Annotated in this window: 54 protein-coding genes (2 of these 54 running past the window's edge); 32 read left to right on the top strand and 22 right to left on the bottom strand. The window is 69.9% G+C overall.

The annotated features are described in order from the left end of the window. Positions 1–151, top strand: partial view of a WhiB family transcriptional regulator gene (locus ACFWY5_RS08390; RefSeq protein WP_184957754.1) — the 3' portion only. 110 nt of this gene lie to the left of the window's left edge; only the last 151 of its 261 coding nucleotides appear in the window; its start codon lies beyond the left edge, outside the window; its stop codon occupies positions 149–151. Between the two features lie 65 nt (positions 152–216). Here ACFWY5_RS08390 and ACFWY5_RS08385 read toward each other — a convergent pair whose 3' ends face one another. Then, on the bottom strand, positions 217–642 hold the full coding sequence (locus ACFWY5_RS08385) for a metallopeptidase family protein (protein WP_184957753.1): 426 nt from the start codon (positions 640–642) through the stop codon (positions 217–219). A gap of 148 nt (positions 643–790) precedes the next feature. Between ACFWY5_RS08385 and ACFWY5_RS08380 the strand changes: the two genes are divergently transcribed. The 5 genes from ACFWY5_RS08380 to ACFWY5_RS08360 are packed head-to-tail and all read left to right on the top strand — an operon-like array spanning position 791 to position 4,785. Further along, positions 791–1,159 carry a DUF3499 domain-containing protein gene (locus ACFWY5_RS08380; protein ID WP_184957752.1) on the top strand — a complete coding sequence of 123 codons (369 nt, stop codon included), beginning with the start codon at positions 791–793 and terminating at the stop codon, positions 1,157–1,159. A gap of 30 nt (positions 1,160–1,189) precedes the next feature. Continuing rightward, the gene (locus tag ACFWY5_RS08375; RefSeq protein ID WP_379630920.1) at positions 1,190–2,554 is read left to right on the top strand and encodes a phosphomannomutase/phosphoglucomutase; all 1,365 of its coding nucleotides are present in this window, start codon (positions 1,190–1,192) and stop codon (positions 2,552–2,554) included. Further along, entirely contained in the window at positions 2,551–2,724 is a 174-nt protein-coding gene (locus tag ACFWY5_RS08370) for a Trm112 family protein (protein WP_221339873.1), read from the top strand. The genes ACFWY5_RS08375 and ACFWY5_RS08370 overlap by 4 nt, the downstream gene beginning before the upstream one ends. After that, positions 2,721–3,821: a bifunctional phosphoglucose/phosphomannose isomerase gene (locus ACFWY5_RS08365; RefSeq protein WP_379630919.1), complete on the top strand. Its 1,101-nt coding sequence runs from the start codon at positions 2,721–2,723 to the stop codon at positions 3,819–3,821. Before ACFWY5_RS08370 ends, ACFWY5_RS08365 begins: the two co-directional genes overlap by 4 nt. A 43-nt stretch (positions 3,822–3,864) precedes the next feature. After that, positions 3,865–4,785, top strand: coding sequence for a cation diffusion facilitator family transporter (locus ACFWY5_RS08360; RefSeq protein WP_379609879.1), 921 nt, complete (start codon positions 3,865–3,867; stop codon positions 4,783–4,785). Between the two features lie 14 nt (positions 4,786–4,799). Here ACFWY5_RS08360 and ACFWY5_RS08355 read toward each other — a convergent pair whose 3' ends face one another. Genes ACFWY5_RS08355 through ACFWY5_RS08340 form a run of 4 tightly spaced genes read right to left on the bottom strand, consistent with a single transcriptional unit; the run spans position 4,800 to position 9,344 of the window. After that, positions 4,800–6,746: a protein kinase gene (locus ACFWY5_RS08355; protein ID WP_379630918.1), complete on the bottom strand. Its 1,947-nt coding sequence runs from the start codon at positions 6,744–6,746 to the stop codon at positions 4,800–4,802. Positions 6,747–6,770: 24 nt separating this feature from the next. Beyond that, positions 6,771–7,247, bottom strand: a complete 477-nt coding sequence (locus tag ACFWY5_RS08350; RefSeq protein WP_379609877.1) for a hypothetical protein — start codon at positions 7,245–7,247, stop codon at positions 6,771–6,773. Between the two features lie 5 nt (positions 7,248–7,252). After that, positions 7,253–8,956, bottom strand: a complete 1,704-nt coding sequence (locus ACFWY5_RS08345; protein ID WP_379630917.1) for an asparagine synthase-related protein — start codon at positions 8,954–8,956, stop codon at positions 7,253–7,255. A gap of 16 nt (positions 8,957–8,972) precedes the next feature. Continuing rightward, positions 8,973–9,344, bottom strand: coding sequence for a MerR family DNA-binding transcriptional regulator (locus ACFWY5_RS08340; RefSeq protein ID WP_379609875.1), 372 nt, complete (start codon positions 9,342–9,344; stop codon positions 8,973–8,975). Positions 9,345–9,445: 101 nt separating this feature from the next. On the opposite strand from ACFWY5_RS08340, the gene ahcY reads away from it, so the two are divergent. The 3 genes from ahcY (at position 9,446) to ACFWY5_RS08325 (ending at position 13,733) form a co-directional block, all read left to right on the top strand. Continuing rightward, positions 9,446–10,873 carry an adenosylhomocysteinase gene (gene ahcY / locus ACFWY5_RS08335; protein ID WP_379609874.1) on the top strand — a complete coding sequence of 476 codons (1,428 nt, stop codon included), beginning with the start codon at positions 9,446–9,448 and terminating at the stop codon, positions 10,871–10,873. 168 nt (positions 10,874–11,041) lie between these two features. Beyond that, on the top strand, positions 11,042–12,274 hold the full coding sequence (locus ACFWY5_RS08330) for an adenosylhomocysteinase (protein ID WP_379630916.1): 1,233 nt from the start codon (positions 11,042–11,044) through the stop codon (positions 12,272–12,274). 148 nt (positions 12,275–12,422) lie between these two features. After that, positions 12,423–13,733, top strand: a complete 1,311-nt coding sequence (locus ACFWY5_RS08325; protein WP_379631015.1) for an LVIVD repeat-containing protein — start codon at positions 12,423–12,425, stop codon at positions 13,731–13,733. 57 nt (positions 13,734–13,790) lie between these two features. On the opposite strand, the gene ACFWY5_RS08320 is transcribed toward ACFWY5_RS08325, so the two are convergent. Then, entirely contained in the window at positions 13,791–14,423 is a 633-nt protein-coding gene (locus ACFWY5_RS08320; RefSeq protein WP_379630915.1) for a DUF305 domain-containing protein, read from the bottom strand. Positions 14,424–14,587: 164 nt separating this feature from the next. Here ACFWY5_RS08320 and ACFWY5_RS08315 point away from each other — a divergent pair, with 164 nt between their 5' ends. From ACFWY5_RS08315 to ACFWY5_RS08305, 3 genes are all read left to right on the top strand, one after another. Continuing rightward, positions 14,588–16,000, top strand: coding sequence for an LVIVD repeat-containing protein (locus ACFWY5_RS08315; RefSeq protein WP_379609871.1), 1,413 nt, complete (start codon positions 14,588–14,590; stop codon positions 15,998–16,000). 22 nt (positions 16,001–16,022) lie between these two features. Beyond that, the gene (locus tag ACFWY5_RS08310; protein WP_379631014.1) at positions 16,023–17,405 is read left to right on the top strand and encodes an LVIVD repeat-containing protein; all 1,383 of its coding nucleotides are present in this window, start codon (positions 16,023–16,025) and stop codon (positions 17,403–17,405) included. Positions 17,406–17,794: 389 nt separating this feature from the next. Next, complete coding sequence (locus ACFWY5_RS08305) at positions 17,795–19,105, top strand: LVIVD repeat-containing protein (protein ID WP_379610111.1); 1,311 nt, start codon at positions 17,795–17,797, stop codon at positions 19,103–19,105. Between the two features lie 4 nt (positions 19,106–19,109). Here ACFWY5_RS08305 and ACFWY5_RS08300 read toward each other — a convergent pair whose 3' ends face one another. Beyond that, on the bottom strand, positions 19,110–20,447 hold the full coding sequence (locus tag ACFWY5_RS08300; RefSeq protein WP_379630914.1) for an RDD family protein: 1,338 nt from the start codon (positions 20,445–20,447) through the stop codon (positions 19,110–19,112). A 30-nt stretch (positions 20,448–20,477) separates the two neighbouring features. Between ACFWY5_RS08300 and ACFWY5_RS08295 the strand changes: the two genes are divergently transcribed. Beyond that, positions 20,478–21,470 (top strand): stage II sporulation protein M, encoded by a 993-nt coding sequence (locus ACFWY5_RS08295; protein WP_379609869.1) that lies wholly within the window; start codon positions 20,478–20,480, stop codon positions 21,468–21,470. 41 nt (positions 21,471–21,511) lie between these two features. On the opposite strand, the gene ACFWY5_RS08290 is transcribed toward ACFWY5_RS08295, so the two are convergent. Genes ACFWY5_RS08290 through ACFWY5_RS08270 form a run of 5 tightly spaced genes read right to left on the bottom strand, consistent with a single transcriptional unit; the run spans position 21,512 to position 26,885 of the window. Further along, positions 21,512–22,891, bottom strand: a complete 1,380-nt coding sequence (locus ACFWY5_RS08290; RefSeq protein WP_379609868.1) for a DUF58 domain-containing protein — start codon at positions 22,889–22,891, stop codon at positions 21,512–21,514. Next, the gene (locus ACFWY5_RS08285; RefSeq protein WP_379609867.1) at positions 22,891–23,877 is read right to left on the bottom strand and encodes an AAA family ATPase; all 987 of its coding nucleotides are present in this window, start codon (positions 23,875–23,877) and stop codon (positions 22,891–22,893) included. The genes ACFWY5_RS08290 and ACFWY5_RS08285 overlap by 1 nt, the downstream gene beginning before the upstream one ends. Next, positions 23,867–25,006, bottom strand: coding sequence for a DUF4350 domain-containing protein (locus ACFWY5_RS08280; RefSeq protein ID WP_379630913.1), 1,140 nt, complete (start codon positions 25,004–25,006; stop codon positions 23,867–23,869). Before ACFWY5_RS08280 ends, ACFWY5_RS08285 begins: the two co-directional genes overlap by 11 nt. After that, positions 25,003–25,608 carry a DUF4129 domain-containing protein gene (locus ACFWY5_RS08275; RefSeq protein WP_379609865.1) on the bottom strand — a complete coding sequence of 202 codons (606 nt, stop codon included), beginning with the start codon at positions 25,606–25,608 and terminating at the stop codon, positions 25,003–25,005. The genes ACFWY5_RS08280 and ACFWY5_RS08275 overlap by 4 nt, the downstream gene beginning before the upstream one ends. Then, the gene (locus tag ACFWY5_RS08270) at positions 25,605–26,885 is read right to left on the bottom strand and encodes a glycerophosphoryl diester phosphodiesterase membrane domain-containing protein (protein WP_379630912.1); all 1,281 of its coding nucleotides are present in this window, start codon (positions 26,883–26,885) and stop codon (positions 25,605–25,607) included. The genes ACFWY5_RS08275 and ACFWY5_RS08270 overlap by 4 nt, the downstream gene beginning before the upstream one ends. A gap of 271 nt (positions 26,886–27,156) precedes the next feature. Here ACFWY5_RS08270 and mtrA point away from each other — a divergent pair, with 271 nt between their 5' ends. The 6 genes from mtrA to ACFWY5_RS08240 all read left to right on the top strand — a co-directional run bounded on the left by mtrA (position 27,157) and on the right by ACFWY5_RS08240 (position 34,360). Beyond that, positions 27,157–27,834 (top strand): MtrAB system response regulator MtrA, encoded by a 678-nt coding sequence (mtrA, locus tag ACFWY5_RS08265; RefSeq protein ID WP_043620615.1) that lies wholly within the window; start codon positions 27,157–27,159, stop codon positions 27,832–27,834. A gap of 19 nt (positions 27,835–27,853) precedes the next feature. Next, positions 27,854–29,593, top strand: a complete 1,740-nt coding sequence (mtrB, locus tag ACFWY5_RS08260; protein WP_379609863.1) for an MtrAB system histidine kinase MtrB — start codon at positions 27,854–27,856, stop codon at positions 29,591–29,593. Then, the gene (locus ACFWY5_RS08255) at positions 29,583–31,262 is read left to right on the top strand and encodes an LpqB family beta-propeller domain-containing protein (RefSeq protein ID WP_379630911.1); all 1,680 of its coding nucleotides are present in this window, start codon (positions 29,583–29,585) and stop codon (positions 31,260–31,262) included. The genes mtrB and ACFWY5_RS08255 overlap by 11 nt, the downstream gene beginning before the upstream one ends. Before the next feature lie 48 nt (positions 31,263–31,310). Beyond that, the gene (locus ACFWY5_RS08250; RefSeq protein WP_379630910.1) at positions 31,311–31,991 is read left to right on the top strand and encodes a ComF family protein; all 681 of its coding nucleotides are present in this window, start codon (positions 31,311–31,313) and stop codon (positions 31,989–31,991) included. A 630-nt stretch (positions 31,992–32,621) separates the two neighbouring features. After that, positions 32,622–33,284, top strand: coding sequence for a ribosome hibernation-promoting factor, HPF/YfiA family (hpf, locus tag ACFWY5_RS08245; protein WP_379609860.1), 663 nt, complete (start codon positions 32,622–32,624; stop codon positions 33,282–33,284). A 374-nt stretch (positions 33,285–33,658) separates the two neighbouring features. Next, positions 33,659–34,360, top strand: a complete 702-nt coding sequence (locus ACFWY5_RS08240) for a response regulator (protein WP_379609859.1) — start codon at positions 33,659–33,661, stop codon at positions 34,358–34,360. Positions 34,361–34,901: 541 nt separating this feature from the next. Here the strand turns inward: ACFWY5_RS08240 and ACFWY5_RS08235 are convergent. Next, entirely contained in the window at positions 34,902–36,080 is a 1,179-nt protein-coding gene (locus ACFWY5_RS08235) for a winged helix-turn-helix domain-containing protein (protein WP_379609858.1), read from the bottom strand. Positions 36,081–36,158: 78 nt separating this feature from the next. Beyond that, a complete protein-coding gene (locus tag ACFWY5_RS08230) occupies positions 36,159–36,401 on the bottom strand; it encodes an HGxxPAAW family protein (RefSeq protein WP_184957727.1) in 243 nt (80 codons plus the stop codon). Positions 36,402–36,629: 228 nt separating this feature from the next. Between ACFWY5_RS08230 and secA the strand changes: the two genes are divergently transcribed. Beyond that, positions 36,630–39,419: a preprotein translocase subunit SecA gene (gene secA / locus ACFWY5_RS08225; protein ID WP_379630909.1), complete on the top strand. Its 2,790-nt coding sequence runs from the start codon at positions 36,630–36,632 to the stop codon at positions 39,417–39,419. A gap of 150 nt (positions 39,420–39,569) precedes the next feature. On the opposite strand, the gene ACFWY5_RS08220 is transcribed toward secA, so the two are convergent. The 4 genes from ACFWY5_RS08220 to ACFWY5_RS08205 all read right to left on the bottom strand — a co-directional run bounded on the left by ACFWY5_RS08220 (position 39,570) and on the right by ACFWY5_RS08205 (position 44,126). Further along, positions 39,570–39,989 (bottom strand): Rv3235 family protein, encoded by a 420-nt coding sequence (locus ACFWY5_RS08220; RefSeq protein ID WP_379609855.1) that lies wholly within the window; start codon positions 39,987–39,989, stop codon positions 39,570–39,572. A 228-nt stretch (positions 39,990–40,217) separates the two neighbouring features. Further along, the gene (locus ACFWY5_RS08215; protein WP_379609854.1) at positions 40,218–41,522 is read right to left on the bottom strand and encodes a PTS transporter subunit EIIC; all 1,305 of its coding nucleotides are present in this window, start codon (positions 41,520–41,522) and stop codon (positions 40,218–40,220) included. A gap of 511 nt (positions 41,523–42,033) precedes the next feature. Further along, entirely contained in the window at positions 42,034–43,377 is a 1,344-nt protein-coding gene (locus ACFWY5_RS08210; protein ID WP_379630908.1) for a PTS transporter subunit EIIC, read from the bottom strand. Positions 43,378–43,388: 11 nt separating this feature from the next. Next, positions 43,389–44,126 (bottom strand): GntR family transcriptional regulator, encoded by a 738-nt coding sequence (locus tag ACFWY5_RS08205; protein ID WP_184957724.1) that lies wholly within the window; start codon positions 44,124–44,126, stop codon positions 43,389–43,391. 104 nt (positions 44,127–44,230) lie between these two features. On the opposite strand from ACFWY5_RS08205, the gene ACFWY5_RS08200 reads away from it, so the two are divergent. The 7 genes from ACFWY5_RS08200 to nagZ are packed head-to-tail and all read left to right on the top strand — an operon-like array spanning position 44,231 to position 49,997. Next, on the top strand, positions 44,231–45,265 hold the full coding sequence (locus ACFWY5_RS08200; RefSeq protein ID WP_379609852.1) for an SIS domain-containing protein: 1,035 nt from the start codon (positions 44,231–44,233) through the stop codon (positions 45,263–45,265). Positions 45,266–45,315: 50 nt separating this feature from the next. Then, the gene (locus ACFWY5_RS08195) at positions 45,316–45,552 is read left to right on the top strand and encodes a glucose PTS transporter subunit EIIB (RefSeq protein WP_184957722.1); all 237 of its coding nucleotides are present in this window, start codon (positions 45,316–45,318) and stop codon (positions 45,550–45,552) included. A gap of 11 nt (positions 45,553–45,563) precedes the next feature. Next, complete coding sequence (locus ACFWY5_RS08190; protein WP_184957721.1) at positions 45,564–46,010, top strand: PTS glucose transporter subunit IIA; 447 nt, start codon at positions 45,564–45,566, stop codon at positions 46,008–46,010. After that, entirely contained in the window at positions 46,001–46,693 is a 693-nt protein-coding gene (locus ACFWY5_RS08185; protein WP_379630907.1) for an HAD family hydrolase, read from the top strand. The genes ACFWY5_RS08190 and ACFWY5_RS08185 overlap by 10 nt, the downstream gene beginning before the upstream one ends. Positions 46,694–46,737: 44 nt before the next feature. Further along, the gene (locus tag ACFWY5_RS08180) at positions 46,738–46,995 is read left to right on the top strand and encodes an HPr family phosphocarrier protein (protein ID WP_379609850.1); all 258 of its coding nucleotides are present in this window, start codon (positions 46,738–46,740) and stop codon (positions 46,993–46,995) included. Then, positions 46,992–48,665 carry a phosphoenolpyruvate--protein phosphotransferase gene (ptsP, locus tag ACFWY5_RS08175; RefSeq protein ID WP_379609849.1) on the top strand — a complete coding sequence of 558 codons (1,674 nt, stop codon included), beginning with the start codon at positions 46,992–46,994 and terminating at the stop codon, positions 48,663–48,665. Before ACFWY5_RS08180 ends, ptsP begins: the two co-directional genes overlap by 4 nt. A 45-nt stretch (positions 48,666–48,710) precedes the next feature. Next, complete coding sequence (gene nagZ, locus ACFWY5_RS08170) at positions 48,711–49,997, top strand: beta-N-acetylhexosaminidase (RefSeq protein ID WP_379630906.1); 1,287 nt, start codon at positions 48,711–48,713, stop codon at positions 49,995–49,997. Here nagZ and atpB read toward each other — a convergent pair. Next, a complete protein-coding gene (atpB, locus tag ACFWY5_RS08165; RefSeq protein WP_379609847.1) occupies positions 49,994–50,770 on the bottom strand; it encodes a F0F1 ATP synthase subunit A in 777 nt (258 codons plus the stop codon). The two genes, nagZ and atpB, sit on opposite strands and share 4 nt — an antisense overlap. A gap of 117 nt (positions 50,771–50,887) precedes the next feature. Here atpB and ACFWY5_RS08160 point away from each other — a divergent pair, with 117 nt between their 5' ends. The 5 genes from ACFWY5_RS08160 (at position 50,888) to ACFWY5_RS08140 (ending at position 54,358) form a co-directional block, all read left to right on the top strand. After that, positions 50,888–51,532, top strand: a complete 645-nt coding sequence (locus ACFWY5_RS08160) for an HAD family hydrolase (RefSeq protein WP_379609846.1) — start codon at positions 50,888–50,890, stop codon at positions 51,530–51,532. 31 nt (positions 51,533–51,563) lie between these two features. Continuing rightward, entirely contained in the window at positions 51,564–52,070 is a 507-nt protein-coding gene (locus ACFWY5_RS08155) for a DUF6912 family protein (RefSeq protein WP_379609845.1), read from the top strand. Positions 52,071–52,169: 99 nt separating this feature from the next. Next, positions 52,170–52,622, top strand: coding sequence for a DUF2690 domain-containing protein (locus ACFWY5_RS08150; RefSeq protein WP_379630905.1), 453 nt, complete (start codon positions 52,170–52,172; stop codon positions 52,620–52,622). A 107-nt stretch (positions 52,623–52,729) separates the two neighbouring features. Beyond that, complete coding sequence (locus tag ACFWY5_RS08145) at positions 52,730–53,356, top strand: HAD family hydrolase (RefSeq protein ID WP_379609843.1); 627 nt, start codon at positions 52,730–52,732, stop codon at positions 53,354–53,356. 48 nt (positions 53,357–53,404) lie between these two features. After that, positions 53,405–54,358 (top strand): DNA polymerase domain-containing protein, encoded by a 954-nt coding sequence (locus ACFWY5_RS08140; protein WP_379630904.1) that lies wholly within the window; start codon positions 53,405–53,407, stop codon positions 54,356–54,358. A 4-nt stretch (positions 54,359–54,362) separates the two neighbouring features. On the opposite strand, the gene ACFWY5_RS08135 is transcribed toward ACFWY5_RS08140, so the two are convergent. From ACFWY5_RS08135 to ACFWY5_RS08125, 3 genes are all read right to left on the bottom strand, one after another. Beyond that, entirely contained in the window at positions 54,363–55,430 is a 1,068-nt protein-coding gene (locus ACFWY5_RS08135; RefSeq protein ID WP_379630903.1) for a hypothetical protein, read from the bottom strand. 106 nt (positions 55,431–55,536) lie between these two features. Beyond that, complete coding sequence (locus ACFWY5_RS08130) at positions 55,537–56,232, bottom strand: response regulator (RefSeq protein WP_379609840.1); 696 nt, start codon at positions 56,230–56,232, stop codon at positions 55,537–55,539. Further along, positions 56,222–56,450: the final stretch of a sensor histidine kinase gene (locus ACFWY5_RS08125; protein ID WP_379630902.1), read on the bottom strand. The gene runs 977 nt beyond the window's last position; 229 of the gene's 1,206 nt are visible here — the last part of the coding sequence; its start codon lies off the right edge, out of view; its stop codon occupies positions 56,222–56,224. Before ACFWY5_RS08125 ends, ACFWY5_RS08130 begins: the two co-directional genes overlap by 11 nt.

The raw sequence follows: 56,450 nt of genomic DNA, 5'->3' as shown, positions 1-56,450 counted from the left end.
CGGCTCCACACGCGAGGCCAAAAAGGTCTGCCGGACGTGTGAGGTCCGAGCCGAGTGCCTGGAATACGCGCTGGAACACGACGAGCGGTTCGGCATCTGGGGAGGGTTGTCCGAGCGGGAACGTCGGCGGATCAAGCGCCAGGCCGTATAGGCAGATATCCGGTTCAGGGGTCACGCGGCATCGTCCGCGTGGCCCCTCGCCGGTTTTCGGTCAGCTCAGCCGTGGGTGTCGAAGCCCGGATCGACCTCGTCCGGCGAGCGGCCGAGCAGGAACGCCACCTGCTCCACCACCGTGTCGTGCACCAGCGCGCCCAGCGTCTCCCGGTCGCGCGAGCGGGCCTCCAGCGGGCGGCGGTAGACCACCACGGAGGCGGGCTGGGCGCCACGGGCCGGCTCGGCGCGGCCGAACGGGATCGGGCCTGAGCGGCCGGGGCCGTCGCCGAGCTCGCTCAGCGGCGGCACCTCCTCCACGGCGAACTCCACCGCCGCCAGCTGCGCCCCCCAGCGCGGCTTGAGGCGCTCGACGGCGTCCAGGACGAAGTCGTCGAAGCGCTCGCCCCTGGACTTCGCGATGGGCACGTGGGAGGGAGCCAGCGGGCCTCGGAGGCCGCGACCGTGGCGGTCACGGCGTCGTGGAGTCATCCGCACAGTTTACGAGGAGCGGCCGCCGTACTGCAGCATTGGTACAGGTGGGTGTAAAGCCTGCGACAGGTGTCCGAATTGTGGCGACACGCTCGTTAAGAGCGCTCAGATAGTGGCGCCTCGGACTCTTACCAGATACGGTCCCTCCGTGAGCCCCGTCCGCCGCTGTTCCCGCACCGCTTGCAGCCAGCCTGCCGTCTTCACGCTCACGTACGTATACGCCGACTCGACCGCTGTTCTCGGCCCTCTGGCGACGTACGCCGAGCCGCACTGCTATGACCTGTGCGCCGAGCACGCCGAGCGGCTCACCGCCCCCCGCGGCTGGGAGGTGGTGCGGTTGCCCACGGACGGCGCCTCACCCAGCTCGGACGATCTCGAAGCGCTCGCCAACGCCGTCAGGGAAGCGGCCAGGCCGAGCCCCTCCGGCACCGAACCCGTCGGCCAGGGAGTCGAGGTCGGCCGCAGGGGCCACCTGCGCGTGCTCCGCTCCGCCCAGCAGCAACGCGGCGACCGGTAGGCTCGTCTCAACGACGACCTAGGAGCAGGAGTGGGCGATCTCGCCAAGATCTTCAAGGCCTACGACGTACGCGGCGTGGTGCCTGACGAGCTGGACGAGCCGATCGCCGAAGCCGTGGGGGCGGCCTTCGTCGACGTGACCGGCGCGACGTCGCTGGTCGTGGCGCGGGACATGCGCACCTCGGGAGTCGCGCTGGCCGGAGCCTTCATCCGGGGCGCCACCGGGCGCGGAGCCGACGTGATCGACGCCGGGCTCGGCTCCACCGACCTGCTCTACTACGCCAGCGGCAGCCTCGACCTGCCCGGCGTGATGTTCACCGCCAGTCACAACCCGGCCCGCTACAACGGTCTGAAGATGTGCCACGCGGGCGCCGTCCCGGTCGGCTCCGACACCGGGCTCACCGCGGTGCGCGATCGCGCCGCCGGCCTGCTCGCCGCCGAACTGCTCGCCCCCGGCTTGGAGCCGGGCGCGACCCGCGGCTCGGTCACCGAGAAGGACCTGCTCCACGGCTACGCCGCGCACCTGCGCGGGCTGGTCGACCTGCGCGCGATCCGGCCCCTGCGGGTCGTCGTCGACGCCGGCAACGCGATGGGCGGCCACACGGTGCCCGCGGTCTTCGACGGCCTGCCGATCGAGGTGACGCCGCTCTTCTTCGAGCTCGACGGCACCTTCCCCAACCACGAGGCCAACCCGCTCGAACCGGCCAACCTGGTCGACCTGCAGCGCGCGGTCATCGAGACCGGCGCCGACCTCGGCCTGGCCTTCGACGGCGACGCCGACCGCTGCTGGGTGATCGACGAGCGGGGCCGCTCGGTCTCGCCGTCGGCGGTCACCGCGCTGGTCGCCACCCGCGAGCTGGCCAAGCACCCGGGCGCCAAGATCATTCACAACCTGATCACCTCGCAGGGCGTACCGGAGATCGTCCGCGAGCACGGCGGCGTGCCGGTACGCACCCGCGTGGGCCACTCCTTCATCAAGGCCGAGATGGCCGCCACCGGCGCCGTCTTCGGCGGGGAGCACTCGGCCCACTACTACTTCCGCGACTTCTGGTTCGCCGACTCGGGGATGCTGGCCGCCATGCACGTGCTGGCCGCCCTCGGGGAGCAGGCGAGCCCGCTGTCTGAGGTCGTGGCCGCCTACTCGCGCTACCACGCCTCCGGTGAGATCAACAGCACCGTCGCCGACCAGGCCGGTGCGCTGGCCAGGGTCCGCGAGACGTTCGGCGGCCGGGGCTCCTTCGACGAGCTCGACGGGCTGACGGTGAGCGGCTCCGGCTGGTGGTTCAATCTGCGTGCGTCCAACACCGAGCCGCTGCTCAGGCTCAACACAGAAGCGGCCGACGAAGGCAAGATGACGGCGATCAGGGACGAGGTCCTCGCCGTCGTAAGGAGTTGAAAGTGAAGATCGACGACTGGCTGCTCGAAATCCTGGCCTGCCCGGCGTGCAAGTCCGCGCTGCGTGCCGAGGCGGAAGCCGACGAGCTGGCCTGCACCGGATGCGGTCGCGTCTATCCGGTACGCGACGACATCCCCGTCCTGCTGGTCGACGAGGCCAGGACTCCGTGAATTGGGAGTCCGACCGGCTCGATGACCAGCGATTCCTTACCGACAACGATCCCGGCGGCATGCTGCTGGCGGTCGCCGCCTCCGCCGCGCAGGTCCGGATGGGGCAGCGCGCCGCGGCCGAAGCCGGCCTCGCGGAGCTGCGGGGCCGTCCGAGAGCCGTCGTGGTCGTGGGCATGGGCGGCTCGGCGATCGTGGGGGACATCCTGGCGGCCGTCGCCGGCCACGGCGCGCCGCTGCCGATCCTGACCGTCCGCTCCTACCAGCTCCCCGGCTGGGTGGGCGCGACCGACCTGGTGATCGCGGTGTCGGCCTCCGGACGTACCGAGGAGACGTTGTCGGCGGCGACCGAGGCGGTCAGGCGCGGCTGCACGCTCGTGGCCGTCGCCTCGCCCGACTCGCCGGTGGAGTCGGTGGCCAGGCAGGCTGGCGGCATCTTCGTGCCGGTGCAGGCGACCGGGCAGCCGCGGGCCAACGTGTGGCTGCTGGCCGTACCCCTGATCGTGGCCGCGGCCGGGCTGGGGCTGGCGCGGGTGGACGAGGCGCTGATCGAGGGCGTGGCGAAGTCGCTGGAGGACATCGCGCACCGCTGCCGTCCCTCCAGCGAGTCGTTCATCAACCCGGGTAAGCAGCTGGCGATGGAACTTGCCGAGAGCGTGCCCATGATCTGGGGTTCGTCGCAGGTGAGCGGGGTGGCGGCGTACCGGATGGCCTGCCAGCTCAACGAGAACGCCAAGTATCCCGCGGTCTTCGGCGAGCTGCCCGAGGCCAACCACAACCAGGTGGTCGCCTTCGACGGCCCGCTGGCCAAGCGGGACATCTTCGCCGACGAGGCCGGGCGGTCGCTGCGGCTGGTGATGATGCGGGACGCCGACGAGCACCCGCAGGTCACGCGGCGGCGCGAGGCGTCGGTGCGGATGGCGCGGGACCGCGACGTCGCGGTCACCGAACTGACGGCCGAGGGCGCTCATCCGCTCGAACGGCTGGCCTCCCTCATCGCCCTCGGCGACTTCGCCAGCACCTACCTGGCGCTCGGCTACGGCATCGATCCGACGCCAGTGACAGCGATCACAGAACTTAAGGCGAGGATTTCCCAATAAGATCCGGGATTGATCTGATCGACCCTATGAGTGGAGATTCGCAGTGAGCGCGAGTGGCGGTACCAAAGCGATCGTCGCGGCTCTGGTCGCGAACCTGGCCATCGCCGTGGCCAAGTTCGTGGCCTTCGTTTTCACCGGCTCGTCCTCGATGCTGGCGGAGTCCATCCACTCGGTCGCGGACTCGGGCAACCAGGCCCTGCTGCTGATCGGTGGCAAACGGGCCCAGCGGGAGCGGACCAAGGAGCACCCGTTCGGCTACGGCCGAGAGCGATACTTCTACGCGTTCGTCGTGGCCGTGGTGCTGTTCACCATCGGTTCGGCGTTCTCGATCTACGAGGGCATCCACAAGCTGAGCTCTGACGAGGAGCTGGGGAACCTCAACTGGGCCATCGGCGTGCTGATCTTCGCGATCATCGCCGAGAGCTTCTCCTTCCGCACCGCGATCAAGGAGTCGAACGCGGTACGCGGCAAGCAGGGCTGGGTGGAGTTCATCCGCCGCTCGAAGTCGCCCGAGCTGCCGGTCATCGTGCTGGAGGACCTCGGCGCGCTGCTGGGCCTCATCTTCGCGCTGTTCGGCGTCTCGATGGCGGCCATCACCGGCGACCCGGTCTGGGACGCCATCGGCACGCTGATGATCGGTGTGCTGCTCGGCATCATCGCGATCATCCTGGCCATCGAGACCAAGTCGCTGCTGCTGGGCGAGGGCGCCTCGCCCGACGTCGAGCAGCAGATCAGGGCCGCTCTGGAGAACGCCCCCGAGGTCACCCGCGTGATCCACATGCGCACGCTGCACCTCGGGCCGGAAGAGCTGCTGGTCGCCGCCAAGATCGCGGTCGAGCACGACGACACCGCGGCCGAGGTGGCGCGCGGCATCGACGAGGCGGAACAGGCGATCCGCGCGGCGGTGCCGATCGCCCGCGTCATCTATCTGGAGCCGGACCTGGACCGCGCTCCGTCCGCCTGACGCATGGGCCCCCGTTACTCGGGGGCCCAGACCGCGGTGAAGAACGGGTGGTCGGCGGTGCCCGAGACCTGCAGGGCTGCCGGGTAGTAGCCCTTCGGGGCGATCTGGCGGAGCTTGGTGCGGTAGGCGTCCGGGGTGAGGTCGCCGTAGTGGAAGTAGGCGCTGCTCTCCTTGCGCCACACCGCGCTGTACCGGCGATCCGGGGTGGCCGCCACCATCGTCGGGCGGTAGCCCCGCGCGTGCAGGCGGTCGTAGGCGCGCTTGTGCTGGGCCCAGCCCAGGTCCACGGTGGCCCGCCAGTCGGCCGTGTCCACGTTGGGCTCCCAGACGGCGGCATAACGGCGGTTGCCCGCGGGGCCGTAGGCCGAGACCCAGCGCAGGGTCATGCGGCCGCGGTCCTGGTAGTGGCGGAGCTTGTCCTGGAACTGGGCCTTGGTCATCCGCCAGAAGCTGTGGTTGACGGCGGCGCCGTCCTGCTTGACCATCACGCCGGCGTACGTGGCGTTCTCCCACGCGCCCAGCCCCGCGATCAGCTTGAGCCGGTAGCCGGCGGCCATCGAGCGGGTCAGGAAGCGCTTGGCGGCGTCCGGGTTCAGGCCGTGGAACAGTCGCGGCGCCGGCCCCCGGCGCTTCACCCACACCGCCGTGTACCGCTCGCCCGGCGCCAGGCTCAGCGACGTCGGCTGGAATCCGGCCGCGACCAGCTTGGCGGCGCGGGCGGCGTGCGCGGCCCGGGGGAGGTTGTAGTAGATCCGCACGTTCCCGGTGGTCTGCTCTTTCGGGTACGGCGAGGCCGGCGCGGCCGTCGGGGGCCGGGTGGTGCCCGGTTCCGCGGACTTGCCCGGTTCGCGGGCCGGGGCGGCGGAGGGGGTCTCGGTGGCCTGCCCGGCGGATTTGCCCGGTGGCGGCTCCGTGCCGGGCTGCCGGGCGGCGGCGGTGACTCCGGGGCCGGGGGTGCCGGCCGTACCGGAGTCGAAGGCTCTGACGGCGAAGACGCCGCCGACGGCGGCGGCGACACCCACCAGCGCCCCCACGACCCGCACGGCCCTCCCACGGGCTCTCACGCGGCCGCTGGGCGTCTCCGCGCGGTCCTGGGCGCCCGTCTCCTGGCGGGGTGCCGCTTTCGCGGGGGCCGGTTCCGTCCTGCCGATGGGCGGGGGCGGGAGGTGGCCGACGGTGGTGAGTTCGAGGAGGAGGCCGGCGGCGGTGGGGCGGGCGGCGGGGTCCTTGGCCAGGGCGGCGGCCACCGGGGCGCGCAGGGGTTCCGGCAGCGGCGACAGGTCGGGGGAGTCGTTGAGAATGCGGTGCATGACGGCGGGGATCTCCGCCGCCTGGAAGGCGTGGCGGCCCGTGGCGGCGAAGTACACGACGGCGCCCCAGGCGAACACGTCGGAGGGCGACTCGGCGCGGTGGCCGAGGAACGACTCGGGGGCCAGGTAGAGAGGCGTGCCGACGACGTTGCCCGAGGTGGTGGCGGTCATGTCGGAGGTACGGGCCACGCCGAAGTCGATCAGGCGCGGCCCGTCGGGCCCGAGCAGCACGTTGGCCGGCTTGAAGTCGCGGTGGACGATCCCGGCCCGGTGGATGGCGGCCAGCGCCATCATGAGCCCGGAGGCCAGCCGCATCAGGGGTTCGGGCGCGAACGGGCCGGTGGTGGAGACGGCGCGGGCGAGGCTGGGGCCCTCCACGTACTCGCTGGCGATGTACGGCCGGGGGCCGTCGAGTGAGGCGTCGACGATGCGGGCGATCCAGGCGGGGGAGACCCGCTGGGCGGCGGCCAGTTCCTTGGCGAAGCGGTCGCGGAGTTGCGCGTCGCCCCTGGTGTGCAGCACCTTCAGGGCGAGTTGCCGCCCGTCGGCGGCCTCGGCGAGGTAGACCACGCCTTGACCGCCGTCGCCCAGCCGGCCGCGCAGGCGGTAGCCGGCGATCGTCTGCGGATCATCAGACGTCAGGGGCTGCATTCACGGGATATTAGAGGAATCGGGCTACTCGTGCCCGGTCAGGCAGGATGTCCCGGCGTCGGTCTGGTCGAACAGACACCGGCCTTCCTTGTCCAGCGTCACGACCTTCTTCACGGCCCTGAACTGCAGCAACGTCTTGCCGATCGTGTGCAGGACGCGGGCGTCGCCGCCCACGCCGAGGCCGTAGACGGTCCGGCAGAATCGCAGCGTCGCCGTACCTGAGGCGATCTTCAGCTGGAAGTCGGCGCCGCAGTCGGAGCGGCCGCGGATCTGCGCGCCCAGCTCGGAATGGAGGCCCCGGCGCTTTTCCGCCTTGGTGGGGCCGTTGATCAGCTGTTCGACGGAGAAGCGGGCGACGCCCCGGTCGGGCGCCTTGCGGGTCACGGCCACGGTCTTGCCGGGGATGCCGAAACCCTTCGAGAAGTAGACCTTGACGGTCTGAGCGGTGCCCGCGTGCGCGGGTGAGATGGCGAGGACCACTGCCATCAGCAGCTCTTTCATGCTTGTTATGACGCAAGCAGCGGACGCTTGGTTGGCACCGTCACCCGCCCGCGCGAGGCGGTCCCCGGCGCGGTGAGATCGGCGCCGAGCAGACCGGCCACCGTGTACAGATGCCAGACGAGCGCGGGCTTGACCAGCCTGCCGCCGTCGAACAGCGCGGGCACCTTGTCCAGGCGCACGATCTCGCCCAGCCGGGCGCACGAGACGATCGTCTCCCGCAGTTCCTCTGCGAGCTCGCGGCCGGGTTCTGTCCGCCAGTTCCAGGGCTTGGGCTTCGGCGCGGTGATGTGGCGGGCCGCCTTGTGCCGCCAGCGCGCGAGCACGCCCTCGGTGCGGAATCGCCACGGCCGGCCCTCCAGCGGCACGTCGGCGAGCGCGGGCGCGAACGTCCTGACGAGCCGGTGGACCAGCCGCTCCGACCGGCGTAGCCCCGGGTCCATGCCGAGCGCCGCGCTGACCACCCGGTTGTCCAGGAACGGCTGCACCGGCGTGCCCCGGCGCAGCATGGCGGCCCGCGCGGCGGCGTGCCAGCGGCCCACGCGGAAGCGCACGTACAGGTGGTCGGGCACGTGGAGGGAGTCCGAGCTCCAGGCCAGTTCCTCGGCGTGGGCGTTGGCCGTCTCCGTGAACAGGCCACGGTTGGACAGGAACAGCGTCTCGGTGCGCCGGCGGACCGCCTCGGGCGTGGTCTCCTCCATGCCGGACAGGTAGCCGCCGCGCAGGATCTCCCCGTTGTGCCCGCCCAGCCGGGGGACGTCGCTGTAGGGGGCGTCGGCGGTGATGTTCTCGTAGGCCGACAGCATGCCCTCGCAGGCGCGCAGGATGTGGTGGACCCGGTCGGCCGGGTGCACGACGGACAGTTCGTTCGCGGTGGTGAGGGCCGGTGCCGTCACCTCGTGCTCCACGCCGAGCGCCGCGGCCACCTGGCGGGCCACCACCACGTCGGGGTGGTCGTCGAAACCCGAGGTGGAGGCGCGGAACGGGATGCCCGCCCCGTGCAGCAGCGCGGCGATCAGGCGGCTGTCGCGGCCACCGGTCAGCGTGACGCGTACCTGGTCCTGGCCGCCGGCCAGGGGGCGCACCGCCTGCACCATTCGCTCGGCCACCTGCGCTGCGCCGGTACGGCCGCGCCCCACGGGCAGCGGCTCGGTGGTCACCGTCAGCCGGTCGCCGATCTCCAGGGTCGAGGCCGGGGGCAGGGCGCTCACCCCTGCGTACGGGGTCTCCTCGGACAGGAAGTAGCCCTGCCTGGCCACGGACTGCAGGGCGGTCAGGTCGTAGCGGACGCCGTCGTGGGCGGCCAGCCGTACCAGGAGGGCGCGGTTTCCCACGACGAACAGGTCGGGCGTCTCGGCGTAGTAGACGGGGTCGGCGGGCGCGATCGAGGTCGAGGCGGTGATCCCGTGCTCGCCGGCACGCAGGAGGGCGAAGCAGCCGGGCTGTCCGGCGGCGGGCCCACGGCCGGGTTCGCCCGGGTGGTGCCCGGCGACGACGGTGATGCCGCCGGGGCCGGACCATGGTTCCCAGGTGGGCTCGTTGGTCCAGGTCAGCACGTGCACGCCGCCGTTCTCCGCGCTCCACTCGCGCGCCCTGACGCGCTCCGGGGCGACGGGGAAGGTCACCGCGATCGACTCGCGGGCGCGCTGGACCGCTTGGCCCAGGGCCTCCTGGCGGTGTGGACGTGCCGAAACTGCCAGGAAAACCCTCATGACGCCCCCCGACGCGCTAGCGATCACCTTTCCTGGGGTTGGATGCGGGAGAGTGTCCGGAGGTTCGCAGAAGGCGGAGCGCCTTCTCCTTCTCGAAGTCGAGCGCGCGGCGCGGGGCCTGCAGCCGGCCGATGCGGATGCCCAGCTCACGTACGGCCTGGGCGACCGCCGGCTCGCTCAGCACGCGCAGCGCGAAGGCCAGTTCGGCGGGGGAGACGTCGAAGCGTCGTTCCAGGTCCACGCCTTGGGCGACGGCCTGGAGTTCTTCGTCGCCGAAGCGCCGGTGGGCGCCCTGCTCGCGTACCGGGGGCAGAAGGCCCAGCGCTTCGCGGTATCTGAGCATTCTGGGCGACATTCCTAGCCGCTTCGCAGCCTCCGTAATCCGCATTCTTACATTCTTACGTCAGATTCGGGGTCTGTGAGTCGCGACTGGCTTCATCTGGTGCCTAAACTCGCAGGCGACAACTTCGTGACACGAGGGGAACCCAGATGGACTTCAAGGTCGCCGACCTTTCGCTGGCCGAGTTCGGGCGCAAGGAGATCCGGCTCGCCGAGCACGAGATGCCCGGCCTCATGGCGGTTCGCAAGGAGTACGCGGCCTCCCAGCCCCTGCGCGGTGCGAAGATCATGGGCTCGCTGCACATGACAATCCAGACCGCCGTCCTCATCGAGACGCTGGTCGCGCTGGGCGCCGAGGTCCGCTGGGTGAGCTGCAACATCTTCTCCACCCAGGACCACGCCGCCGCCGCGGTCGTCGTCGGCCCCAACGGCACCGTCGAGAACCCGCAGGGTGTGCCGGTCTTCGCCTGGAAGGGCGAGACGCTGGAGGAGTACTGGTGGTGCACCGACCAGGCGCTCGCCTGGCCGGGTGGTGACGGCCCCAACATGATCCTGGACGACGGCGGCGACGCCACGCTGCTGGTCCACCGGGGCGCCGAGTACGAGAAGTCCGGCGCCGTACCCTCCGCCACCGAGAACGACCCGGAGGAGTGGCACGTCATCATCGACCTGCTCAAGCGCACGGTCGGTGACGAGAAGCGCTGGACCAAGACCGCCGAGCGCATCAAGGGCGTCACCGAGGAGACCACGACCGGCGTCCACCGCCTGTACGAGATGTTCAAGAACGGCACGCTGCTGTTCCCGGCCATCAACGTCAACGACTCGGTCACCAAGTCGAAGTTCGACAACAAGTACGGCTGCCGCCACTCCGTCATCGACGGCCTCAACCGCGCCACCGACGTGCTCATCGGCGGCAAGGTGGCCGTGATCTGCGGCTACGGCGACGTCGGCAAGGGCTGCGCCGACGCGCTGAAGGGCCAGGGCGCCCGCGTCATCGTCACCGAGATCGACCCGATCTGCGCCCTGCAGGCGGCCATGGACGGCTTCCAGGTCACCACGCTGGACGAGGTCGTCGGCATCGCCGACATCTTCGTGACCACGACCGGCAACTTCGACATCATCCGCGCCGACCACATGGCGAAGATGAAGCACCAGGCGATCGTCTCCAACATCGGCCACTTCGACAACGAGATCGACATGGCCGGCCTCATGAAGACCGAGGGCATCGTCCGCAACAACATCAAGCCCCAGGTCGACGAGTGGATCTTCCCTGACGGTCACAGCATCATCGTGCTGGCCGAGGGCCGCCTGATGAACCTCGGCTGCGCCACCGGCCACCCGAGCTTCGTCATGTCGAACTCCTTCACCAACCAGGTGATCGCGCAGATCGAGCTCTTCGCCAAGACGGAGGAGTACCCGATCGGCGTCTACGTCCTGCCCAAGCACCTGGACGAGAAGGTCGCCCGCCTGCACCTCGACGCCCTGGGCGTCAAGCTCACGACCCTCACCAAGGAGCAGGCCGAGTACATCGGCGTCGACGTCGAGGGCCCGTACAAGCCCGACCACTACCGTTACTAAACCTTTTCTCTAAGTTACGGCAAGCCGCCCCCACGCCACCCGCCGTCGTCGGCGGGCGCCGATCGTGGGGGTCGCTTCTCACGTCGGACGTGGTGCTCGCCGTTACGGCGCCCCCTTGACCGCCTGGGTGGTCTTGGGGGCGCCGCCGTACATGGCCATATCTAGGAGATGTCGATGGAGCTGGGGGAGCGGCGGATCAGCTGGGCGGCTCGGGCCATGCCTGTGCTGACCGCCATCGGGGCGCGCTTTGATGATGAGAAGCCGCTTTCCGGGTTGACCATCGCGGCCTGCCTGCATGTGACTGCCGAGACCGCTGTGCTCATGGGGGCCTTGCGGGCCGGGGGCGCGCGGATCGCTTTGGCGGCTTCCAATCCGTTGTCCACTCAGGATGATGTGGCGGAGGCGCTGGCTGGGTATGACATTTCGGTTTATGCGCGGGCTGGGGTGGATCGGGGGACCTACTACCGGCATATTCATCAAGCGTTGGATATTTCGCCTGATCTGGTGCTTGATGATGGCTGTGACCTGGTCAACATTCTGCACACCGAGCGGACCGATCTTCTCGGGCAGGTTTCCGGGGGGTGTGAGGAGACCACGACCGGGGTCATTCGGTTGCGGCAGATGTCGGCCGAGGGGGCGCTGCGGTTTCCGGTCGTCGCCGTCAACGACACGCGGACCAAGCGGATGTTCGACAACCGCTACGGGACCGGGCAGTCGACGCTCGACGGGATCATGCGCGCCACCAACACCATGCTGGCCGGCAAGACCGTGGTCGTGGCCGGGTTCGGTTACTGCGGGCGGGGTGTGGCCGAGCGGGCCAAGGGGCTCGGGGCCCGGGTGGTCGTCACCGAGGTGGACCCGGTCAAGGCGCTGGACGCCACGCTCCAGGGCTACGAGGTCATGGGGATGGGGCGGGCGGCCGAGGACGGCGACGTGTTCATCACCGTCACCGGCAACCGCGACGTGATCAGGGGCGAGCATCTCGCGGTGATGAAGGACGGGGCGATTCTGGCCAACGCCGGGCACTTCGACGTGGAGATCGACGTGCGGGCGCTCGACGGGCTCGGCGTGGAGGTGCACCGCGGGGTGCGGCCCAACACCGACGAGTACGTGCTGGCCGACGGGCGCCGCCTGCTGTTGCTGGCCGAGGGGCGGCTGGTCAACCTGACGGCGGCCGAGGGGCATCCGGCGGCGGTCATGGACCTGTCGTTCTCCGCCCAGGCTTTGGCCGTGACCTGGCTGGCCAAGGAGCGTTTCGGGCTGGCTCCGGGCGTCTACGACGTACCCGGGGAGATCGACGTGGAGGTCGCGCGGCTCAAGCTGGCCGCGACCGGAGTGGAGATCGACACGCTCACCGCCGAGCAGGAGGAGTACCTGCACTCGTGGCGTTACGGCTCCTGAGTGTGTGACAGAAACCGGACAAACACGGGTTCGATCATTAGATAGGCGGATAATTCGGGGCACTTCCATCCGTAGGAGGCCTCCGGTGAGAATCGCCGTCTTATCCTCCCGCCTGGCTGCCATAGCAGCTCTGGCTCTGGCCACCGTCATGGCCGGGACGCCCGCGAACGCCGCGGACGACGTCGTCAAGAGCGACAACATCCGTCTGGAAGCGCACCTCGACCTGCCGGCCGGTGCGGCCGTCAACAGCGACCTCGCCTTCCAGGGGGACTACGCCTACGTCGGCAACTTCAACGGGTTCTCCATCTACAACATCAAGAACCCGAAGTCGCCCCAGCTCGTCAGCTCGGTGAGCTGTCCGGGCGGTCAGATGGACGTGACGATCCTGGGTGACGTCCTGGTCACCTCGGTCGACTCCTCCCGCAACAATGACTCCTGCCAGAGCACGCCGCAGAGCGCGACGGTCAAGGAGTCCTGGGAGGGCGTGCGGATCTTCGACGTCAGCGACAAGCGCAACCCCAGGTACGTCAAGTCCGTCGAGACGAACTGCGGCTCCCACACGCACACCCTGGTGCCCGCCAGAGGGCGCGACGCCAGGAAGTTCTTCTACGTCTACGTCTCCTCCTACCTGCCCGCGGCCAACTTCCCCGACTGCCAGCCGCCGCACGACAAGATCTCGGTCGTGAAGGTGCCGTTCGCCAACCCGGCGGCGGCCTCGCTGGTGGGCACCCCGGTCGTCTTCCCCGACGGCGGCAACGAGACCCAGCCCGGCCTGCTGCTGCCCACGAGCGGCTGCCACGACATCACCGTCTACGCCGAGAAGGACCTCGCCGCCGGCGCCTGCATGGGAGATGGCGTGATCTTCGACATCCGTGACCGGGAACGGCCGCGGATCAAGGCCAGGACGACCGACCCGAACTTCGCGTTCTGGCACTCGGCCACGTTCAACAACGACGGAAACAAGGTCGTCTTCACCGACGAGCTCGGCGGCGGCGTCGAGGCCATGTGCACCACCGCGCAGGCCCCGAACCGCGGCGCCGACGCGATCTACGAGCTGCGCGGCCACCGGCTGGTCTTCAAGAGCTACTACAAGATCTCCCGCCCGCAGACCGACCAGGAGAACTGCGTCGCCCACAACGGCTCGCTGCTGCCGGTCAAGGGCCGCGACATCATGGTCCAGGCCTGGTACCAGGGCGGCCTGTCGGTGTGGGACTTCACCGACTCCTCGCGGCCCAAGGAGATCGCCTTCTACGACCAGGGACCGGTCGACCCGACGCAGCTCGTGCTGGGCGGCTACTGGTCCACGTACTACTACAACGGCTACATCTACGGCAGCGAGATCGCCCGCGGGTTCGACGTGCTCAAGGTCGACGACCGGCGGACGAACTCGGCCAACCGCGTGAAGCTGTCCCTGCTCAACGCGCAGACCCAGTCCCGCTATCCCGAGCGCGGCTGGTAAGAGCCCTTCTCCGGGGTACGGCTCGCGGCCCGGCGGGCCGTACCCACTGAGGAGCTTCTAGAGCTCTGACTGGATCTGCTGCATGCGGCGGATCTCGGCCGCCTGGGTGACGCCGACGTCGTTGGCCAGCTCCTCGACCCTGATGTGCGAGCCGCCCTTGAGCACCTGCTCGGTCATCGTGAGCGCGCCCAGGTGGTGCTTGATCATCAGTTCCAGGAAGAGTTTGTCGAACGCCTTGCCGGTGGCGGCCTTGAGCGCCGCCATCTGCTCCGGCGTGGCCATGCCCGGCATGCCCTGGTGCTGCGCGTGGTGCTCGGGCACCTTCTGGCTCTGTTCCTGGAGCCAGGTGGTCATGTACTGGATCTCGGGGCCCTGGGCGTCCTTGATCCGCGACGCGAGGCCCTTGACCCTGGCCGCCTCGGCCCGGTTCGGGGCGAGAACCGACATGTCCAGCGCTTGGCGGTGATGGATGATCATGTCCTGCATGTACTTGATGTCCGAGGCGTTGGCCGTCGGCGACGGTACGGCCGTGGCGGCCTCGGAGGGTGACAGCGTCTTGGCGCTCTCCCCGGGACGGCCCGGCGCGATGACGGGAGCCGTGGAGTCGGCACGAGGGGGTGTCTGCTTCTCGCCGGTGCACCCGGCGAGGGCGACAACCGCGCCCATGACGACGATGAGCGCGACGCGCAACTGGCCTCCCTGACTACCCCATGTCGTAAAAGCGCACTCTAGACGACGATCGCGCAGGTTGGAAGACGGCAAATTGCTACAAACTTTGACAGCTTGCGTGCTGGCCAAATGACCGTTTTCGTACGAAAATTTCTTCATTTATGCCCCCTTTATAGGAGGACTAAGTGTTATCCCCCCGCAGGGCCCTCATCGTGCTCGGTGCCGCCATCGCCCTGGTCGGAGGTGTGCTGCCCGCTCAGGCGGCCGACATCCCCGCCCCCGGCGAGGTGGTCATGAGCGACAACATGCGGCAGGTCACGAACGTTCCGAAGCCCGCCGCGCTCGCCGACATCAACACCGACATGGCCTTCCAGGGCAACTACGCCTACGTCGGCAACTACTACGGCTTCTCGATCTACGACATCCGGCGTCCTTCGCGGACGTCGCTGGTCAGCTCCGTGATCTGCCCGGGCGGCCAGATGGACGTCTCCGTCTACGGTGACCTGCTCTTCGCCGCCGTCGACTCCTCCCGCAACAACGACTCCTGCAGCAGTACCGGCCAGAGCGCCACGATCAAGGAGTCCTGGGAAGGCGTCCGGATCTTCGACATCAGCGACAAGACCAACCCCAAGTACATCAAGTCGGTCGAGACGAACTGCGGCTCGCACACCCTGAGCCTCGTGCCCGGCAAGGGCCACGACCGCCGGCGCAACCTCTACGTGTACGTCTCCTCCTACAGCCCCCGGGCCGACTTCCCGGACTGCGGCGTACCGCACGACAAGATCTCGATCATCAAGGTGCCCCTGCGCAACCCGACGGCCGCCGCCGTCGCCGCCACGCCGGTGCTCTTCCCCGACGGCGGCAACCCCGGGGTTCCGCTGCCCTACCCGGACGGCAAGTCGGCCACCAGCGGCTGCCACGACATCACCGTCTACGCCGAGAAGGACATCGCGGCCGGCGCCTGCATGGGCGAAGGCATCCTGATGGACATCTCCGACCGCCTCAACCCCAGGGTCACCGCCACCGTCCGTGACGACGTCAACTTCGCGTTCTGGCACTCGGCGACCTTCAACAACAACGGCAACAAGGTCGTCTTCACCGACGAACTCGGTGGCGGCGGCGCGGCCACCTGCAACACCGTCATCGGCCCGAACCGCGGCGCCAACGCCTACTACGACATCCGCAGGGGCCAGCTCAAGTTCAAGAGCTACTTCAAGATCCCGCGCCCGCAGGCGGACACGGAGAACTGCGTCGCCCACAACGGCTCGCTGATCCCGGTCAAGGGCAAGGACATCATGGTCCAGGCCTGGTACCAGGGCGGCATCTCGATCGTCGACTTCACCGACTCGGCCCGCCCGAAGGAGATCGGCTGGTACGAGCGCGGCCCCGACAACACCGCCCCGGCCCTGTCCGGCGGCTTCTGGTCGGCCTACTACTACAACGGCCACATCTACGGCTCCGACTTCAACCTCGGGCTCGACGTGCTGTCGATCGACGACCGGCGTACCGACCAGGCCAAGCGTGTCCGCCTGGACAGCCTCAACCCCCAGACCCAGACCTCTTACCCCGACCGTGGTCACGGTCACGACCACGACTGACCAGGAGGACTCTCCCTTGCTGCTGTCCAAGTCACGGCGCTTCCTCGTCGCGGCCGGTGCCGCCGTCGCCTTAGCGGCGACGGCGGTTCCCGCGGCCGCCAACGACATCCCACCGGTCGACACGGTGGTGACCAGCCCGAACGTCTCGCACGTGCTCAACGTGCCCAAGCCGGCCCCGATCGCCGCCACCATCAACACCGACATCGCCTTCCAGGGCAACTACGCCTATGTCGGCAACTACGGCGGTTTCTCCATCTACGACATCAGCAACCCGAAGCGGACCAAGGTCGTCAGCTCGGTCGTCTGCCCCGGTTCCCAGATGGACGTCTCCGTCTACGGCGACCTGCTCTTCGCCGCCGTAGACTCCTCCCGCAACAACGACTCCTGCAGCAGCACCGGCCAGAGCGCCACGATCAAGGAGTCCTGGGAAGGCGTCCGGATCTTCGACGTCAGCGACAAGGCCAACCCCAAGTACATCAAGTCGGTCGAGACGAACTGCGGTTCGCACACGCTGACCCTGGTGCCGGGCAAGGGCCACGACCGCCGGCGCAACCTCTACGTGTACGTCTCGTCGTACCTGCCCGCGGCGAACTTCCCCGACTGCGCGCCGCCGCACGACAAGATCTCCATCATCAAGGTCCCGCTGCGCGACCCGACGGCCGCCGCGGTCGCCGCCACGCCGGTCGTCTTCCCCGACGGCGGCAACGAGACCCAGCCCGGCCTGCTGGTGCCCACCAGCGGCTGCCACGACATCACCGCCTACGCCGAGAAGGACATCGCGGCCGGCGCCTGCATGGGTGACGGCGTGCTGTTCGACATCCGCGACCGGCTCAACCCGAAGGTGACCGCCAGGACCACCGACCCGAACTTCGCGTTCTGGCACTCGGCGACGTTCACCAACGACGCCAGAAAGGTCGTCTTCACCGACGAGCTCGGCGGCGGCGGCGCGGCCACCTGCAACGAGGCGACCGGCCCGACCCGCGGCGCCAACGCCTACTACGACATCCGCAGGGGCCAGCTCAAGTTCCGCAGCTACTTCAAGATCCCCCGCCACCAGGCGGACAGCGAGAACTGCGTGGCCCACAACGGCTCGCTCATCCCGGTCAAGGGCAAGGACATCATGGTCCAGGCCTGGTACCAGGGCGGCGTCTCGTTCGTGGACTTCACGGACATCTCGCGGCCGCGTGAGTTCGGGTACTTCGAGCGGGGGCCGGCCAGCCAGGGTGGCGGCGGCATCTGGTCGGCGTACTACTACAACGGCTACATCTACGCGGCCGACTTCCACAACGGCCTCGACGTGCTCAAGGTCAACGACCCACTGGTCCGCGGCGCCGACCGCGTCCGCACCGACCGCCTCAACGTCCAGACCCAGGAGTCTTACCGGGATTGGGGCTGGGACCACTAGCCGCTCTTCTCGGATTCCCCAACCCAACGCTCGCCCCCACGCCCTTCGTGGGGGCGAGCCCCTTTCTCCGGTCCGCTCTCACCGCTGCCTTTCGCCCCTTCGCCGGGTCGCCTCCTTCCGCTCGATCCGGTCGTTGCCGCCCTTCTCCGCGGGTCTCCTCCCCGTGCACACTGTGCGGCTTCTCGTCTGGCGTGGGTTTCCGTCACGGCCCTCCATCCCCTACGGCAAGCCGCCCCACCGCCACCCGCCGTCGTGTGCGGGCGCCGATCGTGGGGGTCGCTTCTCACGTCGGACGGGGTCGGGCGCCGTTACGGTCAAGATTGCTGACATAGTGGGACATCAGGTGATCAGGGGAGGTCTGTGTGGTGTCCAGAGTCGGCAGGGTCCTGATGTCCGCGGTGGCCGGACTGGCGCTCCTGGGAGCCGTGCCCGCCCACGCGACCGAGAAGCCCGAGAAGCCCGAGACCAGCGCCAACGTCAAGCACGTGGCCAATGTGCCGAAACAGGGGCCCTTCGCCGCCGAGGACGCCTACAACACCGACCTGGCCTTCCAGGGGCGGTACGCGTACCAGGGCAACTACAACGGCTTCACCGTGTACGACATCGGCGATCCGGCCAAGCCGCGGGTCGTCAGCCGCGTTTCTTGTCCGGGGGCGCAGAACGACGTTTCCGTTGTCGGGAAGCTGCTGTTCCTGTCGGTGGACGAGTCGCGTACCGGTGACTCGTGCTCCAGCGAGTACGGTTCGCCGACGGACAAGGGCGCCTGGGAAGGCATCCGGATCTTCGACATCAGTGACAAGGCGCGGCCCAAGTACATCAAGGCCGTGAAGACCGCCTGCGGCTCCCACACGCACACGCTGGTGCCGGACAAGAAGGGCAAGGCGGTCTACCTCTACGTCTCCTCGTACGGGCCGGGGGACATTCTCGCCGGGTGCAAGCCGCCGCACGACAAGATCTCCATCGTCAAGGTGCCGCTGAAGAAGCCCACCGCGGCCAAGGTCGTCGCCACGCCCGTGCTCTTCCCCGAGCAGTCCGGCGGGCCGACCACCTCCGGCTGCCACGACATCACCGTGTACCCGGCCAAGGACCTCGCCGCCGGCGCCTGCATGGGCGACGGGGTGCTGCTCGACATCGCCGACCGCGAGAAGCCGAAGGTCACCGCCCGCGTCACCGACGAGAACTTCGCCTTCTGGCACTCGGCCACGTTCAACAACGCGGGCACCAAGGTGTTCTTCACCGACGAGCTCGGCGGCGGCGCCGCGGGCGTCTGCGACAAGGCCACCGGGCCCGAGCGGGGCGCCGACGCCGTGTACGACATCTCCGGCGTGGAGCTGGCCAAGCGGGCGTACTTCAAGATTCCCCGCACCCAGGACAAGCGCCAGAACTGCGTCGCCCACAACGGCTCGCTCATCCCCGTCAAGGGCAAGGACATCATGGTCCAGGCCTGGTACCAGGGCGGCGTGTCGTTCGTCGACTTCACCGACCCTGCCCGGCCGCAGGAGATCGGCTACTTCGAGCGCCCGCCGTTCAAGGGCAGCGACATCGCCGGCTCCTGGTCGGCGTACTACTACAACGGGTACGTCTACAGCAGCGACATCCAAAAGGGCCTGGACGTGCTGCGCATCGACGACCCGCGCACCGACCCGGCCAAGAACGTGAAGTTCAAGATCCTCAACACCCAGACCCAGTACGGCTACTGACGTCCTAGGCAGGCGGCGCGAACCCGCCCGGCGTGACACCGGGCGGCTCCTCCGGCCTGCGGTAGTCGGGCAACGCCGTGGGCCGCCGGTCCACCCCGGGCCCCGCCTGGACGGGACCTGGCTGGGCGGGGTGCGGCATCGGGTGCTGCGGGCTCACGTGGCCGGGCTGCCATCCCGTCTCGGGCTGACCGGGCGCCTGCGGTCCCTGGGGCGACGGAAGCGTGGGGCCCGGGTGCCATCCCGTCGCGGGCTGGGGCTGGGCCGCCTGCTGGGCGGGCGCCGACTGTCCGGGCAATGCCCAAGGGTTCGGCGAAACGGTCCCCGGCGGCGAAGGCTGCGGCACCGAGGGCTGCGGCACCGGCGACGCCGACTGCGGCACCTGCCAAGGCTGGGACCACGGTGCGGCCGGTTCCTGCTGAGCCCATCGACCCGGCGGCACCGGAGCGGGCTGGGCGCCGACGGGCTGCGGGTGCGGGGCGCCGGGAGGCTGAGCCCAGGGGGCCTGGGGCGCGGGGATGGGCTGCTGGGTGTGCGGGGGGCCGGCGGGCTGGACGGGTTGGGGGCCTGGGGGTTGAGACCAGGGGGCTGGGAGGCGGGTGTGGCGGGCGAGCCGTACCTCCTCGCGGCGGCGGCGCTCGGCCAGGACGGCGCTCAGGTACGCGTGCGGCGGCGCGCCACCGGGGGCGGCGGGCGAGACGTAGGAGGCGACCTGGTTGGCGATGCGCACACCCATCTCGTGCTGTACGGCGGGCGCGAGGTCATACCAGCGCGCCAGGTACTGCCGGGCCGCCGAGGCCACGTCGTCGGGCAACTGGGACAGCTCCAGCCGCGCGGCCCAGGCGGCCAGCTGAGGCGGCATCACGATCGCCTGGGTGGTGTCGCGCGGCGCCCGTTCCGAGATCACGATCGTCCCGGCGAACACGTCACCGAGCCGCTTGCCGCGCTGCGAGACCAGGGACGAGATCAGGGCCGGGGCGCCGGAGAACATCCAGAACTCCATCACCCCCGCCAGCCCCCGCATCAACGCCTGCCGGAACCGCTCCGGACTGCCGTCGTCACCCACCACCCGCAGGCCGAGCGCCAGTTTGCCCAGGCTGCGTCCGCGCGTGGCCGTCTCGAAGATGACGGGGTAGCCGACGATCACCAGCACGACCATGACGATGTTGGCCGCGGCGAACAACGCGGAGTCGCTGATGCCCGCGAAATTGAGCAGCAGGACGGCGAACCCGATCATCAGAACGCCCTGGACCAGCATGTCGATCACGACCGCGACGGCCCGCGAGGGCATCTGCGCCACGCGTACTTCGACGACGACGGCGTCTCCCGTCACAACCTCGGACATACCGGGAGCCTAGTCGGTGACAATGGTCGGGTGGATATCGACGCGTTCATCGCCGCACACCGTCCCACCTGGGATCGGCTGGATCATCTGGTCAAGCACCGCGGCAGGCTGACCGGGGCGGAGGTGGACGAGCTCGTCGAGCTGTACCAGCGGGTGTCGACGCACCTGTCCATCGTCCGCTCGGCCTCGACCGACGCGATGCTGACCGGCCGCCTGTCCGCCCTGGTGGCGCGGGCGCGTTCGGCGGTGACGGGGGCGCACGTGCCGGCCTGGCGGGAATTCGCGCGCTTCTTCACGGTGTCGTTCCCCGTGGTGGCCTACCGGGCGCGGTGGTGGTGGCTGGCGGCGACGGTGGCGTTCGTCGTCGTGTCGTGGGTGATGGGCGCGTGGGTCGCGGGCAACCCCGAGGTACAGCGGGCGATCGCCACCCCGGAGGAGATCACCCAGCTGGTCGAGCACGACTTCGCCGACTACTACTCGGAGAATCCGGCGGCGTCCTTCGCCAGCCGGGTGTGGATCAACAACGCGTGGGTGGCCGCGCTGATGCTCATCGGCGCCATCTTCATGGGTCTGCCCATCCCCTACTTCCTGTTCCAGAACGCCGCCAACGTGGCCGTTTCCGGCGGGCTCATGGCCTCCCGCGGCAAGCTCGACATCTTCTTCGGCCTGATCACCCCGCACGGCCTGCTGGAGCTGACGGCGGTCTTCCTGGCCGCGGCGGTGGGCCTGCGACTGGGCTGGACGGTCATCGACCCAGGTCCCAGGAGGCGCGCCGAGGCGCTGGCCGAGCAGGGCAGGGCGGTGATGAGCGTGGCCATGGGCCTGGTCGTGGTGCTGTTCGTGTCGGGCCTGATCGAAGCATTCGTCACCCCGTCCGGCCTGCCGACCTGGGCCCGCATCGCCATCGGCGTCCTGGCGGAGGCGGCCTTCCTGGCGTACGTGGTCTTCTATGGCCGCCGGGCCATGCGTGCCCAGGAGACCGGCGACGTGGAACGCGCCCCCGACCTCGCCCCCACGGCCTGACCTCGGGCACAGACACGGCTCAGAGGCGGCTCAGACACGGCTCACAGGCGGCCGGCGGCCTTCAGGGCGAGGTAGGCGTCGGCCAGGGCGGGGGCGATGTCCTCAGGGGCGGCGTCCACGACCTCGACCCCGTGGCGGCGCAGCCTCGCGGTGATCCGGCGGCGTTCGATGCGGGTGTATTCGGCGGCCGCGGCGTCGTACACCTCCTCCGCCGTCGCCTTGCGGCCCGCCATGTCGGCCACCGCCGGGTCGGACACGCCGGCGACCAGGACCAGATGGCGCGAGGACAGCTGGGGCAGGACCGGCATCAGGCCCTCGTCCAGCGCCGACGCGTTCAGGTCGGTCAGCAGGACCACGAGGCAGCGGCGCTTCGCGCGGGACAGGATGCCGGCCACCATACCGGGGGAGTCGGCTTCGACGAGTTCCGCCTCGATGGGGGCCATCGAGTTGACGAGCGCGGTGAGCAACTCGGTTCGGGAGGCGCCGGAGACCCAGGCGCGCACCGCGCGGTCGTAGGCGAGGAAGTCGACGCGGTCGCCGGCGCGGGCGGCCAGGGCGGCCAGCAGCAGCGCGGCGTCCATGGACCAGTCCAGGCGGGGCCAGCCGGGGACGGGGCGGGCCTGGTCAGGCGAGGTGAGGGACTCCAGGGGCGCCCTGCCGGTGTCGCCGGTCAGCGGGACGGGGGCGGTGCCCACGCGGCCGGCGGACGTGCGGCCGGTGTCCAGGACGATGAGGACCCTGCGGTCGCGTTCGGGACGCCACGTGCGGACGACCACGTCGTGGCGGCGGGCGCTGGCCCGCCAGTCGATGGAACGCACGTCGTCGCCGACCACGTACTCGCGCAGCGAGTCGAACTCGGTGCCCTGGCCGCGTACCAGCGCGGGGTGCTGGCCTTCGAGCTCACGCAGCTTGGCCAGGCGCGAGGGCAGGTGCTTGCGGGACAGGAACGGCGGCAGCACGCGTACCGACCAGGGCGCGCTGTGGGCGCCCTGCCTGGCGGCCAGGCCGAGCGGGCCCACGGAGCGGACCGTCACCGAGGCGGAGGCGCGGTCGCCGCGCCTGGTCGGGGTCAGCGTCACGACCAGGCGGCGGCGTTCGCCCGCCGGGACGTCCAGCTTCAGCTCGCGGGGTGTGGCTCCGGCCGAGGGCGGCCAGGCGTCTCTGAGCACGCCCTGGACCCTGCGGGGGCCGGGGTTCTCCACGGTCAGCTCGATGGTGCCGGTCTGGCCGAGCCGTACCAGATTGTCGCCTGAGCGGTGGAAGCGCAGCGGGCGCACGGAGCCCGCGAGCACGAGGTCGACGGTGATCGCGGCGGCCAGCACGAACAGCCAGCCGAGCAGCGCGAACCCGGGCTCGGGCGCGATCAGCACCACCACGATCCCCACCGCCGCGACCAGCGCGGCCCGCCCCGTGAGAGCCATCAGCGCGGGACCGGGACCGAGGCCAGGATGCCGTCGAGCAGGCCGTCGGCGGTCGCGCCCTCCAGCTCGGCCTCCGGCCGCAGCTGGATGCGGTGGCGCAGCGCCGGACGGGCCAGCGCCTTGACGTCGTCCGGAGTGACGTACGGCCGGCCGGACAGCCACGCCCACGCCCGCGCGGCGGCCAGCAGCGCGGTGGCGCCACGCGGCGAGACGCCGAGCTGCAGCGACGGCGAGGTGCGCGTGGCCCGGCCGACGTCGACGATGTAGCTGAGCACCTCGGGCGCCACGTGCACCTTCGCGACGGCCTCGCGGCCCGCGGCGAGGTCCTCGGCGGTGGCCACGGGCTTGATCTCCGACAGGTCGCGCGGGTCGAAGCCGTTCGCGTGGCGCTGGAGCACCGCGATCTCCTGCTCGCGCGGCGGCAGCGGCACGGTCAGCTTCAGCAGGAACCGGTCGAGCTGGGCCTCGGGGAGCTGGTAGGTGCCCTCGTACTCGACGGGGTTCTGGGTCGCGCACACCACGAACGGATCGGGCAGCATGCGCGCGGTGCCCTCGACGCTGACCTGCCGCTCCTCCATGGCCTCCAGCAGCGCGGCCTGCGTCTTCGGCGGCGTGCGGTTGATCTCGTCGGCGAGCATGAGGTTGGTGAAGACCGGTCCCTCGCGGAACTCGAACTCGGCGGTCTTCGCGTCGTAGATCAGCGAGCCGGTCACGTCGCCGGGCATCAGGTCGGGGGTGAACTGCACCCGCTTGAAGTCCAGGGACAGTGCCGACGACAGCGTACGCACCATCAGGGTCTTGGCGACGCCGGGTACGCCTTCGAGCAGCACGTGCCCGCGGCACAGCAGTGCGATGACCAGGCCCGTCACCACCGCGTCCTGGCCGACCACGGCCTTGGACACCTCGGCACGCAGCGCGCCCAGCGCTTCCCTGGCCGAGTCGCCCCGGGCGGTGGCCGCGACGCGCGTCGTCTCCTCAGTGTTCACGCACGATCCTTTCGATGAATTCCAAGTATCGGGCCAGAGCGACGAGCCCGGCGTCGTCGGCGGGCGGCGGGCCGTACAGCGCGCCGCCGACCTGATGCGCGTCCTGTCCCGTCCGTACGGCCACCGCCGTCACGACCTCATGCTGACCGGCGCCGGGCGCGAGCCCGACCCGGGGCGTCAGCCGGTCGACGGTCCCGGCCCTGAGCACGGCGGCGGCCCGTTCCCTGGCCCGCCTGGCCCGGTAGAGGCGCCCGCGGCCCTCGACGGTCTCGGCGGCGCGCACCACGACGGGCAGCTTCTCGGCGACGACGGGCCCGAGCCTGCGCCCGCGCCAGTAGGCGGTGACGAGCACGGCCAGGCAGGCGGCGAGCACCGCCCACGGCACGCTGTCCGGCACCAGTTCGCCCAGCGACTTGCCGCCCGCCCCGGCCAGGCTGCCGGTCGGCGGCTGTTCGGGACGTACCAGCCAGGTGACGGCCGGCTTGGTTCCGAGCAGGTTGAGCGCGAGCGCGGCGTTGCCGTCCTCGGCCAGGTACTGGTTGGTCATGAACGCGCCGTCGCCGAGCACGGTGACCGTGCCGCCCTCGCCGGGCGCCTGGACCAGCGCGGAGCCCTTCTCGCCCGGGTAACAGCCGTTGGCGCCCCTGAACAGGTCGCCGCCCAGATACGCGCTGCCCGCGGCTCTGGCGGCCGGCAGGTCGCACTCGGGCTCTCGCGAGCGCACCCGGGCCGACTCGGACTGCGGCCTGATGCTGGGAGCCAGCAGGCCGAGCCCCTCCAGGTCGCCGACGATCACCCGGTCGCCCCGAAGGTGGGCGAGCTGCTCGAGTTGCTGCCAGTCGAAGTAGGCGGTGTGGGTGACGAGCAGGAGCCTGCCCTCGCCCTTGGCGAGCGCGGCGTCGATCGAGTCGACCCTGTCGACGGTGACGCCGCGCTTGCGCAGCAGCTCGGCCAGCGCCTTCGAGCCTTCCAGCGAGGTGTCGGCGGGGTCGAGGCGGCGTGCCTCGCGGGCGCCGGGCGCGAGGACCACGCCGATGATCGCGGTCAGCGCGACGAGGGCGCCGAGCGCGATCCAGAACCGGCCGGCCCGCCACAGCGAACCCGTGGTGGGTGAGGTGCTCACACTCATGCCAGCACCGGCTTCGCCGCCTGGAGCCGCTGGTCCAGGGAGGTCATCGCGTCGTAGGCGGCGGGGGTGCCGGGCACGTCGCCGTAGGTGACGTCGTCGAAGGAGCGCGCCGCGGCGGCCAGTTCGCCGGCGAACGCGGGCAGCGCGGCCCCCGCCTCCGCGGCCAGTTCGTCGGCGGTGCGGCCGGGCATGCCGTTCACGAGCGCGCGCTCCTCCAGGTCACGGGCGATGGCGCGCAGGCGTTCCTGGAGCGCCTCGCTCCAGTGCTGCTCGGCGGCCAGCCGCTCGGCGATGGCGCGGTGCTCTGCGGCGGTCAGCGTGCGATCGTCGAAGACGAGGCCGGTGGCGGGGGCGTTGCGCCGGGACGTCTTGCGCAGCCGCCAGACGACCAGCGCCGCGACGCCGAGGATGATCAGCCCGATGAGGATCGCCGCGATGACGCCGCCCGCGGCGCCGCCGCCCGTCGCGGCGTCCAGCAGGTCGCCGATGAACTGCTGGACCACGCGGGTGATGCGGGCGAGCAGCCCTTCCTTCTCGTACTCGGGCCTGAGCAGCTCTTCCGCGGCGCGTCGCTGCGCCTCGTCCCGGCCTATCGGGGTCACGACCGGGCGGCGTTCGACGGGTGCCAGAGCTCGTCAGCGGAGGAGTGCACCCACCCCTGTCGCTGCTGTTCGATCGCCGCGGTCTGGAGGACCAGGTCGAAGGCCTCGCTGCGCATCCTGCGGTCGGCGTAGAGCAGACCGGCGACCGCCGCCTGGAACGGGTAGACGATCATCGAGGCCAGCGTGGCGCCGATCGCGATCAGGACGGCGCTGATCGCGACCACGCCGACGCCGTCGGCGCCCGTCACGCCCAATAGCTGCGCGGCGAAGGAGAAGGGGATGCTCAGAACGCTGCTGACCAGGTACGCCAGAATCCCGGTCAGGAGCAGGATGCCGAGCACGCGCCAGAAGTCGCCGGTGACCAGCCGCCACGAGCGCTTCATGGCCTCGACCGGCCCGCGGCCCTCCAGCACCACGATGGGCGCGGCGAAGGCGAACCTGGTGGTGAAGAACAACGCGTACACGGCGTACAGCAGGAGCATCAGGAGGCCCAGCCCGATCAGGCCGAACGCGCCCTCCGCCGAGCTGGTGTTCAGGCCGAGGACGACGAAGAGCGCCACCAGCGGTACGACAGGTGCCAGCATCACCAGCCCGACCAGCACCACGACGCCGAACAGCGCCCCGATCCTGCCCTTGACCAGGTTCCACGCCTCGCCGGGCGTGATCTTTCCGCCGAAGACCGAACGGCCGAGGATGCGGGTCAGGATGCCGGTGAGCACGGTGGTCACGACGAAGCCGACGACCGCCGAGACGAGGATGCCGCTGTAGCCGGCGACGATGGTGCCGAACATCCCGCCGCTGGTGACGCTCTCCGGGTCGCGGCTGAGCGTGTTCAGCTGGCCGTTCATCACCGCGGTGGCGATCGCCACGGGCACCGAGGCGAGTGCGGCGGCCAGCGCCGACATGCCGAGGATGGCCTTCGGGTTGGAGCGGATGAACTTGATGGAGCCGTCGAGGATGTCGCCGAGCCCCAGCGGGCGCAGCGGGATGATGCCGGGCCGCAGGTGCTGCGGCGGCGGCATGTGGCCGTATCCGGGCGGAGGCGGCAACTGCTGGTACGGCTGCGCTCCGGGAGGGGGCGGCGGGGGAGGAGGGGGCTGTTGCCGCGCGCCGTAGGGCGGGGGCGGAGGCGGCTGCTCACCGTACGGCTGACCGTAGGAGGCCGGCTGCGGCCCGGATCCGGGCGCGGTCCATGGGGAAGCCGGCGGCGCGCCGTAGGGTGGGGGCTGCTCGGCCGACCATCCTGGTGGCCGCTCGGGCGAAGGACCGTCTGACATATCCCAATCCTGGCATGGTGGGCGACTCATTGGGGTCACGCGGTCGTTTCGCCCGGCTGAACTACCCCTGCATTCCAGGGTGTTTCCGGCCCGGGCAGAACTTCGGGGATAGCCGAAAGTCGGCCGGTTACCGCAGACTGAGAAGGTGGACGCCGCTGCAAGTCTAAAATTCGGCTTTTGATGTGCTGGAGTCACACCCATGAGCTGGGCAAGGGTAACCTACAGCAATCATGCGGGTATGTCCCACAATGCGTAGAACGAATGAGGGGCCATGAAAGGTCGCGTGCTGGTCGTCGACGACGACGCCGCTCTCGCCGAGATGCTTGGCATCGTGTTGCGCGGAGAAGGCTTCGAACCATCCTTTGTCTCCGACGGCGACAAGGCCCTCGACGCGTTCCGGGATACACGCCCGGACCTGGTTCTGCTCGACCTGATGCTGCCGGGGGCGGATGGCATCGACGTCGCGCGCAGGATCAGGGCGGAGTCGGGGGTTCCGATCGTGATGCTCACCGCCAAGAGCGACACGATCGACGTCGTACTCGGACTCGAGTCCGGGGCCGACGATTACATCGTCAAGCCGTTCAAGCCGAAGGAGCTCGTGGCTCGGGTACGGGCGCGGCTGCGCCGTACCGACGAGCCGACACCTGAGATCCTGCAGATCGGCGACATCACCATCGACGTGGCGGGCCACTCCGTCAAGCGCGGCGAGGAGACCATCAACCTCACGCCGCTGGAGTTCGACCTGCTCGTCGCGCTGGCGCGCAAGCCGCGCCAGGTCTTCACCCGCGAGGTCCTGCTCGAGCAGGTCTGGGGCTACCGGCACGCGGCCGACACCCGTCTGGTCAACGTGCACGTCCAGCGGCTCCGGGCCAAGATCGAGAAGGACCCCGAGCACCCGGAGATCGTGGTGACGGTCCGCGGCGTGGGATACAAGGCAGGCCCGGCCTAGCGCCGGACCACCCCGAGCCATGCCCCCGACGACGAAAAAGGCCGGCCGCCGCCGTACGCTCCGCCAGATCCTCGGCGGCGTCCGGCGGCGGACCAGGCGTGCGGTGGGCACGGTCAGGCGCGTCTGGCGCCGCTCGCTCCAGCTCCAGGTGGTCACCAGCACGCTGGTGATCTCCATGACCGTGGTGGCGGTGCTGGGCGCCTTCCTGTTCCAGGAGATCAACGAAAGCGTCGTCAACGGACGCGCCCGCGCGGCGATGAACGAGGCGCTCAGCGACCGCACCCAGATCCTCGCCGCCCTGGCCCAGAAGCAGCCCGAGGACTCCAAAGCGGGAGAAGCGGGCAAGAAGCAGCCGCCCGACCCGCTCGACCAGGTGCTCAACGCCATCGCCGGCGTCAGCGAGAACGCCCCGCGCCTGCGCTACGACCTGCTCGTCCTCAACCCCCACGAGCCCGGCAGATCCCGCGCCATCGGCAACGTCAACCCCGCCGACATCCCGCTCCAGCTGAGCGAGTACCTCGAACGCGACGTCAAGCGCCAGAAGTTCGACCACCCCTACTCCTGGCTGACCACCATCCCGGTCAAGGGCGAGCCCCGTCCCACCCTGGCCACCGGCGTCGTGATCAGCGTCCCCGGCGAGACCGGCGTCCAGAACTACGAGCTCTACCACTTCTTCCCGCTCACGCAGGAAGTCGAGATGCTCACCTCGGTGCGCCAGCTCCTGGTCGTCGTGGGCGTGGGCCTCGTGCTCCTGCTCGCCGCCATCGCCTACCTGGTCGCGCGTCAGGTCGTCACTCCGGTACGGCTGGCCCGCCAGGCCGCCGAGCGCCTGGCCTCGGGAAAGCTCGACGAACGATTGAAGGTACGCGGCGAGGACGACCTCGCCCGCCTGGCCACCTCCTTCAACGAGATGGCCGCCAACCTGGCCTTGAAGATCCACCAGTTGGAGGAGCTCTCGCAGGTCCAGCGGCAGTTCGTCTCCGACGTCTCGCACGAGCTGCGCACCCCGCTGACCACCGTGCGCATGGCCGCCGACCTGCTCTACGACGCCCGCGAGGACTTCGACCCGATGGCCTCGCGCTCGGCCGAGCTCATGCAGGCCCAGCTCGAACGCTTCGAGTCGATGCTGGCCGACCTGCTGGAGATCAGCCGCTACGACGCCGGCGCGGCCACGCTCGACCTCGACTCCACCGACGTGCGCGACGTGGTCCTGCGCGCGATCGCCGACTCCGAGGCGCTGGCCGAGCGGCACTCCACCCGCTTCGAGCTGCGGCTGCCCAGCGAGCCCTGCATGGCCGAGATCGACAGCCGCCGGGTCGAGCGGATCCTGCGCAACCTGCTGTTCAACGCCATCGAGCACGGCGAGGGCAAGGAGATCGTGGTCTCGGTGGGGGCCGACCGGGACTCGGTGGCGGTAGCCGTACGGGATCATGGGGTTGGTCTGAAGCCCGGCGAGGACAACATGGTCTTCGACCGCTTCTGGCGGGCCGACCCCTCGCGGGCTAGGACCATCGGCGGCACCGGGCTCGGCCTCGCGATCTCGCGTGAGGACGCCACGCTGCACGGCGGCTGGCTGCAGGCGTGGGGGCAGCCGGGGGACGGCTCGCAGTTCCGCCTGACGCTGCCCAGGGCGGCGGGGCTCGACCTCAAGGGCTCGCCGCTGTCGCTGGTGCCGCCCGAGGTGGAGATGCGCCGCACCTGGCGCGGCCACATGACGCCGGTGCTCACCCCGGCCACGGGGGATCTCCATGACGAGTAGCAGACGGGCCCTGGCCGCGGTGCTCACGCTCGCGTTCGTGCTGTCGTGCGGCTGCGCGGTCATCCCGGTGGGCAGCCCGACCGCGCCGGAGGAGGCGGTGGGCGGCGACCTGACCAAGCCGTTCGTGCGCCTGATCGTCTCCCCGCCCAGGAACGACTGGACTCCGCGGAAGGTCGTCGAGGGGATGCTCGCCGCCATGGCCGCCTACCCCGACGACCCCACGACGCTCCTGCAGTACATGACGCAGAGGGCGCGCAACGCCTGGCGTCCCGTGGGGCCGATCACCGTGATCGACCCGCCCACGTTCAAGGAGGACAACGGGACGGTACAGCTCACCGCCAACAAGATCGCGCGCATCGAGGACGACGACCGGTACGTGTCCGACACGGAGAAGCGGACGCTGACCTTCAGACTCAAGAAGGAGGCGGGCGGCTGGCGCGTCGACGGCGGGCTGGAGAACGGCCTGATGATGCGGGCCGACGATGTCGACCGGGCCTACCGCCCCACGCTGCTCTACTACCTCAACGGCGCGCAGAAGCCGGACGGGCTGCTGGTCTCCGACGCGGTCCATTTGCGGCTCAAGCCGGGCGAGAACCTCGCTGAGACGATCATCGAGCGGCTGCTCAAGGGGCCGAGCAGCGCGCTGCGCGGCGCCGTCGGCACCGCGCTGACCGGCAACGTCGGCGTGGACTCCGTCACCGCCACCGACGACAAGGTCGTCATCAGCCTCAGCGGCGCGCCCGCCCTGGCCGACACCGACGCCTTCAAGGCCCAGCTCCGCGCCAGCCTGGAGAAGGTCACCGCGGCGCAGCCCATCGACGTGATGCACAACGGCGACCCGTACATCCTGGGCATCCAGCCCAACGACGCCCAGACCTGGTATCCGTCCACGAAGAGCCCCTCCTACTACACCACCGGCGGCGCGGTGCACTTCACCAGCACCGAGGGCGCGGGCAACGCGGTCAACGGCCAGGCGGGAAAGCCGAACGGCTACACCGGCCAAGCCCTCTCCAAGGACGGTGACAAGGTCGCGGCGGTGGGCGCCGACGGCATCTACGTCGCGCCGGTCAATCCGAACGGCAAGTGGGAGCGGGTCATGGAGGGCCGCCTCACCTCGCCCTCCTGGCATCGCGACGGATCGTTGTGGGCGTTCGAGAAGGGCTCGGGCGCCGTCCTGCGCCGCGACCCGGGCGGCGCGCCCACGCGGGTGGCGGCCCCGGAACTCGACGGCAAGGACGTCACCGACCTCCGGATCTCGCGTGACGGGGTACGCGTGGCCGCCGGGGTCGGCGACAGGGAAGTGCGTGTCGGGGCCATCACCGGCGGCAGCCTCGGGCTGATGCTCGGCAACTTCCAGCAACTGCTGACCGTCCGCCAGGGCGAGACGGTCAAGGACATCGCCTGGCGCGACGGCGAGCACCTGCTCGTCCTGGTCTCGGGCAAGGCCGGGCAGACGCTCATGGAGATCGACGTCGGCGACGGGGAGACGGCCACGCTGACCTCGGACAAGCGCCTCGACTCGATCGCCGCGCTGGGGCCGCAGATCATGGCCGGGACCCTGGACGAGGCGACCGGCGGCCCCGCCGAGATCCTGGAGTTCAAGGACCAGCAGGGGTGGGTCACCAAGGTCAAGGAGACCTCGCAGGAGCCGATCTTCCCGCTGGGATGAGACCGTCCGGGATCGGAACTGTCGGTGACGCCCGGCAGGCTGTGCGTCATGTTCACCGCTTTGCTGGACGTGCTGGCGCCGCAGGCCTGCCTGGGATGCGGTCTGGCCCATATGGGGCGGGTGTGCGACGGCTGCCTGGCCGGGTGGGTCGGCTCGGTGGCGCAGCGGATGCCGGTTCCGGTGCCCGCCGGGCTGCCCCGGTGCTGGTCGGCGGGTGACTACTCGGGGTCGCTCCGGGAGGCGATCCTGGCCTACAAGGAGCGTGGGCAGACCGGGCTGGCGGCGCCGCTGGGGGAGGCGCTGGCGTACACGGCCCTCACGGCGCTGGCGGGTTCGGGCGGGCCGCGCGGGGGTGTCGTGGTGGTGCCGGTGCCGAGTGCGCGGCGGGCCGTACGGGGGCGTGGGCACGATCCGGTGCGCCGGCTCGGCGCCCTGGCGGCTTCGCGGATGCGGGCGGCGGGCGTGCGGGCCGTCCTGGTTCCGGCGCTGGCGCAGGCGCGGCGGGTGGCCGACCAGGCGGGCCTGAGCGCCACTGAGCGGGCCGCCAATCTTCGGTCGTCTCTCAGGGTCACCGGTCGGCTGCGAGGCGCTCCAGGGGCCTCTGCGGTCCTTGTGGACGACATCGTGACCACCGGCGCCACGCTGGCCGAGGCCACGCGGGCGTTGCGGTCGGCGGGGGCGGAGGTGGTGGCGGCCGTGACGATCGCCGCGACACGCCGAAGATCTTGAAACGCTTTACCATCACACTGGGTGAGAACGGGTGTCAGTGGCCTGTCTCACCTTGGGGCCACATCTACGTTGCCTGGTCGGGGCGCTGTGGCAGCTCACCCCTCTAGAGAGGCGCGTCCATAAGGGATACGGCCCCACCAAAAGGGGCATCTCACGCCTCATGGAAGACGAGAGAAAATCACGGAAAGTGATCCTTTGACCGATCCTCCGGCTGACATTCCTTCCCGATGCGGATAGCGTTCTGACATGGCACCCGTTCGGGTCCGTGGTTGCGCAGAGCCGGGGCTCCCGGCTCTGCTAGCCGATGCCAGCCGCAGGCAAAACGGTCCACGTAAGGCGACTCTTTGTCGACTGATCACGGTGCGGCTTAGGGGTAAGTCCTGCCTTCCCGAGGGTCCAGATGTCCCTCGTCAGGAGAGAAGGGCAGTAGTGGCAGCAGAGCTGCGAAACCCTCAGCAGGCGAATGTGGGGTCGAAGACCAGGTCGGCCGGGCGGGTGCCATACACCGAGTTCCCGGTAACGAATCGTCGGAAGAGGGTAACGGTGCGAGAAAGGCAGACAGAAGACCCCGCCCGGCAGGCACGTCGTCGGGTGCTCTTTCTCAGTCGTTAGACGAAGGGGGGCTGTTGCATGGACATCATCGTCAAGGGCCGGCACACAGGAGTGAGCGACCGGTTCCGCGACTTGGTGACGACCAAGCTGGCCAGGATCGAGCGTCTGGACAACAAGCTCATTCGAGTCGATGTGGAGGTGTCGAAGGAGCGCAATCCGCGCATCACCGACCAGCGTGAGCGCGTCGAGCTGACCATTCACTCCCGAGGCCCGGCCATCCGCGCCGAGGCGTCGGCCGACGACCGATTCGCCGCCCTCGACATCGCACTCGACAAACTGGAAGGCCGCCTCAGGAGGCTGGCCGACCGCCGTAAGGTCCACCACGGCAACCACGCCATCCCCTCGGTGGCAGAGCTGACCGCGACCCTCGGCGACGTCGCCGAATCGGCGCCGCGGAAGGCCAAGGTGGTCCCCGAACAGGCAGAACCCGAAGTGGACGACCTGCCTGACGACAAGCAGTACGACGACATCGTCCCCATCGAAATGGACGGCGACGGTCCGCTCATCGTCCGGGAGAAGAATCACAAAGCGGAACCCATGACCATCGACCAGGCCCTCCTCGAGATGGAGCTGGTCGGCCACGACTTCTATCTGTTCCGTGACAAGGAGAGCGGTCAGCCGAGCGTCGTGTACAACCGGCGCGGCTACAACTACGGCGTGTTGAGGCTCGTCGAGCCCTGATCGCCGGATCAGAAGATCTTCTCGACCACCCTAGGACCGCGGCACCCGTGCCATCATTGGCGGTTCAACGGCTCTGGCCCCCCACGAGGAGGAGACGTGAGCGAGCGAAGCGTTCGCGGTTGCGAACTCCAAGCCCTCCGGCGAGGAGTTCCCATCGGCGAGCCCACGCGAAGCGACGACAACACCGTCGCGCGGCCGATCAGGGAGGCCGTGTGATCGAGCGGATCATCGACAGCGGCGCCGTGCGTGACATCCCGCGCGGCGCCCGTCACGGACAGATCAGGCCGCACGCGGCGGTCGCGGAGCCGAAGGAGGCTCCGTGACCATGCGGGGCAGGCGAGGGTACTCGGCCGACGACCGGCTGAGGAGGCTCCGTGGCTGACAGCGGCGAGACCCCCACGCCGGAGAGAGACGAGCCGATCCGCGTGCTGATCGTGGACGATCACGAGCTGATCAGGCGCAGTCTCGCGCTGGCACTGGCCGCTGAGGCCGACATCGAGGTGGTCGGAGAGGCGAGCGACGGTCAGGAGGCGGTCGAGATGGCCGACCGCCTCATGCCCGACGTGGCGCTCATGGACGTGCGGATGCCGCGCCAGGACGGCATCGAGGCCACGAAGGGCATCAAGGCCTCGGTCCCCAGCACGCGCATCATCATGCTGACCGTGAGCGACGAGGAAGAAGACCTCTTCGAGGCCATCAAGGCGGGAGCCACCGGCTACCTGCTGAAAGACGTCCAGATCAACGACGTCCCCGACGCCGTGCGCGGGGTGCACGAAGGCCAGTCCCTCATCAACCCCGCCATGGCCGCCAAACTCATCACCGAGTTCGCCAACATGAGCCGCAAGGAGGCCGAACGGCCACCCCAGCTCCCCGTCCCCCGGCTGACCGAGCGCGAGATGGAAGTGCTGCGCCTGGTGGCCAAGGGCATGAACAACCGGGAGATCGCCAAGCAGCTCTTCATCTCGGAGAACACGGTGAAGAACCACGTCCGCAACATCCTGGACAAGCTGCAGCTGCACTCGCGGATGGAGGCCGTGGTTTACGCGGTGCGCGAGCGCATGCTGGAAATAACCTGACGACATAGCCGCCTACCAGGGGGATCGCTCCCACCTCGGGACGCGATCCCCACCCACCTTTCCCTCCACCGGCCAGCCGCCCACACTCCCGGCCTCCTGGCGGACGCTTGTCGGGCAGGGCGGGAAGCCATGCGCCCTCACCTGAGCCGACGGCCGCCCGCGTGCCCCCTGGTTGCACTCCCGGTCTCCTGAGACGTCGCATGCGCTGCCAGGGCGCGCCTCTCCGTGAAGCCCGCTCACCAGGGCGGGGCTCGGGTTTCCGTCTGCGGACAGGGTCGTTGGCTTGTCGAGCCATCAGGCGTGCGTGTCCCGCACCCGGGGATCCCCGGCCGGCTCGGCGACGATCCGGGTTCCCTGTCTGTGGACCGGATGGCAGGGTCCTGATCTGCCGACGCCGCGTCGCAGTCCGTGCGTGCCCGTACCCGGCCTGGCGGCAATCTCGTTGCCCGCGTGTGAGGTCGGGTGCCTGGTTCTGCCGCTTCTCTCTCGGCGGTAACCCGCGGGCATTTCCGGGAGGGTGTGCCGTTGGTGGCTGGGGGCGTCAGGTGGGGGTGGCTTGGAGGTGGGTGGTCAGGGAGGGGTCGGCGCGCTCTACGCGGACCGTGTCGCAGCCGACCCACGAGGCCGCCTCCCACAGCGCCTCGCGGACCGAGTCGCCCCACTTGGACACCGACAGGCCGGGTTCGAGGCTGATCTGGCGGGCCACGAACGTGGTGCCCTCGCGGCCCGGGTCCACGCGGCCGATGAGTCTGCCTCCGGCCAGGATCGGCATGGTGAAGTAGCCGTGGACGCGCTTGTGCTTGGGGACGTAGAGCTCAAGCGTGTAGTCGAAGCCGAACACGCGTGAGGTGCGCCCCCGGTGCCAGATGAGCGAGTCGAACGGGGAGATCGGCGTGGCGCGGTGGCGGCCGCGCGGGGCGGACTCCAGGGCCACCGGGTCGGCCCAGGCCTTGGCGGGCTTGTCCTTCTGTCCCCAGCCTGCCACCTCTACCGGGACCAGGCCGGCGGCCCCGTTGGCCAGGGACTCCTCCAGGATCGAGCGGTGGTGGTTGCGCACGCGCAGGAAGTCGACGAGGTCGGTGGTGGTGGCCACGCCCAGGGAACGGCCGGCCACGCCCGCCAGCCGTACGATGCACTCCTCGTCGGTGAGGTCCTGGCCGAGCAGGTCGGCGGGGACGGAGCGTTCGGCCAGGTCGTAGACGCGGCGCCAGCCCACGCGGCGGGTGCAGACGAGTTCGCCGATGTCGAGCAGCCATTCCAGGCCGATCTTGGAATCGGACCAGTCCCACCAGGTGCCGCCGTTCTTGGCGCCGCCGACGTCGGAGGTGGTGATGGGGCCGCTGCGCCGTACCTGATCGAGGAGCTTTTCCACGCCGTCGGGGACCTCGTGCCAGCGGAAGCGGCGCTCGCGGTACGCCCGGCGGCGGAAGGAGTAGAGGGGCCAGTGCTCGATGGGCAGGATGCAGGCGGCGTGGCACCAGTACTCGAAGCTCTGGGCCGGGGCGTGCCAGTAGGCGCGCTCGACCTTCTGCCTGCCGACCGCGCCCAGGCGGGCGTAGGCCACGAGTTCGTGGGAGCGGGCCAGCACCGAGACGGTGTCGAGCTGCACGGCGCCGAGTCTGCGGAGCACGGCGTGGGGGCCGCCCTTGCGGCCGTCGGAGCCCAGCAGGCCCTGGGCGCGCAGGATGATCCGGCGGGCGTCGTCGGCGGTCAGAAGCATGCCGGGAATGCTAACGGGGGGCACCGACAAAACGGCGGGCACCGGCATGATCGCTGAGCGCCCGCCGTCGTGGAGGTCCTAGCGGTGGTGCTCCGCTCGCATGCCGACCCGCGGCGCGTCGATGACGACGTCGGACATGATGTCGAACACGAGAGCGAGGATGGCGCCCACGACGACGAGGCCGATGCCGATCCAGATCATCAGCCAGCTCTCGACGGGCATGCCGACTCCGGCGACGATAAAGCCCGCGAGGGCCACCGTCACCGCGAGCCACGACGACGCGCGGCCGGCGTGATTGCCTAGGTTTTGTCCGCCTGACATGGCCTTGTCCTTCCTATGTTCTCCCGCCAGCCAGTCATTGGTGCGAGATCGGTCTACTTCGGCATACGCTCTGCCGAAACACCATTCTCCCAGAAGGGGGATGCGGGTGGCCCGTCGCATTGGCTGTGTCTGGTAGCGAGACCGCCTACGATGGCAACGGGGAAGTTTGTCTCGGCCTCTCCTCCTGGCGGCGCCGCCGGGGTAGACCTGCGAGGAGCTTTACATAAAGTGGCAGCCATTCTCGACAAGATCCTACGTGCCGGCGAAGGCAAGACCCTCCGCAAGCTGAAGCGCATCGCCGATCAGGTCAACTCCATCGAGGACGACTTCAGGAGTATGGCCGACGCGGAGCTACGCGCGCTCACGGACGAGTATCGACAGCGCTACGCCGACGGCGAGTCCCTTGAAGATCTGCTTCCCGAAGCGTTCGCGACCGTGCGCGAGGCCGCCAGGCGCGTGCTCGGCCAGCGTCACTTCGACGTGCAGATCATGGGTGGGGCCGCGCTCCACATGGGCAACATCGCGGAGATGAAGACCGGTGAGGGCAAGACCCTGACCTGTACGCTCCCGGCGTACCTCAACGCGATCAGCGGCAAGGGCGTTCACGTCATCACCGTGAACGACTACCTGGTGCGTGTCGGCGCCGAGAACATGGGCCGCATCTACCGCTTCCTCGGCCTCGACGTCGGCATGATCCTCGCGGGCCAGCAGCCCGACGAGCGGCGCAAGCAGTACGAGGCGGACATCACCTACGGCACCAACAACGAGTTCGGCTTCGACTACCTGCGCGACAACATGGCGTGGTCGCTGGACGAGTGCGTGCAGCGCGGCCACAACTTCGCCATCGTCGACGAGGTCGACTCCATCCTCATCGACGAGGCGCGTACGCCGCTGATCATCTCCGGCCCCGGCGAGCAGTCCGGCAAGTGGTACGCCGAGTTCGCCAAGATCGTTCCCAGGCTCCGCCGCGGCGTCGAGGCCAAGAACCAGGGCGAGGAGAGCACCGGCGACTACATCGTCGACGAGAAGAAGCGCACCGTCGGCATCCTCGAGGACGGCGTCGCCAAGGTCGAGGACTGGCTCGGCATCGACAACCTGTACAAGCCCGAGCACACCCACCTGGTCGGCTTCCTGAACAACGCCCTGAAGGCCAAGGAGCTGTTCAAGAAGGACAAGGACTACATCGTCGCCGACGGCGAGGTGCTCATCGTCGACGAGTTCACCGGCCGCATCCTGCACGGCAGGCGCTACAACGAGGGCATGCACCAGGCCATCGAGGCCAAGGAGAGCGTGAAGGTCAAGGACGAGAACCAGACGCTCGCCACCGTCACCCTCCAGAACTACTTCCGCCTCTACGAGAAGCTGTCCGGCATGACCGGCACGGCGGTCACCGAGGCCAACGAGTTCCACCAGACGTACAAGCTCGGCGTGGTCCCGATCCCGACCAACCGCCCGATGATCCGCAAGGACCAGGCGGACGTGGTCTACAAGACCGAGGACGCCAAGTTCGCCGCCGTGGTCGAGGACATCGTCGAGCGCAACAACGCCGGCCAGCCGGTTCTCATCGGCACCACCTCGGTGGAGAAGTCCGAGCGGCTGTCGAAGGCGCTCAAGCGCCGCGGCGTCCAGCACGAGGTGCTCAACGCGAAGAACCACGCGCGTGAGGCCGCGATCATCGCCGAGGCGGGCCGCAAGGGCGCCGTCACCGTCGCCACCAACATGGCCGGCCGAGGCACCGACATCATGCTCGGCGGCAACTCCGAGTTCCGCGCCGACCTGGAGCTCCGTGCCAAGGGCCTCGACCCGGTCGAGACCGCGGAGGAGTACGAGAAGGCCTGGCCCGAGGTCCTGGACAAGACCAAGACCGCGGTGAAGGAGGAGCACGACGAGGTCACCGACCTGGGCGGCCTGTACGTGCTCGGCACCGAGCGCCACGAGTCGCGCCGCATCGACAACCAGCTGCGCGGTCGCGCCGGCCGCCAGGGCGACCCCGGCGAGTCCCGCTTCTACCTCTCGCTCGGCGACGACCTGATGCGCCTGTTCAACTCGGCCAGGGTCGAGATGATCATGACCAGGCTCAACATCCCCGACGACCAGCCGATCGAGTCGGGCATCGTCTCCAAGGCCATCGCCTCCGCCCAGCACCAGGTCGAGCAGCAGAACTTCGAGATCCGCAAGGAAGTTCTGAAGTACGACGAGGTCATGAACCGCCAGCGCAAGGTCATCTACGCCGAGCGCCACCGCGTCCTCGAAGGCGCCGACCTGCACGAGCAGGTGCGCGGCTTCATCGAGGAGGTCGTCGACGGCTACGTGGCCGGCGCCACCGCGGAGGGCTTCGCGGAGGAGTGGGACCTCGACAAGCTGTGGAAGGCCTTCGGCGAGCTCTACCCGGTCTCGCTCAAGCTGGAGGACTTCATCGAGGAGGCCGGCGGCCGCGAGGAGGTCACCGCCGAGCTGATCAGCACGAAGGTCAAGGAGGACGCGCTCAACGCCTACGTCCGGCGCGAGGAGGAACTCGGCGCCGAGGCGACCCGCGAGTTCGAGCGCCGCGTCATCCTGTCGGTCCTCGACCGCAAGTGGCGCGAGCACCTCTACGAGATGGACTACCTGCGCGAGGGCATCGGCATGCGGGCCTACGCGCAGAAGGACCCGCAGATCGAGTACCAGCGCGAGGGCTTCGAGATGTTCTCCGGGATGCTTGAGGGCATCAAGGAGGACTCGGTCGGCTTCCTCTTCAACATCGAGGTCGAGGTTCAGGAGAACCCGATCGTCGAGGAGGAGGACGAGATGATGGCGGAGACCCGCTCGATCATCGCGCGCGGCCTGCGTGGTCCCGAGCGTCCCGCCGAGCTGGAGTACTCCGCGCCCGGTGAGCAGGGCGAGGTCGAGCACACCAGGGTCCGCACGACCGCCGCCGAGCGCGCCGCCTACGGCAACGTCGAGCGCAACGCGCCGTGCCCGTGCGGCTCGGGCAAGAAGTTCAAGCGCTGCCACGGCGACCCCAAGAACGCCGCCTAGCGCACCGCGAAAGGCCCCCGCTCCCCACCTCGGGCGCGGGGGCCTTTCCGTTCCCGTCCGCCGGTAAGGCGCTCTCCGGTACGGCGCCGCGTCAGGAAGTCCTTTCCGGTACGGCGCCGCGTCAGGCGTTTTCTTCGGTACGGCGCCGCGTCAGGCGGTTTCGAAGTCGGTGCACACCCACTGAACTCCCCGGCGCTCCAGGCGCACGGCCAGCACGCGGCTGCGGTCGCCGCCGTGCACCAGCAGGCACATCTCGATCGCCCCGTCCCGCGGCTCGTTGACGTGCGGCACTCCGACGAACGGCGGCCGCTCGGTGTCGATCATGCGCCCGGCCTGGAGCAACTCGTTGTAGGCCCGTTCGGTGAACCGGTCGGCGAGGTTCTCGGCCGGTCGCCTTCCGGCCAGCACCTCGGCCAGCGCCTGCCCGAACAGCCGCAGCCGGCGCTCGTCCGGCAGCGCCCCGGCCGGGCCCCAGATGAACGGCTTGAGTGCCAGCGCGCCGTCGACGCGGGGCCGGTCGCCGTCGTAGGGCGGCTCGGGCAGCGGGAGGATTCCGATTTCTGGGGACACGGCGCTCCTTCAGGGGGGTTGGATCGGCGTCGTAAGAAGGAGTTTTCGGCCACGCCGCCAGATACCTGGGCCGCCGACTTTCTCGCCGGGACCGCCGATATGCGGAGAATGGCGAAGAAGATCATCTGGGGTTGGAGCCCCAGGATGGGCGGGCATGATCGCGTTAAGGACCGGCCGCGCGGGCTTGCGACCGGCGCGAAATCCTTTCGGACGCCGTGAAACCGGCCGTCAGGGCGTGGCGGAATCCGCCGGACTGGCACTGCTGGGCGTGTCTTCCGGCTCGCGTCCGGGTGTGGGGATGTTCAGGCGCCGGATCAGGAACGAGAACAACACGTAATACAGCGCGAAATACGCCAGTCCGATCAGGATGATCAGTCCGAGGCCCCACGTGTTGGACTTGCTGGCGTTCAGGAGCATGTCGAAAAGTCCGGCGGAGAAGTTGAAGCCGAGGCGCGTCTCCAGCGCCGCCATGAGCGCCATCGCCGCACCGGTGAGCAGGGCGTGCGCGACGAACAGCAGCGGCGCCACGAAGATGAACGCGAACTCGACCGGCTCGGTGATCCCCGTCACGAACGCGGTCAGCGCGCCGCCGACCATGATGCTGCCCACCGCGGCCCGCCTGTGCTTGGGCGCCGCGCGCCAGATGGCCAGCGCCGCGCCGGGGATGCCGAACATCAGCACCGGGAAGAAGCCGGTCATGAAGATGCCCGCGCCCTGCTGGCCGATGGCGTAGCACTTGAGGTCGCCGGCCGCGTGGACGCCGTTGACCGTGCACTCCGGGATGACGGTCCAGACAATCGAGTTGACGAAATGGTGCAGGCCGAGGGGGATGAGGAAGCGGTTGGCCACGCCGTACACGCCGGCTCCGAGGGCGGAGTTCGTGGCCAGCCAGTCGCCGAAGCTGGTGAGGGCCTGGCCGATGGGCGGCCAGATGAGGCCGATGAGGACGCCGAGCAGCAGCGCGGCCACCGCGGTGACAATGGGGACGAACCGCCGACCACCGAAGAAGGCCAGCCAGGTAGGGAGCTTGATGCGGTAATAGCGCTGCCAGAGGACGGCGGCCACGAGCCCGATGAGGATGCCGCCGAGCACGCCGGTGGGCTGCGCAGAGGCCGCCTGGTTGATGACCCTCGTCCCGTCCACCAGCGTCTGCGTCACTTTGTCGTGTACGGCCGGCGCACTCGACTCGAAAAACATCCTCCGCGTCACCTGGTCGAACACCAGATACCCCACCAAAGCGGCCAGAGCCGTAGACCCATCCGCCTTCTTCGCGAACCCGATCGCCACCCCCAGCGCGAACAGCAGCGGCAGATTGTCGAACAACGCCCCGCCCGCGGCCGCGAAGATCGCCGCGACCCGGTCGAGAAAGGCGTTGTCGGTACGGCCCAGCAGATCGTCCTGGCCGAACCTGAGAAGCAGTCCGGCGGCGGGCAGGACGGCGATGGGCAGCATGAGGGAACGACCGATGCGCTGCAGGACGGCGAAGGCCGACGACCAGAAGGACGTGCCGGCTTCGGCGCTCGTGGTGCTCATGGTTCCCCCCGGAAGATCAGCCGGGGGATGCAGGATTCCTACCACGCGCGCGCACGGCAAAAACAACCACCCCACGCCCCGGCCACCGCCTCACCCACAACCCACACCCACGCCCCAACCCGCGACACGGACGGCCCACGACGCCGCACACCGGGTCTGCAACAGCCAGGCCGCGCCATGCCCGCGTGGACCCTACCGGGGCGCGCCGCCATCTCGGGGCGCGTCATGCCCGCGTTGGGCCGCTCCGCGTGGCCCGCTCGGGGTGGGCCGCGGCCGTGTGGGCCCTTCCGGGGCGCGCCGCCATCTCGGGGGCGCCATGTCCGCGTTGGGGCGCTATGCCCGCGTGGGCCATTCCGGGTGATCCACGGCCGTGTGAGAGCGCTCCGGGGGTTGCCCTTGGGGTGGTGCTGCTCCGGGTGGGGCGGATCTCGCGGGAGGTGGGCTCGCGCGAGATCCGCCCCCTCCCAAGGCATCGAGGGCGTGCTTGTCAGGGGACGGAGGCTCGGGAGCTTTAGGGGTCTCGGCTTTGGGTGGGGGTGGCTCCGGTTTCGCCGGAGTCGAGGTCGAGTTCCGGTTCGCGGCCCGGTGTCATGAAGTTGAAGCGCCGGATCAGGAACGTGAACACGACGTAGTACACGACCCCGTACACCACACCCAGCGCAAGGATGCCGACGATGTTCTGGGTGTTGGACTTGCCGATGTTGAGCAGCATGTCCAGCAGCCCGGCCGAGAAGCCGAACCCCAGCTGCCCCCCGATCAACGCCGTCAGCGCCATCGCGAGGCCGGTCAGCAGCGCGTGCACGACCAGCAGGACAGGCGCCACGAAGATGAAGGCGAACTCGATCGGCTCGGTGACGCCGGTGACGAATGAGGCGAGCGCGGCCGAGAGCATGATGCCGCCGACCGTGGCGCGCCGGTGTTTGGGGGCCGCGCGCCACATGGCGAGGGCGGCGGCGGGCAGCGCGAACATCATCACCGGGAAGAACCCGGCCATGAACTCTCCGGCGTTGGGGTCGCCGCCGAAGTAGCAGTTCCAGTCGCCGCTGAGGACCCGGCCGCCGACCTCGCATTGCGGCACGACGTACCAGACGATGGAGTTGACGAAGTGGTGCAGGCCGAGCGGGATGAGCAGCCGGTTGATCAGGCCGTAGATGCCCGCGCCGAGCGGGCCGAGGTTGGCCAGGCCCTCTCCGGCGTGTGAGATCCATTCGCCGAGCAACGGCCACGCCCAGCCGACGATGACGCCGAGCAGGAGGGCGACGATGGAGGTGATGATCGGTACGAACCGGCGCCCGCCGAAGAAGGCCAGCCAGGAGGGCAGTTTGATGCGGTAGAAGCGTTGCCAGAGCAGGGCCGCGACCAGGCCCATCATGATGCCGCCGAGCACCTTGGTGGGGTTCTGCAGGCCGTAGTCGATGATCTCTTTGACGCCCTCGGGTGTGTACTCCCTGATGAGCACGGTGTCGCGGATGCCCGAGCCGAAGAACATGACCTTGGTGACGCGGTCGAAGACCAGGTAGCCGACGACGGCGGCGAGCGCGGTGGTGCCGTCGGCCTTGCGGGCGAAGCCGATGGCGACGCCGACGGCGAAGATCAGGGGAAGGTTCTCGAACAGGGCCGATCCGGCGGCGTCGATGACCGCGGCGACGCTGCTCATCCAGGCGAACCCCGCGACGTCGGCCAGGCCGCCGGGTTTGGGGCCGTTGGAGCCGAGCATGTCGGGCTGGCCGAAACGCATTAAGAGCCCGGCCGCGGGCAGCGCGGCGATGGGCAGCATGAGGGAGCGGCCTAACCGCTGCAGCACGTTCATGACGCGGGAGAGCGGCGACGGAGCGGCCGCTGTGGTCTCGTTCACTGCGGGAGTCCTCAGCGTCGAGCGGGCATTTCCAGGATGGTGCGCAGCTGGTAGCGGTCGGCCCGGTAGGTGGACACGCCCAGCTCGGCGCAGACGCCGCCGGAGAAGGACCGGCGCTGGAGCAGGAGTACGGCTCCGCCGCGCGGCAGCTTCAGCAGGTCGGCGTCGCTGGGGTCGGCGATGCCGCCGTCTATGGTGAGCTCGCCGGCGTCCATGACGAGGCCGTAGCGGCTCTCCAGCAGCTCATACAGGGATCTGTCGGAAAGGTCGTGGTCGGCAAGGTTGGGGGCCAGCTTCACCGGGATGTGCGCGCGCTCGATGGACAGGGGCTCCCCGTCCGCGGTACGCAGCCGCTCGATGAAGTGGACCTCTTCGCCGGGCTGGATGCCCAACTCCTTGGCCAGGTGCGCGCTGGCGCGCACCACGCGGCGGTCCAGGTCGCGCGAGCCGGGCTCCATGCCGCGGGCGCGCATGTCGTCGGTGAACGAGGTGAGCTGGAGCGCCAGCTCGATCTTCGGGCGGGCGACGAAGGTGCCTTTTCCCGGCACCCGGTGCAGCCGTCCCTCGGACACCAGGTGATCGACGGCCTGCCGTACCGTCATCCTGGACAGGCCGAAACGCTGGCAGAGCTCGCGCTCGGACGGGATCGCCGCGCCGATGCTGAGCTCGTTGCTGTCGATGAGGTCCAGCAGGATCTCGCGCAGCTGGAAGTACTTGGGCACCGGGCTGTCCGGATCGATGTGCGCCACGGATCCTCCCCTCGATCTGACCTGGTCGATGAGCTATGGTTCGTACTGGTCTAGTCCGGACTAGACCACATGCCGGAATTATCAGTCAAGCCGATGAGGACAAGATGACCACGAAGATGCGCAGCGAGATCGCCGAGCAGCCCGCGGCGCTGCGGGCCACCCTGGACTCCTTGCTCCCCAGAGTCGATGAGGTAAGGGCGCTGGGCGAGCAGACCCGTCAGCTGCTCTTCATCGCGCGCGGCACCTCGGACAATGCCGCAGTCTACGGGCGCTACCTGGTGGAATCACATGCGGGTCGGCTCTCCGCGCTCGCCGCTCCGTCCATCGCGACCACCTACAAGCGCAAGCTCGACCTCGACGGCGTGCTGGCCGTGGCCATCTCGCAGTCGGGCCGCACCGAGGAGATCGTCGAGACCCTGGCCTGGGCCAAGGACTGCGGCGCGAAGACCGTGGGCGTCACCAACGGTGGTCCGGACAGCCCGCTCGCCCAGGTCGCCGACCTGGCGCTGGTCACGCTGGCCGGCGAGGAGAAGGCCGTGCCCGCCACCAAGACGTACACCACGCAGCTGGCCGCGCTGGCCGTTCTCGCGCTGGGCCTGGGCGCCGACGTGGACGCCGACGACCTGCAGAAGGTCCCGGACGCGGTGGAGAAGCTGATCACCGACCCGGGCGACCTCGACGCCGTGGTCGAGGGCCTGGCCGACAAGCCGGGCGTGGTCGTCTCCGGCCGCGGCCTGGCGTTCTCGACCGCGCTGGAGACCGCGCTCAAGCTCAAGGAGGCCTGCTACCTGCACGCCATGGGCCTGTCCTACGCCGACCTCCTGCACGGTCCCATCGCCGTGGTCGACGCCGACACCCCCGCGCTGCTGGTCGCCGCGGAGAACAGCCCCACGCTGTCCGGCACCGTCGCGCTCGCCGAGCGCGTCGTGGCGGCGGGCGCGTCCGCTTTCACCATCGGCGGGGGTACGGCTCTCGCCGGCGCCGGCACCGCCGCCCTGAACGGCCCGGACCTGCCCGAGTGGGTCGCCCCGATGGGCCTGATCGTGCCCGGTCAGTTGCTCACCGAATCGCTGGCCCGCAGGCTCGGCATCGACCCCGACGCGCCGCGCGGACTCAACAAGGTGACCCAGACCGACTGATCACAGAGCGTCGTTTAGCCTGGTCGGAGAGTATTCAGGAGGAGGACCGGATGGCGACGGACGTAAACGCGATCATCGCGGGACTCGGCGGCGCCGAGAACATCATCGAGATCGAACCCTGCATCACACGCCTGCGCACCGAGGTGCACGACGCCTCCAAGGTGGATCAGGCCGCGCTCAAGGCGGCCGGAGCCCACGGGGTGATGGCGGCGGGGAACGTGGTCCAGGTAGTCGTGGGGCCGGAGGCCGACACGATCGCCAGCGACATCGAGGACATCATCGGCTAGAGGGCGAGACCATGACGACTGTTCTCGCCCCGGTCGAGGGGGCAGCAGTGGGGTTGGCGGCCGTGCCCGATCCGGTCTTCTCCGCGGGCATGGTGGGGCCGGGCACGGCCATCGACCCCTTGCGGGGACCGGGCAAGGCAGTTGCCCCGATACCCGGAAAAATCATGAAATTGCATCCGCATGCCTACGTCATCGTGGGGGACGACGGCAGAGGCGTGCTGGTGCATCTGGGCATCGACACCGTCCAGCTCAAGGGGGAGGGGTTCCAGCTGCTGGCGGCCGAGGGGGACCGGGTCAGCGCCGGTCAGCCGGTCGTCGCCTGGGACCCCGCGGCCATCGAGGCGGGGGGCCGCTCGCCGGTCTGCCCGGTGGTCGCACTGGACGCGGCGGCCGAGTCGGTGACCGGCGTCGCGGAGGGGGAGGTACACGTGGGGGACGAGCTCTTCAGGTGGGAATAGATCCGGAGCGCAGGAGCTCGGACCGAGAGCGCGAGGGACGAGCCAACGAGGGCCGAAGCGGGCGCGACCATGAGTGCGCGCTTTTCGACCTTGACGGGACGCTGATCAATACCGAAGCCCGGAGCATGGCCATGTGGCAGTTGCTGCTCGACAAGCACGACGTCAAGCAGGACGTGCGTGTCTTCATGGGCCGCAGGGGCCGCGACGTGATCCCCGAGGTGTTCCCCGGCCACGACGTCGAGGAGCTGATCCGCGAGGTCTACGGCTACAACGACCACCCGGAACTGCCCGAGATCGTGCCGGTGCCCGGCGCGGCCGAACTGGTCCGCAAGGTCGCCGCCTACGGCTCGCCCATCGGCCTGGTCACCTCGGCCGGCCGCGCCTGGGCCGAGCTGCGCCTGGAGCAGGTGGGCGTACGCGAGCTGATCAGGGAGATCGTCGCGGCCGAGGACGTGGCCGTGGGCAAGCCGGACCCGGCGGGCTTCCTACTAGGGGCCGAGCGGCTGGGCGCCGATCCGGCCGACTGCGTGGTGTTCGAGGACTCGCTGGCCGGGATAGCCGCGGCCAAGGCGGCCGGGATGCGTTGCGTCGGCGTCGCCACCTCGCACGCCGGCGACGAACTGGCCCAGGCCGACCTCGTGGTGGCCGATCTCACAGCGGTCGACTGGCCGCCGTTCACCTAAGGTTCAAACTGGTCTGGACCGCCATCATCAAGGAGGAAAGTCTCATGGCAGAGCGCAAGGCCGTCATCGCCGCGGAAGTGGGCCTGCACGCCCGTCCGGCGGCGACGTTCGTGCAGACGGCCACCAGGGCCCCGATCGACGTCACGGTCGGCAAGGCCGGCGGTCCCCAGGTCAACGCCAAGAGCATCCTGTCGGTCATGGGGCTGGACGTCCGCCAGGGCGAGACCATCGTGATCACGGCCGATGGCGAGGGCGCTGAGGACGTGCTGGACGAGCTGGTCAAGATCGCCGAGACGCCGTGAAGGGCACGGGGGTCAGCCAGGGGATCGGTCACGGTCCCGCGTACGTCCTGACGGCCTCGGTGCCCGAACCCCCCGCGGGCCAGACCTTCACCGGCGAGGCCGTCCAGGAGAAGGAGCGCGCGCTGGCCGCGCTCAAGCAGGTCGCCGGGGCCCTGGAGGCCCGCGGCGACAAGGCCGGCGGCGAGGCCAGGGAGATCCTGCAGGCGCAGGCCCTGATGGCCGAGGACCCCGGCCTGATCGTGGGCGTCAAGTCGCTCATCGACGGCGGCCTGGCCGCGCCCAGGGCCGTGTACGAGTCGTTCGGCAGGTACCGCGACCTGCTGGCCAAGGCCGGCGGCTACCTCGGTGAGCGGGTCGCCGACCTCGACGACATCCGCGACCGGGTGATCGCCCAGCTGACCGGGCTGCCGCTGCCCGGCCTGCCGGTCGAGGCGGCGGAGCCGTACGTGCTGATCGCCCGTGACCTGGCGCCGGCCGACACCGCGCTGCTGTCCAGGGACGTGGTGGCCGCGTTCGTCACCGAGGAGGGCGGGCCGACCAGCCATACCGCGATCCTGGCCAAGGCGATGGGGGTGCCCGCTGTCGTGGCCTGCGCGGGCGCGACGACGATCAGGCCCGGCGCCCGGGTGCTGGTCGACGGGTCCACCGGTGAGGTACGGCTGGAGCCGTCCGACGACGACGTGGCCACCGCGGTGGGGGCGCAGGAGAGCAGGCAGGCCGCGATCGCCGCGGTCCGCGGCCCGGGGCGGACCAAGGACGGGCACCTGGTGCCGCTCCTGGCCAACATCGGCGGTCCGGGAGACCTCGACCCCGCGCTGGCCAACGGCGCCGAGGGCGTGGGCCTGTACCGGACGGAGTTCCTCTTTCTGGACCGCGCGCAGGCGCCCTCGATCGAGGAGCAGGAAGCCGCGTACCGGGCGGTCCTGGAGGCCTTCCCCGGCGGCAAGGTCGTGGTGCGCACGCTGGACGCCGGGGCGGACAAGCCGCTGGCCTTCCTGAAGCCGTCCGCGCCTGAGCCGAACCCGGCGCTGGGGGAGCGTGGGCTGCGGATGTTCCGCCTCCATCCGGAGGTGATGGCCGTGCAGTTGGCCGCCCTGGCCGCCGCGGCGGCAGGCACCGACGCCGAGCTGCACGTCATGGCACCGATGGTGGCCACGGCCGAGGAGGCCAGGTGGTTCGCCGGAGCGTGCCGGGCCGCCGGGCTGCCGAGCGCGGGCGTGATGATCGAGGTGCCGGCGGCGGCGCTGCGCGCGCACGGACTCGCCCAGGAGGTCGACTTCTTCTCGATCGGGACCAACGACCTGTCGCAGTACACCTTCGCCGCCGACCGGCAGGTGGGCGCGCTGGCCGGGCTGCAGGACCCGTGGCAGCCGGCGCTGCTCGACCTCGTCGCCGCCACGGCCACCGCCGCCTCGGACAACGGGCGGCAGTGCGGGGTGTGCGGGGAGTCGGCGGCCGATCCGGTGCTGGCCTGCGTGCTGGCCGGGCTCGGGGTGAGCACGTTGTCGATGAGCGCTACCGCGCTGCCGGCCGTACGGGCGGCGCTGGCGGTGAGCACGCTGGACGAGTGCGGGCGCGCGGCGCACGCGGCGCGCGGGCAGGCGACGGCGCGGCACGCGCGCGCGGCGGCCCGCTCCAATTTGCCCGGACTCGCGGAGCTCGGACTTTAGCCTCCTGCGGCTCTTGCACGGCCTTGCCCGGATAACGTGTTGGACATGGTTGGACGCATCGGCACCGTAGGCATGCTCGTCTTCGCTCTGGGCGCGTGCGCGGGCGGAGGGGGCGGTCCGGCGGCGCCGAGCTCGGCCGCGGCCGCCGCACAGCCGAGCCCGGCCGCCTCCGCGCCGACGTCGCAGAAGCCCCGGGTGGACGAGGTCGAGCGGCTGGTGAAGGCGATGAGCCGGGAGGAAAAGGTCGGGCAGCTGTTCATGCCCGTCGTGTACGGCACCGCCGCCGACACCGTCTCCGGCGAGAACCAGGCCAGGTTCGGCGCCCAGACGCCCGCGAAGGTCGTCGCCAAGTACCACCTCGGCGGCGTGATCCTGTTCCCGGCCAACGTCAAGAGCACCGCGCAGGTCGTCAGGCTCGCCAACGGCCTGCAGGCGGCGGCGAAGCGGGTTCCGCTGCTCATCGGTACCGACCAGGAGAACGGCCTGGTCTCGCGGATGTCGGCGCTGATGACCGATCTGCCCAGCGCCGACCGGATCGGCGCCACCGGGGACACGGAGTTCTCGCGGGCGGTCGCCAGGGCCACCGGCGACGAGCTGAAAGCCCTCGGGGTCAACCTCGACTTCGCCCCGGTCGCCGACGTGAACCTCAACCCGCGCAACCCGGTGATCGGCCGGCGGGCCTTCGGCGACGATCCGGCCAAGGTGGCCAAGATGGTGAGCGCAGCGGTCAAGGGCTTCGGGGAGGCCGGGGTGGCCAGCACCGCCAAGCACTTCCCCGGCCACGGCGACACCGCGACCGACAGCCACACCGGGCTACCGGTGATCAAGCACACCCGGGCGCAGTGGGAGAAGCTGGACGCGCCGCCGTTCAAGGCCGCGATCGACGCGGGCGTGGACGCGGTCATGAGCGCGCACATCGTGATGCCGAAGCTGGACGACTCCGGCGATCCGGCCACACTGTCCAAGCCCATCCTGACCGGGCTGCTGCGCGACAAGCTCGGCTTCAAGGGCGTGATCTCCACCGACGCCCTGAACATGGGCGGGGTGCGCAAGAAGTACGGCGACGGCGAGGTGGCGGTACGCGCCGTGCTGGCCGGGGCCGACCTGCTGCTCATGCCCGCCGACTTCCCGAAGGCGTACAACGCGGTGCTGGGGGCGGTGAAGTCGGGCCGGATCTCCGAGGCGCGGCTGGACGCCTCGGTGACCCGGCTGCTCACGCTGAGGAAGAACCGAGGCTTCCTGACCGAGGCGCCGAAGGCCTCGGCCGAGCAGGCCGCGAAGGTGCTGCGCTCGGCGAAACACAGGAAGCTCGCCGCCCGCGCAGCCGGTTAGTGCTCGGCGCGCAGGCCGCTGGCGATGTACATGGCCGAGAGCATGGTGAACAGGTACGCCTGCAGGAACATGATGAACAGCTCGAAGGCCGTCAGCAGGATCGTCATCGCCACGCCCAGCAGCCCGACCGGGGCGCCCAGCGGGGTGAGCTTCTCCACCAGGAACCAGAAGCCGACCGAGCTGAAGAAGGCCAGCAGCATGTGGCCGGCGAACATGTTGGCGAAGACCCGGATGGCGTGGGTGGCCCACGAGAACAGGAACTGGTGCGCCAGCTCCATGGGCACGTAGATCCCCAGCGCCCACCTGGGCAGGTCGGGCGGGACGGACATGTTCCTGAGGTAGCCGGCGAATCCTTGATGCTTGACGCCCAGGTAGACCTTGAGAACGAAGATCGCGACGGCCAGCACCGCGGGGAAGGCGATGTGCGAGGAGGCCGGGAACTGGACGAACGGGATGAGGCCCACCAGGTTCCAGGTCAGGACCAGTAAGAACAGGGTGAACAGCAGGCCCATGAAGCGGTCGGCGTCGGCCCCCAGGAACGGCTTGGCGACCTGCTCGCGGACGAAGAGGTAGACGTACTCCCCGGCGTTCTGGACGCCACGGGGGACGATCTTGGGCTTGGCGAAGGCGGCCCAGCAGAAGGCGATGACGAGCCCCGCGCAGGCGACCGCGAGGAGCACGGGTTTGGTGAACCAGAAGGGGCCGCCGTCGATGATCGGCGGGAAGACGAAGATGTCCGGACCAGGGGCGCGATAGTCGTCGATGGTCACCATGCGGTCACCCTAACCAGCGTTAGGTTGAGCCCGATTCAGTGGATATGTCCCGCCCGCCGCCGGCCGCGTTCCCGGGGGAATTACCCTAGAACGATATTCCATCACCGGGAGGTCTCCGTGGTCGCAGGGGTGCTGATCGACTGGGGCGGCGTGCTCACGACGAGCCTGTCCACCGCGATCGCCAAGTGGATCGAGGCCGATCGCATCGACGGCGCCCACTACCGCACGGTCATGCGCGGCCTCGTGGACCACGCCTACAACGGCGACGGCGAGAGCGTCGTACACGCGCTGGAGCGCGGGGAGATGCCGGGAGCGGCGTTCGAGCGGGACCTGGCGGCGCGGCTGCGCACCGTGGACGGGGCGCCGCCGGTCGCGGAGGGGCTGCTGGAGAGGATGTTCGCGGCTTTCGACCGGGTGGACGTCATGTACGACATGCTGCGGCTGGCGCGGAACGCGGGGATCAGAACCTGCCTGCTGTCGAACTCGTGGTCCAACACCTACCCGCGCGACGACTGGGACGAGGTCTTCGACGCGGTGGTGATCTCCGGCGAGGTGGGCATGCGCAAGCCCGAGCCGCGCATCTTCCACCACGCGCTCGGCCTGGTGGGCCTGCCCGGCGGGAGCTGCGTCTTCGTCGACGACATCGAGGCGAACATCACCGCCGCCCGCGGCCTCGGCATCACCGGCATCCACCACCGCGACGCGGACACGACCATCGCCGAACTCGAGACGCTCCTCCGGCTGCCGCTGCGGCGGGCATGATAGAGCTCTTGATTTCTCGGAAAGGCACATCATGCGCGTCTATCTGCCGTGCACGCTCCCCGCGCTGGCCAAGGCCGTCGCCGCGGGAGAGCTCGGCCCGGCCCCGTTGATCGGCTACGCGGTCACCCCCGCGCTGACCGAGTGGTACGCCTCCGGCGACACCGAAGAGCTCGAATACGTGGCGCTCACCGAGGCGGCCCGCGCCTCGCTGCGCATGCTCGCCGCCGACCGCGCCGACGGCGTGGACGCCGCGCCACGGCGGGTGGTGGTCGCGGCCGAGGTCCCCGACGGGGGGCTCACGGTGGGCGTGGACCTGGCCGAGCGCGCCAGGGTACGGCTGGCGGAGTCGGTCCCCCTGTCCAAGGTGGCCGCGGCACACGTGGACGACCTGTACGCCATCCCCGACATCGAAGCGGCCATCGCCGCCCTCCCGGCCGCGGATGACGGCGACGACGACGCCCGCTTCACCGTGGACGGCGCCGAGGCGCACGAACTGATGTGGTACGCGACCCAGGAGATCCCCGATCTCCTCCGTTAGGGTCATCCCAATTCGGAGATTGTTCTTGACTCTTTCGTGAACATCCCTTGTAGGCTGCCGTGGGTTTACACATCGGATAACACGAAGGAGTCTGTCTCAGTGAGAATCCGAGCCGCAGTAGCCGGAGTGGCGGCCACGGGGGCGCTTCTGGCCATGATGTCTCCCGCCGCGCACGCCGCTCGGAGCTACGACAAGCAGGACCCGTACAAGTCCGGCTGTGCCGCGTCGGGGATCGTCTCGAAGCAGAGCACGCTGGTCCAGAAGGGTTCGAACAAGAAGTACGGCACGATCAAGCTGATGTGGTCGCGCAAGTGCAAGACCAACTGGACCGAGATCTGGGTGTCCCCGCTCGACACCGGCCTCATCCGCGTCATCCTGGCCAAGCCCAACGGCAACGGCAACAGGGTGGTCCACTTCAACTACGGCAAGGGCAACGGCGGCCACCACTGGGGCGACATGATCGAGGGCGCCAACATCTGCGCCTGGGGCTACGCCGTGGCCAAGCACACCAAGTCCTGGGCCAACGGCAAGACCGCGCAGGCCTGCGGCTGATCACCCTGGCTCGCGGCTGATCAGCACGCGGGGGAGCCGCGGCCTTCGGGTCGCGGCTCCGTCGTGTTCACCGGAATGTCGCGATCGGCCGATAAGATTGTTCTGACATGACGAAGCACATCATCTGGGACTGGAACGGTACCCTCTTTCACGACATCGACGCGGTCGTCGGGGCGACCAACGAGGTCTTCAAGCCCTACGAACTGCCCATCCTCGACGCCGACGGCTTCCGCGCCGTCTACACCCGCCCGATCTGGCTGGCCTATGAGCGCATGCTCGGCCGCGCGCTCGAGGACGGGGAGTGGGAGCGGCTCGACGACGGCTTCCACGAGCACTACTTCCGCCTGAGCGTCGCCTGCGGCCTGGCCGCCGACGCCCTGGCCGCGCTGCAGGGCTGGGACGGAACGCAGTCGCTCTGCTCGATGGCGCCGCACGCGCACCTGGTCCCGCTGGTCGAGTCGTTCGCGATCCATCAGCACTTCACCAGGATCGACGGGCTCCTCGGCACCACCGGCGGCGAGAAGGCGGCGCACATGAGCGCCCACCTGGCCGCCATCGGCGTCGAACCCGCCGACGTCCTGGTGATCGGCGACAGCGTCGACGACGGGCTGGCCGCCCGGCACGTCGGCGCCCAGGCCGTCCTGTACACCGGCGGCATGACCACCAGGGCCGACCTCCAGGCCACCGGCCTGCCCGTGGTCGACACCCTGGCCGACGCCCTCTCCTACGCCTGAGCGGTCGCGTCGTTGACCTGAGCGGCGGGGATGGGCATCGTGGGGTCGGTGGGCAAGGTGGAAGAGACGCGTGACGGGGTCGAGTTCAGCAATCTGGGCCAGCCGCTGTTCGACGGGGCGGAGGCCACCAAGCGGGACCTGGTCGACTACCTGGACGCCGTGAGCGATCAGATCGTCGCGGCGCTGGACGAGCGGGCCCTGTCGGTGATCAGGGTACGGCCGGGCCAGCCGCCGTTCATGCAGAAGAACCTGCCCAAGTACGCGCCGGAGTGGATCGACAGCGTCACCCAGTGGGCGGAGAGCTCCCACCGCGAGGTCCGCTACGCCGTGTGCGGCGACCGGCGGACGTTGCTGTGGTTCGCCAACCAGCGGGCCGTCGAGTACCACCCGTCGCTGTTTCGCGGAGACCGGCCCACGCATCTGATCCTCGACCTTGACCCTCCGGCCGAGGACGGGGCGTTCGGGCTGGCCGTACAGGCTGCTCTGCTGGTGCGAGAGGCGCTGCGGGCGGACGGGCTGGAAGGGGCGGTGAAGACCAGCGGCGCCAAAGGCGTGCACGTGTTCGTGCCGGTCGCGGCGGGCACGGGCGTCGAGGACCTCGCCGCGGCGACCCGCGCGGTCGCCGCGCGCGCCGAGCGGCTCGACCCGGCGCTGGCGACCACCGCGTTCATCCGCGAGGACCGCGGGGGCAAGGTCTTCCTGGACTCCACCCGCGCGGGCGGCGCGACCGTGGTCGCCGCCTACAGCCCGCGGGTACGGCCCGGCGCCCCCGTCTCCTTCCCCGTCCCGTGGGCGGACCTGGAGCGGGTGAGCCCGGCCGACTTCACCATCCACACCGCGCCCGGCCTGCTGTCCGGCGCGGACCCGTGGGCCGAGGCCATGCCGGAGCCGCAGCGTCTGCCCGACGACCTGGTCGCCGAGGGCCACACCATCCCGATCGCCCGGGTCCAGGCCATGCACGAGGGCAAGCGCCGCGCCGCCCGCGCCCGCAAGACCTCCTGACCGCTCAGGAGTGCCGGAGCAGGGCGGGGATGGGCGCGAGGAACATGGCGCAGGTGTAGGCGGCCAAGGGCAGCAGCATGAGCGTCGAGGAGATCGCGAACACGCTGAGGCACGGCAGGTCGGCGCCCGATCCCGCGAGCAGGACGAGCGTGCCGACGACCAGCCCGGCGCCCGCGGTCGCGGCGGTGGCGAACCCGATGAGCCGGTCGTAGACCATCATGCGGCGGATGCGCCGCCGTCCCTGGACGGCGACCTGGGCGCCGGCGGACTGGAGCAGGTAGGAACGCAGCCGGCCCAGGGTGGAGCAGCTCGCGGCGGCGCCCACGGTGGTGGCGGTCATGCCGAGCGTGGCCAGCGCGATGCTCAGGACGCCTGCGTCGGCGCTGCGGCGGGCGGCGATGTCCTGGCGGGTGTGGACGGTGTAGGCGGAGCCCAGCTCGCCGGCGACCTGGTCGCGTACCGGTCCGGCGAGCGAGGCCGAGTCGAGCGTCACCTGCAGGCCGCTGAGCCTGATCGGGCTGACGAGGGCGGCGGCGGTCTGCGGGTTCAGGCCGAGCGTACCTCTGGCGATCATGGTTTTGTCCATGTCGACCTGGAGGATGCCGCTCACGCGCAGGTGGACCGGCGCGCCGCGCGGGTCGGTGACGGTGACGGTGCTGCCGACGCGGAGCCCGTAGGAGACGGCGCTCGCCTCGTCCACGACGGCCTCGCCGTCGACGGCGGGCGGCTCGCCGTGGACGATGGGAAGCATGGGCAGGCCGTTGGCCGGCAGCGCGACGACCTCCATCGCGGTGGCGTCGGCCCGCGGCCAGCTGGCCCGTACGGTGCCGCCGCGCACCTCGCGCACGGCGGTGACGCCGGGGAGGGCGCGCAGGGCGGCGATCGTCCGGCCGGGGATCTGTGGCGGGCCGCCCTCGCGCGGAAAGCCGGCGGGCAGCACCGCGAGGTCCATGCGCTCGGACGAGAAGCATTGGGTCAGCCGCCCGGATTCCGTGCCGTTGCCGATCCAGGCGCCCATGATGAGCGCCGACCCGGCGATGACGGCGGCCAGGCAGGCAGCCAGGCAAAGCATGTGACGCCCTATAGCGCACTTCCACATAGCGTTAACCTCCGCAAATCACGCTATGTCGTGAAATGTCGCTTATCGTCATCCCCAGAGACGGTCGTGGCAACCATCTTCACGCTGGCGGCTCATCGAAACGCTGAGGCCGTACCAGATCATTCTCGTAGGCGAAGACGATGAGGCGGCTGCGGTGCGGCAGGTGCAGTTTGCCCAGCACGTTGTCCACGTGGGTGCGCACGGTGACCGGCGACAGCGACAGGCGCTCGGCGATCTGGGAGTTCGTCAGCCCGCGCGCCACCAGCGTGAACACCTCCTGCTCCCGTCGCGTCAGCTCGTCGAGTCTGCCCGCCGCCACCGGGGCCTCGTAGAGCTGCGGGCGGTACTCGTCGAGCAGGCGCTTGGCGAGCATGGGGGAGACGTAGGCGCCGCCGTCGGCGACGGTGTGGATGGCGCGCAGCAGTTCCTCCGGCGGCGCGTCCTTGAGCACGAACCCGTCAGCCCCCGCCGCCAGCCCCGCTCTGACCAGGCCGTCCTCGTCGAAGGCGGTCAGCAGCACGACGCACGTGCCCGGGAAGTCCGTGCGCATGCGGGCGGTGGCCTCGATCCCGTCCATGCCGTGCATGCGCACGTCCATGAGCACGACATCGGCCGGCGTCTCGCGCAGCGCCGCCAGCGCCAGCGCGCCGTCCGACGCCTCGCCGACCACCAGGACGTCCGGCGCCGACCGCAGCACCATCCGCACGCCCGCGCGGATCAGCTCCTGGTCGTCCACGAGCAGGACCCGCAGGAGGTTCTCGCCGTCAGGCCGCATCGCCACTCTCCTTCGCGTACGGCAGGCGGCCCTCGGCCGCGCAGGACAGTCGGATCGGGTACGGCAGGCGGGCCTCGACCACGAAGCCGCCCCCACGCCGCGCACCGGCGCTGAACTCGCCGCCGAGCCCGCGCACCCGCTCCCGCAGCCCGGCCAGTCCGTTGCCGCCGGCCGGCAGGGACACGGCCGCGAGCGGGCCGCCGCCGTCGTCCTCGACC

Origin of the sequence: Nonomuraea sp. NPDC059007, assembly GCF_042740555.1 — a bacterium.
In the GTDB taxonomy this organism is placed as follows: domain Bacteria; phylum Actinomycetota; class Actinomycetes; order Streptosporangiales; family Streptosporangiaceae; genus Nonomuraea.
This window is presented reverse-complemented; position numbering and strand designations above follow the sequence as displayed.

Bases quoted from the DNA above. Each gene is read 5' to 3' on its own strand.
- ACFWY5_RS08155 (WP_379609845.1), top strand. From the start codon at position 51,564: ATGCGCGTCTATCTGCCGTGCACGCTCCCCGCGCTGGCCAAGGCCGTC.
- mtrB (WP_379609863.1), top strand. From the start codon at position 27,854: ATGCCCCCGACGACGAAAAAGGCCGGCCGCCGCCGTACGCTCCGCCAG.
- ACFWY5_RS08145 (WP_379609843.1), top strand. From the start codon at position 52,730: ATGACGAAGCACATCATCTGGGACTGGAACGGTACCCTCTTTCACGAC.
- ACFWY5_RS08385 (WP_184957753.1), bottom strand. From the start codon at position 642: ATGACTCCACGACGCCGTGACCGCCACGGTCGCGGCCTCCGAGGCCCG.
- ACFWY5_RS08200 (WP_379609852.1), top strand. From the start codon at position 44,231: ATGACCACGAAGATGCGCAGCGAGATCGCCGAGCAGCCCGCGGCGCTG.
- ACFWY5_RS08300 (WP_379630914.1), bottom strand. From the start codon at position 20,447: ATGTCCGAGGTTGTGACGGGAGACGCCGTCGTCGTCGAAGTACGCGTG.
- ACFWY5_RS08190 (WP_184957721.1), top strand. From the start codon at position 45,564: ATGACGACTGTTCTCGCCCCGGTCGAGGGGGCAGCAGTGGGGTTGGCG.
- ACFWY5_RS08230 (WP_184957727.1), bottom strand. From the start codon at position 36,401: ATGTCAGGCGGACAAAACCTAGGCAATCACGCCGGCCGCGCGTCGTCG.
- ACFWY5_RS08250 (WP_379630910.1), top strand. From the start codon at position 31,311: ATGTTCACCGCTTTGCTGGACGTGCTGGCGCCGCAGGCCTGCCTGGGA.
- ACFWY5_RS08270 (WP_379630912.1), bottom strand. From the start codon at position 26,885: ATGTCAGACGGTCCTTCGCCCGAGCGGCCACCAGGATGGTCGGCCGAG.
- ACFWY5_RS08255 (WP_379630911.1), top strand. From the start codon at position 29,583: ATGACGAGTAGCAGACGGGCCCTGGCCGCGGTGCTCACGCTCGCGTTC.
- ACFWY5_RS08235 (WP_379609858.1), bottom strand. From the start codon at position 36,080: ATGCTTCTGACCGCCGACGACGCCCGCCGGATCATCCTGCGCGCCCAG.
- ACFWY5_RS08345 (WP_379630917.1), bottom strand. From the start codon at position 8,956: ATGAGGGTTTTCCTGGCAGTTTCGGCACGTCCACACCGCCAGGAGGCC.
- ACFWY5_RS08350 (WP_379609877.1), bottom strand. From the start codon at position 7,247: ATGAAAGAGCTGCTGATGGCAGTGGTCCTCGCCATCTCACCCGCGCAC.
- ACFWY5_RS08280 (WP_379630913.1), bottom strand. From the start codon at position 25,006: ATGAGTGTGAGCACCTCACCCACCACGGGTTCGCTGTGGCGGGCCGGC.
- ACFWY5_RS08305 (WP_379610111.1), top strand. From the start codon at position 17,795: ATGTCCGCGGTGGCCGGACTGGCGCTCCTGGGAGCCGTGCCCGCCCAC.
- ACFWY5_RS08355 (WP_379630918.1), bottom strand. From the start codon at position 6,746: ATGCAGCCCCTGACGTCTGATGATCCGCAGACGATCGCCGGCTACCGC.
- hpf (WP_379609860.1), top strand. From the start codon at position 32,622: ATGGACATCATCGTCAAGGGCCGGCACACAGGAGTGAGCGACCGGTTC.
- ACFWY5_RS08135 (WP_379630903.1), bottom strand. From the start codon at position 55,430: ATGCTTTGCCTGGCTGCCTGCCTGGCCGCCGTCATCGCCGGGTCGGCG.
- nagZ (WP_379630906.1), top strand. From the start codon at position 48,711: ATGGTTGGACGCATCGGCACCGTAGGCATGCTCGTCTTCGCTCTGGGC.
- ACFWY5_RS08180 (WP_379609850.1), top strand. From the start codon at position 46,738: ATGGCAGAGCGCAAGGCCGTCATCGCCGCGGAAGTGGGCCTGCACGCC.
- ACFWY5_RS08290 (WP_379609868.1), bottom strand. From the start codon at position 22,891: ATGGCTCTCACGGGGCGGGCCGCGCTGGTCGCGGCGGTGGGGATCGTG.
- ACFWY5_RS08195 (WP_184957722.1), top strand. From the start codon at position 45,316: ATGGCGACGGACGTAAACGCGATCATCGCGGGACTCGGCGGCGCCGAG.
- ACFWY5_RS08215 (WP_379609854.1), bottom strand. From the start codon at position 41,522: ATGAGCACCACGAGCGCCGAAGCCGGCACGTCCTTCTGGTCGTCGGCC.
- ACFWY5_RS08130 (WP_379609840.1), bottom strand. From the start codon at position 56,232: ATGCGGCCTGACGGCGAGAACCTCCTGCGGGTCCTGCTCGTGGACGAC.
- ACFWY5_RS08325 (WP_379631015.1), top strand. From the start codon at position 12,423: ATGGCCGGGACGCCCGCGAACGCCGCGGACGACGTCGTCAAGAGCGAC.
- ahcY (WP_379609874.1), top strand. From the start codon at position 9,446: ATGGACTTCAAGGTCGCCGACCTTTCGCTGGCCGAGTTCGGGCGCAAG.
- ACFWY5_RS08340 (WP_379609875.1), bottom strand. From the start codon at position 9,344: ATGCGGATTACGGAGGCTGCGAAGCGGCTAGGAATGTCGCCCAGAATG.
- ACFWY5_RS08330 (WP_379630916.1), top strand. From the start codon at position 11,042: ATGTCGATGGAGCTGGGGGAGCGGCGGATCAGCTGGGCGGCTCGGGCC.
- mtrA (WP_043620615.1), top strand. From the start codon at position 27,157: ATGAAAGGTCGCGTGCTGGTCGTCGACGACGACGCCGCTCTCGCCGAG.
- atpB (WP_379609847.1), bottom strand. From the start codon at position 50,770: ATGGTGACCATCGACGACTATCGCGCCCCTGGTCCGGACATCTTCGTC.